We start from the raw sequence: 57,359 nt of genomic DNA, 5'->3' as shown, positions 1-57,359 counted from the left end.
GGATAATACAAGGTCGGATAAAGTGTTTACGCCGCATCCGCCAGTGGTGCCTGATGCGACGCTTGCGCGTCTTAGCAGGCCTACAAACCCGCTCCATTTAACGCGTAGGGCGGATAAGGCGTTTTACGCCGCATCCGCCAGTGGTGCCTGATGCGGCGCTCATTCAACTACAGCCCCAATGCCGTTCCCACCAACAACCAGATATTCAGCGTTACCACCAGCACCACAATCATCCAGCCGATTTGTTTAACCCATTTGCTATTCACCAGATCGCCCATCAACTTGCTGTCACTGGTGAAAATCAGCAGCGGCACCAGCGCCAGAGCAATACCAAAACTGAGCAGCACCTGACTCATAACCAGAATCCGTGTCGGATCTAATCCCATCAGAATGACAATAAATGACGGCAGCATGGTTACCGTACGGCGTACCCACAGCGGAATATGAAAGCGAATGAACCCCTGCATCACCACCTGCCCTGCCAACGTACCCACTACCGTTGACGAAAGCCCCGCCGCCACCAGACTTAAACCAAAAACCGTTGCCGCAGCATTACTTAACAGCGGTTGCAGCGTCAGGTAAGCCTCATCAAGGTCGGCAACACCAGTATGACCAGAAAAGTGAAACGCGGCGGCAGCCGTTGCCATCATCGCCAGATTGACAAAGCCAGCGATGGTCATGGCAATCGCCACATCCCATTTGGTCGCAGAGTAACGTTGCTGGCGTGAACCACCGTGTAGATGCTGGGTGAGCGAAGAGTGAAGATAAATCACATGCGGCATAATCGTCGCCCCTAACACGCCAGCCGCCAGGAAGACCGCTTCCGAAGTCGGTAAACTCGGTATCGCCATACCTTTGCTCAACTGCACCAGATTCGGTTGGGAGAAAATCAGCTCAACAATGTAGGCCGCCGCGACAAACAACAGAAGCCCACCAATCACTTTCTCCAGCGGTTTTTGCCCGCGACGTTGCAGCATTAAAATCAGGAAAGTGGCGATACCTGTCAGCACCGCCCCCTGCAATAAAGAAACACCAAGAATGAGTTTGAAACCGATCGCCGCACCAATAAATTCCGCCAGATCGGTCGCCATCGCAATAATTTCCGCCTGGACCCAATAGAACCAGACTACCGGACGTGGGTAGTGGTCGCGAATTTGCTCCGCCAGATTTTTACCAGTGGCAATCCCGAGTTTGGCCGAGAGGATCTGAATCAGCATCGCCATCAGGTTGGCCCAGACGACCACCCACAGCAGTTGATAGCCGAAGCTGGCGCCCGCCTGAATATTGGTCGCAAAGTTACCGGGATCGATATAACCAATTGCCGCAATGAACGCAGGTCCCATTAATGCGAGCCTCATCTTGCGCGCTGCCCGACCGCTGCTACTCTCAACGCGATAGTTCGTCATCTTGTGCCTCTAAAACATAGCCTTTGCTATGTTTCATGCTATGTCAAACGAGAATGATTATCAAATTCATTTAAATGGATTGTGGTGATTTCTCTGATAGACCAGGATTATGACTACGAAAAGATTGATGATTTGAATGTTATAATTATGTTTAATGTTAGCACATTTACATAACTTTCAGCTTCCATACACAACATAGCAAAAATGTATGACAGGTCACTATTTTTGAAGCTTGTCACAGGACGTCATTATAGTGTGTGTCAGATCTCGTTTTCCTTACCCATGTTACATAGAATGTGCACGGAAATTTAACCTGCCTCATATTTGGAGCAAATATGGACCGCGTCCTTCATTTTGTACTGGCACTTGCCGTTGTTGCGATTCTCGCACTGCTGGTAAGCAGCGACCGCAAAAAAATTCGTATCCGTTATGTTATTCAACTGCTTGTTATCGAAGTGTTACTGGCGTGGTTCTTCCTGAACTCCGACGTTGGTCTGGGCTTCGTGAAAGGCTTCTCCGAAATGTTCGAAAAACTGCTCGGATTTGCCAACGAAGGGACTAACTTCGTTTTTGGTAGCATGAATGATCAAGGCCTGGCATTCTTCTTCCTGAAAGTGCTATGCCCAATCGTCTTTATCTCTGCGCTGATCGGTATTCTCCAGCACATTCGCGTGTTGCCGGTGATTATCCGTGCAATTGGTTTCCTGCTCTCCAAAGTCAACGGCATGGGCAAACTGGAATCCTTTAACGCCGTCAGCTCCCTGATTCTGGGTCAGTCCGAGAACTTTATCGCCTATAAAGATATCCTCGGCAAAATCTCCCGTAATCGTATGTACACCATGGCAGCCACGGCGATGTCCACCGTTTCTATGTCCATCGTTGGTGCATACATGACCATGCTGGAACCGAAATACGTCGTTGCTGCGCTGGTACTGAACATGTTCAGCACCTTTATCGTGCTGTCGCTGATCAACCCTTACCGTGTTGATGCCAGTGAAGAAAACATTCAGATGTCCGACCTGCACGAAGGCCAGAGCTTCTTCGAAATGCTGGGTGAATACATTCTGGCAGGCTTCAAAGTGGCCATTATCGTTGCCGCAATGCTGATCGGCTTTATCGCCCTGATCGCTGCACTGAACGCTCTGTTTGCTACCGTGACTGGCTGGTTTGGCTACAGCATCTCCTTCCAGGGCATTCTGGGCTACATCTTCTATCCAATTGCATGGGTGATGGGTGTTCCTTCCAGTGAAGCACTGCAAGTTGGCAGCATCATGGCAACCAAACTGGTTTCCAACGAGTTCGTTGCAATGATGGATCTGCAGAAAATTGCTTCCACGCTCTCTCCGCGTGCTGAAGGTATCCTCTCTGTGTTCCTGGTATCCTTCGCTAACTTCTCTTCTATCGGGATTATCGCGGGTGCCGTTAAAGGCCTGAACGAAGAGCAAGGTAACGTGGTTTCTCGCTTCGGTCTGAAACTGGTTTACGGCTCTACGCTGGTGAGTGTGCTGTCTGCGTCAATCGCAGCACTGGTACTGTAAGTGAATCCATTAGAAAAGCCGGGGATAATTCCCCGGCTTCAGTTAGTTGACAACGTGCGCTTTGTTTATGCCGGATGCGGCGTAAATGCCCTACTAAGCCGACAAAACAACGCAAATTCAATAGATTGTGTTTCCATGCAGACCCGATAAGCGCAGCGCATCAGGCAATTGTCCGTTTGTCATCTACCTCAAATGCCGGGGATAATTCCCCGGCTTTTTTACGCCTGTTAATCAACTAATGGTTGCGGGCGACCAATTAAATACCCTTGCAGATATTGCACCCCGAGCTTATGCAATAGCGCCTGCTGCTGTTGCGTCTCGACAAACTCCGCGACCACACTCAATGACTTCGCTTTCGCCAGATCGGTAATTGATCTCACTATCATCGCATCCAGTGTATTAGTGACGATATCCTTAACGAAGACGCCATCAATCTTGATGATATCAGCCTGCAAACGTTTTAACCGTTCGTAGTTGGCATAGCCTGTGCCAAAGTCATCAATCGCAATACGGAAGCCAAACTTATGCAGTTGTTCGATATTGTACATACTGCTTTCTGCGTTAGAAAACGCCTGCTCCTCAGTGATCTCAATAATCACAGCCTCCGGAGAGACACGGTAACGTTTAAACAGACGAATAATTCGCCCGGCGATATTCTTTTGCAGAAGAGTGAGCGGCATTAAATTGACTGAAAAGCGCGGGCCTTTCTTGTCACAAGGGTGGGTTGCCAGCCACTTCAGCAGGGATTCCAGCACCTGTAAATCGAATCGCGCGCTAAGGTTAAATTGGGCAATAAGCGGCAAAAATTTATCAGGCGTCATTATGCCGCCGTCGTATTTCAGACGCGCAAGGATTTCATCGTAACCTTCTCCATCCTTGTTGCGAATTGGCTGGGCATAGAGCAGCAAATCACCCTTATCTAACGCCTTACGGATTGTATTGAGTAACAACACCTGCTTGGTTGTCTGCCCGGATGCAATCTCTTCTCGATTATCCAACGCCAGCACGTGATGATGAACGCAGGATTGTTCTGCCAGCCAGCTTAACTGCCCCAGCATTGGCTGCAGGGTATCCTGATTACCGTCAAAACGTCCCCAGGCAGCACCATAGCCCATATCCAGCCCGGTGTTGTTCCAGTGGATTTGCCGACTGTTGAGAACGTTAACCATATGCTGTAGCCGCCCTTCCGTTTCCGGCCCGGTCAGTACCAACAGCAATTCGCTCCCCGGCAATTGATACAACTTTTCGTTTTCCTGCATCAATGGCAGCAATGTACGGTAAATTGAGCGGATACAATGAACGCGCATTACTAACCCGTAATGGCGACTCATAAACTCAAGATTATCAATGCGCAGACAGCAAAAACTCTTACCAGCCTCTTGCTCCTGCGATTGCTCCAGTGCACGAAAGTTGGGTAATAGCGTTAACGGATCGGTCAGTGCCTGCAAATGCCAGCGACGGTTAAGCCATTCGCTACGATAATAAATGCGTACCATGTAAAGCAGGCAAACGCTAAAGGAAATCAGCACCGCGAGAATAAATGCCAGCGAATATTCTGTTTCCACCCCTTGTAAAAAATTCTGGTTGTAATTCAGGAGGAAAAGCGTCGATACAGCCCAGGTAAGATTTAAAAACGGATAACGAAGTTTACCGACACCAAGGGTAAAGATGATAAAGAAAACAGGTACCAGATAACCGGCGATAAAGTCGTTTTCATAAGGCGTGCACATCAAAAGTAGCAGAACGCTAAGAGCCCCCAGCCAACTTAAGGTAAATGTGCGTTTTTCTTTACTCAGCGACGGTGCGATATCTCTGCGCCACAATATCTGCGCAAAGTGAGGACTTACAATCATGCGAGTGAGATAGTAAAAGAGCATGTTGTAAATCAACACGGCGGTGAAAAGGCTTAGTAAATCAACGACCGTGAAAATCGCGTCGGCATCGCCGAAAAAGGTTGATATCTTTAGTGGGAAATCAAAGAACCTGCCCACGAGATACATGCTGCATTTGATGCCGAACGGCGTCACCAAACCAAGCCAGAAGAGACGTTGCCATACGTTTCGGGTGGTTAATCCATAGCGCCAACGCGTTCCCAACTGCCAGCGTAATATTGCGCAGGCACATAGCACAGCAAACGTCTGGCTGCCAAGCATGACGGCGGTTTGCAAAAATGAGAGATGAAAATTCCACAGATTGGTGCAAAACATTCCGCATAAAACAGGAACGACACCGCGCCAGCCGAAGATAAAGAATATTGATAGCATTACGCACAGCGGCATCCACGCCAGGAAAATATAGTTGGAGTGGATAACAGCAAGTGGCGATATAAAACGGGATAGCTGAATAAGTACCACGGTGAGCGTAAACGCTAGTGCAAATATCTTGATATTTTTTATCAGGTTATGCTCCACAAACATGAGTACACTACTCTCACTGATCGGGGTTTTAAGGCACACAAATAATAAGTTTATTCGCATCGCGAAGCAAACAGGGACCGACCTGTTGCCGATATTTCATCCAATGCTGTTTCCAACAGGCAACACTAACCTGGGAGGTAGACTGTATTACAAAAGCGGCAAAAAGCAGAGACAAAAAACCCCCGCTTCGCAGCGAGGGTTTGAAATTTGGTGGAGCTAAGCGGGATCGAACCGCTGACCTCTTGCATGCCATGCAAGCGCTCTCCCAGCTGAGCTATAGCCCCACGAGTCGTTTACGTACCAAATTTGCTGGGTGCAAAATTTGGTGGAGCTATGCGGGATCGAACCGCAGACCTCCTGCGTGCAAAGCAGGCGCTCTCCCAGCTGAGCTATAGCCCCATCACGTAAAGCTTGTCGAGTTGACGGGCGGCATCATATGAATTCCGCCCGAATGTGTCAACGGCAAATTGCAAGGCGTAGTTTCAATCGCTGAAAAATCAGGCAAATGAACTATTTTGGATAGTCGCTCGCATTCAGTAGTTATTCCTGTCACGGTTTCTTGTAAAGTGGTGTTATAAAATGAACCACTAATAGACCCGCAATCATTCAGGGAATTGTTATGTTCAAGGAGAGGATGACGCCAGATGAACTTGCCAGGCTGACCGGTTATAGCCGCCAGACCATTAATAAATGGGTACGCAAGCAAGGCTGGACGACATCACCAAAACCAGGTGTCCAGGGTGGCAAGGCCCGACTGATTCACGTCAATAAACAAGTTCGTGAATATATTCGTAATGCAGAACGTCCGGACGATCAAAGAGAAGCTCCTGAACTGTCTGCCGATACGCCGCTTGAAGTGCTGCTGGTGACGCTGGCGAAAGAGATGACGCCTCTTGAACAAAAACAGTTTACATCCTTGCTTCTGCGGGAAGGGATTATCGGATTATTACAACGCTTAGGGATTCGCGACAGCAAATAATATGAAAAGATTACGTAATAAAATGACCACCGAAGAGCTGGCGGAATGCCTGGGTGTGGCTAAACAAACTGTTAACCGTTGGATCAGAGAAAAGGGCTGGAGAACGGAAAAATTTCCCGGCGTGAAAGGAGGTCGTGCCAGACTTATTCTGGTCGATTCGCAGGTTTGCGAGTTTATTCAGAACACACCTGCGTTCCATAACACACCAATGTTGATGGAAGCTGAAGAGAGAATTGCTGAATACGCTCCTGGAGCACGCGCCCCGGCGTATCGACAAATCATCAACGCGATAGATAATATGACAGACATTGAGCAGGAAAAAGTCGCGCAATTTTTGTCACGTGAAGGAATTCGCAATTTCCTCGCCCGTCTCGATATTGACGAATCAGCATAAATAAAAAAACGGCAGGATATTATCTCCTGCCGTTTATCTTTTTATACGCTAATTACTGCTGATTTTCGCGTTCAGCAATAAAGGCCAGCGCTTTGTTGATACGCTCAATGCTACGTGTCTTACCGATCGCGTGAACGGTAACATCCAGTGCCGGGGACTGCCCTGCACCGGTAACGGCGACACGCAGCGGCATCCCAACTTTACCCATGCCCACTTCCAGTTCATCCGCCGTTGCCTGAATCGCGTGGTGAACATTTTCCGCCGTCCAGTCAGTGATAGCAGACAGTTTATCGCGCACTACTTCCAGCGGCTGACGCGCTACCGGACGCAGATGTTTTTTCGCGGCGTCGGCATCGAACTCAGCAAAATCTTCGTAGAAATAGCGGCAGCTTTGCGCCATCTCTTTCAGCGTTTTGCAGCGTTCGCCCAGCAGTTTCACCAGCTCAGCAAGCTGCGGGCCGTTACAGGTATCAATATTTTCCTGCTCAATGTGCCACTGTAAGTGAGTAGCCACATACTCCGGCGGCAGCGCGTTAATATAGTGATGGTTCAACCACAGCAGTTTGTCAGTGTTGAACGCACTGGCAGATTTGCTGACGGCATTCAGGGTGAAGTATTTGATCATCTCTTCACGAGTGAAGATTTCCTGATCGCCGTGGGACCAGCCCAGACGCACCAGATAGTTCAGCAGTGCTTCTGGCAGATAGCCGTCGTCGCGGTACTGCATTACGCTGACTGCACCGTGACGTTTGGACAATTTTTTACCGTCATCACCGTTGATCATAGAAACGTGCGCGTAAACCGGCACCGGCGCTTTCAGGGCCTTAAGAATGTTGATCTGGCGTGGCGTGTTGTTGATATGGTCTTCACCACGGATGACGTGAGTAATTTCCATATCCCAGTCGTCGACAACCACACAGAAGTTATAGGTCGGAGAACCATCGGTACGGCGGATAATCAGATCATCCAGCTCCTGATTGCTGAACTCGATCGGACCACGGATCTGATCGTCAAAAACAACGGAACCTTCCTGTGGGTTAGCAAAACGTACAACGCACGGTTCATCATCAGCGTGATGTTCATGGCTGTGGCGGCAACGGCCGTCATAACGCGGCTTCTCGCCTTTTGCCATCTGCTCTTCACGCAGCGCTTCGAGGCGCTCTTTAGAGCAGTAGCATTTATAGGCAGTACCCTCTTCCAGCATCTGATCGATAACCGCGTTATAGCGATCGAAACGTTTGGTCTGGAAGTACGGGCCTTCATCCCACTCCAGACTCAGCCAGTTCATGCCATCCATAATGGCTTCGATAGCTTCCGGCGTGGAACGCTCAAGATCGGTGTCTTCAATACGCAGCACGAACTCACCGCCGTGGTTACGTGCAAAAAGCCAGGAGTAAAGAGCAGTACGCGCGCCGCCAACGTGCAGATAGCCTGTTGGGCTTGGCGCGAAGCGAGTTTTGATTTTCATGAAATGGCCTTACGTTTAGAAAGATGCCGACAACCGGCAAATCCTGGAAAAATTGAGTGGGCGATATTCTATCACTCCCGCCTGATTCCTCAATGTAGTTCGGGTTGCTACCTTACGCATTATTGTTTTCGTTGACAAATTGCGCAACACGGTCTGTTTTGCGATCACCTTGCTTAAATTTACGACGAACGAACAATTTCTTTAGAAAATGCGTTGACTCATTTCCAACTCTCCCTATAATGCGACTCCACACAGCGGGGGTGATTAGCTCAGCTGGGAGAGCACCTCCCTTACAAGGAGGGGGTCGGCGGTTCGATCCCGTCATCACCCACCAACTACTTTATGTAGTCTCCGCCGTGTAGCAAGAAATTGAGAAGTGGGTGATTAGCTCAGCTGGGAGAGCACCTCCCTTACAAGGAGGGGGTCGGCGGTTCGATCCCGTCATCACCCACCACTTTCTCGCCAGCTAAATTTCTTGTAAAAATGTGAAGTACCGAAGTGGGTGATTAGCTCAGCTGGGAGAGCACCTCCCTTACAAGGAGGGGGTCGGCGGTTCGATCCCGTCATCACCCACCACTTCGGGTCGTTAGCTCAGTTGGTAGAGCAGTTGACTTTTAATCAATTGGTCGCAGGTTCGAATCCTGCACGACCCACCAATGTAAAAAAGCGCCCTAAAGGCGCTTTTTTGCTATCTGCGATATTCAAAGATTCGAACCTGCAGCAGGTTCGAGTTGAGCGCAGCGAAACAACGGAGCCGCTCGCGGCGACGGCCCGAAGGGCGAGCGAAGCGAGTCATCCTGCACGACCCACCAATGTAAAAAGGCGCCCTAAAGGCGCTTTTTTGCTATCTGCGATACTCAAAGATTCGAACCTGCAGCAGGTTCGGGTTGAGCGCAGCGAAACAACGGAGCCGCTTGCGGCGACGGCCCGAAGGGCGAGCGAATCGAGTCATCCTGCACGACCCACCAATGTAAAAAGGCGCCCTAAAGGCGCTTTTTTGCTATCTGCGATATTCCTTCACGCGATCAAAGCATTAACCAACCTCTCCAGCGCAGGCGTCGCGTGTTGCTGTTCATAGACAATATACAGATCTGCCGGAATACGTTCTTCCAGTGGACGAAATACCACACCGGGCCAACTCATCTGGGCATAGCTATCTGCCATTAATGTCACGCCCAATCCCATACTGATCATCGCCAGCACAGTTTGCGGCTCTACGGCCTCCCGGACGATCATCGGTGAAAAACCTGCCTGCTGACAAACGCGCTGTAAAAACGCCCAGTCAGAATGGACGGAAGGCAGCGTTACAAAGTATTCATTGCGTAATGCAGTTAGCGGGATAGCATCTCGCGATGCCAGATGATGGTCTTGCGGAATAGCAACCAGAAAAGAGGATTCATGTAAGCGTAAGCTGGTAAACCCCGTGGTTGGTTCAATCGCCATCCGCCAGATACCCGCATCCAGTTCCCGCCGCTCCAGCAACGCCATTTGCATGCCTGGTGATTTTTCACGAAATGAGACATGAACATTGGGGCATTCTTTCAGAAAGCACCGCATCGCCGGACGCATTCGCCCCCACATTGCTGTTCCCACCACGCCCAGCTCAATCCGCCCTGCCTCACCGCGACCAATCTGCTCAACCCGTGCCATCGCCTGACTGGCATTCGCCAGTAACCGTCGTGATTCTTCCAGTAAAATTTTTCCCGCATGAGTGAGCGCCACACTGCGCGAATGACGAACGAACAGCAACGTGCCCAGTTGTTGTTCCAGATCTTTAATATGAATACTTAATGGCGGCTGCGACATATTGAGCCGCGCAGCCGCCCGCCCAAAGTGAAGTTCTTCTGCAACCGCAAGAAAATAGCGCAATAACTTGAGATCAATACGATGTGTACTTTCCATGATTATTGCGCTCCATAAGTTTGGTAAGGCTCCAAATCTAGCACATTGCAATAAAGGTCAACCCCGTTTACATCAGTGAGCTAATGATTTTTGTGCCATTTTTTCAGGTTCATGCTTATAACGGAAAAACAGGGCAAAGATCACTGCCAGGGCCAGCGCATACGCAGCAAATACCAACCAGATAGTTTGCCAGTCTTTCACACCATCAACCGTGAAATAGTCAACCGCCATACCACTCAGAAGAGAGCCGATCCACGCCCCAACGCCGTTGACCATCGTCATAAATAAGCCCTGAGCGCTGGCGCGAATACTGGAATCCACTTCCTGTTCGACAAACACTGAACCTGAGATATTAAAAAAGTCGAACGCACAGCCATACACAATCATCGATAACAACAATAATACAAAGCCACCTGGCGATGGGTCGCCAAAGGCAAAGAAGCCAAAGCGTAATGTCCACGCGACCATACTCATCAACATGACGGTTTTTATGCCAAAACGCTTCAGGAAGAAGGGAATAGTAAGAATGAAGCCGACTTCCGCCATTTGCGAAACAGAGAGCAGGATGGAAGGATATTTCACCACGAAGCTATCAGCAAATTCAGGGTTACGAGCAAAATCATGCAGGAACGGGTTACCAAAAACGTTAGTAATTTGTAGTACCGCACCTAATAACATGGCAAATAAAAAGAAAATCGCCATACGCGGATTTTTAAATAACACAAACGCATCCAGACCTAATTTACTGGAAAGCGTAGTGCTGATTTTATGCTCCGCCACTGGAATTTTCGGTAGCGTTAATGCATAGACCGCTAACACTAAAGAAGCACCAGAAGCAATATACAGCTGCAAACTACTTAACTCCAGATGCAATAAACTCACCAGCCACATGGCGACAATAAATCCCACAGTGCCATAAACACGGATTGGCGGAAAACAGGTTACCGGATCTAATCCGGCCTGGGCCAGACACGAATAAGAAACACTATTGGATAATGCAATAGTGGGCATGAACGCCATTGCGTTAAGCAACATTATCCAGAACATCATATTCGGTTCAGTCACGGAGGCGGCATAAAAAAGTACCCCGGCGCAAATAAAGTGGCACAGCATATAGGTACGTTCAGCTCGTAACCATTTATCTGCAATAATACCCATAATGGCTGGAATGATAATAGCCGCAATGCCTTTAGAGCTGTATGCCATACCAACATCAGCCCCGGTAAAATGTAAGGTGTTTATCATGTAAGAGCCGAGGGTAACTAACCAACTCCCCCAGATAAAATATTGCAGAAAAGACATAATCTTTAAACGCGTTGCGATATTCATTTTTGGTTTCCTTATCGCAGTGAGATGGCCCCATCCGCGAGGCCATTTTTTATTGCTTTCAGGCGATTTTGCGTAAGAATCCGCAAATCAGATTGATAAAGTTTTGCCGGGATAATTCCGCTGCAGCCAGCGTTTGGGCATGTGACAATTTCACATCGCTTAAACCTTCCGCCATATTAGTTATTGCAGACACAGCAACGACTTTCATTTCGCTATGACGTGCGGTAATCACTTCAGGCACTACAGACATACCCACAACGTCACCGCCAATCATCTGCATCATGCGTATTTCTGCCGCCGTTTCGAAGTTAGGCCCTGGATAAGAAACAAAAACGCCCTCTGGGAGCGGAAAACCTTCTTCCTGCGCGACGGACTGCAAAACGGCCCGATAATCAGCATCATAAGCGTTCGCTAATGAGAAAAAGCGCTCGCCGAAGCGATCATCATTAAGGCCTGTCATCGGTGTGCCTGGCATCGTGTTGATGTGATCTTTCAGCGCAACCAAACTGCCCGCCCTAACTTCCGGGCGAAGCGAGCCTGCAGCATTAGTGCAGAACAACAACTCACAGCCCAGCAACTTGAACGTACGAATCGCATCAGTCATGACTGTCATTCCACGGCCCTCATAAAAATGGCCACGACCTTTCATGCAAGCTACAGGCACACCAGAGAGCATGCCGAGGACCAACTCTCCTGCGTGACCATGTACGGTACTCACCGGAAATCCCGGCAAATCGCTATAAGAAATAGCGACCGCACCTTCAATCTGTTCAGCCAACGCACCCAGCCCCGAACCAAGAATAAACGCAACGCGTGGGGTAAAGTTTGGTTTGTGGCGACGAATGATATCTGCGCAATACCACGGGTTTTGTGAAAAATGAGATTGGGTCATGGAAAGTCCTTGTAATAAACATTATTCGTTAAATATGTGTCACTTCTTCTTATAACGAGAAAAAGTCGTGACTGACCAATACATTTGCCAGAGATATTCAATATATTTTTTAAATCGATCATACCGTCCCCCGGCAGAGAGATATAACGACGGTATAATTTATTTTGGTAGTTAATTTAAAAAGTTGATTATCAGGCAATCACTCACCTGATAATCAAGAAGAATAAACTATTACATTTCTTTGTTGTCAATCAATGCTTCAAGCTCTGCAAATGAATGTGCCACCGTTGATGACCAGGTTATCATTAAATTTAGATAATCGGTCGTCAGTGCAGACTGATATTTTTGTTGCTTACTACAATAAATAATCGATTGCTGCCCTAATGCATAGGCAATGCCATTCATAATACCGGTGTCAACATTCGGCTCAAAGGTATCAGAATAAAAAATGGCTTGTCTGGATTTTCTTAAATTATCAATATCAGTCGCAATATCATTCATGTTGTCACCAACGATAAATGTTTTACCCACACTAACGATCGCGTCTTTGATATTCTCCAGTAAGCCCCGAGATGGTTCTGTATACATAAAGTTAGGATCAAGATAGTAATCATACTCAATGGGCAGTGGAGTAACGGGTATAGCTGGAGTAATCGTCGTGCCGAAGTCGGCAATTAAATTTTGCTGAAATATTTGCAATGCACGATTGATGATGTCTGATGTTTGTTCACGATAGTTGCTGATACTGGCATCAGAATCTGACACTGATACAACTTTTGCTACATAATTTATCAGCTTACTTATAGGGTAAAACTCTGAAGAGTTACCTGCCGCCCATAAGAGAAAGTCGGTCGTAACCAGATGTACCGGCATTCCTGAAGCCCATGCATAGCCCACTTCCCACGCACAACCGGAATCATAGGTTCCGCCATCGAAATAACCGATAACCCCAACGCTGTTGTCCATATTCGCGACATCGTTAACAAAAATCTCCTCTTCACTGGAGGCACCGGCATCATCACGATAAGGAAGAAAAGTATGAATCAAGGGCGGTAACAGACCATCGTCAATCCATTGATCGATGATGTCATTTAAATTTAAAGCATCTAATCGCCAGGGTGCACAATAGACCCGACATTGGTTATACAATTGATTTGCCATAACATCCTCCTTTACGAATCCTGTAAAACATTATTAATTTTGATAAATACCGTATCAGGCGTAATGACTGGACGTCGTCGTGGCACCGTTGTGTTTATATTTAAACAACACCATAAATGCGAGAGCAAGAACCAGTGAATACCCAGCAAATACCAGCCAAATGGTTGCCCATTGCGGGTTACCATCCGTTGTTAAATAATCGACGACTTTGCCACTAATAAAACCACCCAGAATACAACCAAAACCATTGGCCATCATCAGGAATACGCCCTGAGCACTATTACGGATCGAGGGATCAACTTCTTGTTCAACAAATACCGAGCCAGATATATTGAAGAAGTCAAAGGCACAGCCATAAACAATCATCGAAAGAATTAACAGAATAGTACCGCCGAATGAAGGATCGCCATAAGCGAATAAACCAAAGCGCAGCATCCAGGCAATCATGCTCATCAGCATGACATTTTTAATACCATATTTTTTCAGAAAAAAGGGAATAGCAAGAATGAAACAAACTTCGGATATCTGAGAAATCGATAACAAAATAGAAGCATGGGTGACAACAAAACTATTGGCAAACTCTGGAACACTCTCGAAGCTGTGGAGAAAAGTATTTCCAAACATTCCGGTAATCTGTAATTCTGCCCCAAGCAGCATGGCAAAGATAAAGAAAATAGCCATTTTGCTATTTTTGAACAGTGCAAATGCACGCAGCCCGAGAACGTCTATTATTCCTTGGGCCTGGTTAGATTTAGCCACCGGTACAACGGGTAATGTCAACGTAAACAGACTTAACCCTAATGAAGCCGCCGCTCCGATATACAATTGCATATGACTTAATTCAAAACCAGCCAGACTTACTGCCCACATCGCAACAATAAATCCGATCGTTCCCCAGATGCGTATTGGTGGAAACTCAGTCACAATATCCATACCCGCATTTTGTATACGGTAATAGGAAATCGTATTACTCAAGCCAAGCGTTGGCATATAAACGAGAGAGTTAAGTAAAATGACAATGAACATTGCCGAAGGTGTTGTAACAGATGCCGCGATAAATAATGTTACCGCGCCAAAAAAGTGACAAGCGGCATAAATCCATTTAGCGCTAATCCATTTATCTGCCACAATGCCAAATAGTGTTGACGTTATCACCGCTGCAATACCCAATGTACTGTAGACTGCACCAATATCTTCTCCTTTGAAGCGCAGCGTAATAAACATATAAGAACCAAATGTGTTTAGCCAACTTCCCCACAAAAAGAATTGCAGAAATGAAAGAAATTTTAACTGTAGTTTTAGATTCACCGTCGTCCCCTTCGATTTGAGCCTCCCCTTTAAATATCCTGAAACACATCAAATTTACCAATATCTTTTATTGTAATGATCAATTGCGATTTGATATCGATTCTGAAAACATTAAGAAAGCCACCCTATTATTGCGTAATGATCATGAGTTTTTAGATAAACCACTAACCCAGTAACAGCAACACTAAACAATCACATCGAAAATATATGAGGCAATCACATTCATGATATTTATTGTTCGCGTGAAATATACAATTAAAAGGCAGTTCCTGTTATTAAACCTGAGTCTGCCCTCATAGTTTTACCGCACCGTTAATAATAAAGTGAGTGAAACGCTCTCTCCGGGTGACATTCTTTATTCAATATAATACCCGTTCTAAAACCAGCGCTGATCATGCTAAAACTGCTATGTACATCAGTAGTAATAACCTTCTGTGATTTTTTCGGCTGTCACATAGTTCCCTCAGTTAACGGCCCCTATTTGCCAACCAGGCGAAGCTCCCCCCTGACTTCCCATTACCACGCACAAATTGATAAGCAATTCAGTTTTATTTATCAATCAGAACAACGCACAATGAAAGCATCGGTCATCTGGAGTCTTTATGAAACTTTTTCGTATCCTCGATCCTTTCACTTTAACCCTGATCACGGTGGTATTGCTGGCTTCTTTCTTTCCGGCCAGAGGCGGTTTTGTCCCCTTCTTTGAAAATCTGACCACGGCAGCTATTGCCCTGTTGTTCTTTATGCACGGTGCGAAGCTGTCGCGTGAGGCGATAATTGCTGGCGGTAGTCACTGGCGATTGCATTTGTGGGTAATGTGCAGCACCTTCGTACTGTTTCCGATTCTGGGCGTACTGTTTGCCTGGTGGAAACCGGTAAATGTCGATCCGATGCTCTATTCCGGTTTTCTCTATTTGTGCATTCTCCCGGCTACCGTGCAGTCTGCAATCGCCTTTACTTCAATGGCGGGCGGCAATGTCGCGGCGGCGGTTTGTTCTGCGTCGGCATCCAGCCTGCTGGGGATTTTCCTTTCGCCGTTGCTGGTCGGTCTGGTAATGAATATCCACGGAGCAGAAGGCAGTCTGGAACAGGTCGGTAAGATTATGTTGCAACTACTGCTGCCGTTCGTGCTGGGACATCTTTCTCGCCCGTGGATTGGTAACTGGGTAGCACGCAATAAAAAGTGGATAGCAAAAACCGACCAGACATCCATTCTTTTGGTCGTTTATACGGCATTCAGCGAAGCCGTCGTTAACGGCATCTGGCACAAAGTCGGTTGGGGTTCGCTGCTGTTTATTGTGGTAGTTAGCTGCGTATTGCTGGCTATTGTGATTGTGATTAACGTCTTTATGGCGCGTCGACTGGGTTTCAATAAGGCGGATGAAATCACTATCGTCTTCTGTGGCTCGAAAAAGAGTCTGGCGAATGGTATTCCGATGGCGAACATTCTGTTCCCCACATCGGTGATCGGTATGATGGTACTGCCGTTGATGATTTTCCATCAGATCCAACTGATGGTTTGCGCGGTACTGGCGCGTCGTTATAAGCGCCAGACCGAGCAACTGCAGGCGCAGCAGGAAAGCAGCGCCGGAAAAGTTTAAAGCGGACGTTTCAGGGGCTGGACCAGTTGCGTCAGCCCCTCGGTTTTAATCAGCAACGTGATTTGCATTAACTCACCAAGTTTGCCTGCCGGAAACTCATCTTTGCGGGCAAACCACAGCAGATACTCTTCCGGCAGGTCAATTAAGCGACGCCCTTTGTACTTGCCAAACGGCATCACCGTATTGGCAATTTCAATCAGCTGCTCTTTCTCCACCTCAGCTCCCCAGCAAACGCAGCATTTCCGCTTCGTCGATGACTTCAATGCCCAGTTCCTGCGCCTTCGCCAGTTTAGAGCCTGCAGCTTCTCCGGCAATCACCAGATCGGTTTTCTTCGACACGCTGCCCGCCACTTTCGCGCCCAGTTCGACCAGTCGAGCTTTAGCGTCATCACGCGACATCTGACTTAAGCTACCGGTGAGCACCACAGTTTTACCGGCAAACGGGCTGTCGATCTCTTCCGCGTTAATCACCACCGGCGCAGGCCAGTGAACGCCTTCCGCCAACAGCTCACTGATGACATTGCGGTTGCTTTCTTCGGCAAAGAAGTTGTGAACATGAGATGCCACCACGATCCCGACGTCTGGCACTTTTTGCAGCTCTTCAATCGAGGCTGATTCCAGCGCTTCCAGCGTACCAAAATATGCCGCCAGACCTGCTGCGGTAGCCTCACCGACTTCACGGATGCCAAGGGCATAGAGGAAGCGGGCAAAGGTGGTTTCTTTCGCTTTTTCCAGCGCGTTAACCACATTTTGTGCCGATTTCGGCCCCATTCGCTCCAGCCCGGTAAGTTTGCCTGCGGTGAGTTTGAACAGGTCCGCCGGAGTGTGGACGTATTCTTTTTCAACCAGCTGGTCGATAATTTTGTCACCCATGCCATCAACGTCCATCGCACGACGGGAAACAAAGTGTTTCAGCGATTCTTTACGTTGAGCACCGCAAATCAGGCCACCAGTACAGCGGGCCACGGCTTCGCCTTCTACACGTTCCACGTCAGAACCACATACCGGACAATGCGTCGGGAATACAACCTCACGGGTATCTTCCGGGCGTTCAGAAAGCACGACGTTAACCACTTGTGGGATCACGTCACCTGCGCGGCGAATCACCACTTTATCGCCAATGCGTAAACCGAGACGTTCAATTTCGTCGGCGTTATGCAGTGTGGCGTTGCTCACCAGCACGCCTGCAACATGGACAGGCTCCAGACGCGCAACGGGCGTAATTGCACCTGTACGCCCAACCTGAAACTCTACATCACGCACAAAAGTCATTTGTTCCTGCGCCGGAAATTTAAACGCAACAGCCCAGCGCGGGGCGCGGGAAACAAAGCCAAGTTGCTCCTGCTGCGCCAACGAGTTGACCTTAATGACTACACCGTCAATATCAAAGCCCAGCGTCGGGCGGTCTTCTTCCACTTTGTGGTAAAACGCCAACACATCTTCTGCTGATTCGCAAAGCGTTACCCGATCGCTGACTGGTAATCCCCACGCTTTAAACTGCATTAAGCGGCCCAGATGAGTGTCCGGCAATTCGCCACCTTCCAGTACGCCAACGCCATAGCAGAAGAAAGTAAGCGGTCGCTTCGCAGTGATACGCGGATCAAGCTGGCGCAGAGAACCTGCCGCCGCATTACGTGGGTTAGCAAACACTTTTCCGCCCGTGCGTCGCGCCTCTTCGTTAATCTTCTCAAAGCCCGCCTGCGGCAGGAACACTTCACCACGCACTTCCAGACGTGCTGGAATATTCTCACCATGCAGTTTCAGCGGAATGGCGCGAATGGTACGCACGTTAGACGTGATGTCTTCCCCGGTGGTGCCATCGCCACGGGTCGCAGCGCTTACCAATACACCATTCTCATACAGAATGCTGACGGCAAGCCCATCGAGCTTTAACTCGCAGCACCAGGTCACTTTTTCGTTGCTTTTCAGACGATCCTGTACGCGTTTGTTGAAAGCGAGAAAACTCTCTTCATCAAATACGTTATCCAGGGACAGCATTGGCACTTCATGACGGATCTGGCTAAAGGCTGCCAGCGGCGCAGCACCTACACGTTGGGTAGGTGAATCAGGGGTAATCAGCTCTGGATGTTTGGCTTCCAGCTCACGCAACTCGCGCATCAGCCTGTCGTATTCAGCGTCGGGAATTTCCGGCGCATCCATCACATGATAAAGATATTCATGGTGGCGAAGCGTCGTTCGCAGTTCTGTCAGTTGTCGTTCGATTGATTCCATATCGCACCATCAATGCTAAAAACCCCCGACAAGCGGGGGTTCGAAAAGAAGTTAATTTGCCCTAAGTGTATCAGGCGTTGGCGTCTTTGACTTCGCGGATGATGTCCTGATACTCGCGCAGTTTCTGCGGAGTCATCATACGGCGCTGATCGTCAAGCACTACGCCGCCTACTTCATCGGCAATATGCTGCGCAGATTGCAGCATCAGCTTGAAGTTTTGCAGTTCATCACCGTAAGACGGCACCTGCATGAAGATAGTGACACCCGGCGTTGTGAAATCCTTCATTTCAGGATCAAAGGTTCCCGGTTTCACCATATTCGCCAGGCTGAATAACGCCGGGCCGCTGCCATCCGGGCTAAGATGGCGATGATAAATATTCATATCGCCAAAGATAAAGCCCGCCTGTTGAATGCTATTAAGAAGCAGTTCGCCGTTCAGCTCGCTACCGTGATGCGCAGCGACGTTCATGATGATCACCGCTTCTTTGCGCTTCGGCTTATCCATCACAGGCGCTGGTTCAGCTACAGGTTCAGGCTGCGGTGCCGCTACAGGTTCCGCGGTCTGGAAAGTAGGCTGCGGAGCTGGAGGCACCTGCGAAGCAACCGGCTGTTCAGGCTGCGGCGGATAAGCCGGCTGCTGTACTGGCTGCGGTTGTTGCACTGGCTGCGGTTGCTGAACAGGCTGCGCTGAATGCGGAGCATGTTGCGGCGGTACCTGCGCTTCAGGCGGCTGCTGAACCGGTTGACGCGGTTGCGCAGACGCATAAGGCGGTTGGTACTGGTGTTGCGGCGACGGACGAGCAGCCTCATGCTCCTGGGCGTTAGCCGGGGCATGATTTACGCGGTGAACACGAACCTCACCAACGCCCTCATCATCTTCGACATCCTCGTCATAAGAATCGTCGTCACGTTTTGACTTCATTCGTTTTAGTGGCCGATCGCGAAACATAGAAGATCGTTCTTTACGGCTGGTCCAGAAACCATGTACCAGTAAAGCGATTATGGCGATCGCGCCAACAATGATTAATATCAGACGCAAATCCTGCATCATTATATTCTCTGTTGTTCTAACACCTTGCCACCACGGCAAACATTTACTCACTAAGAGTATTTGTCGATTACCTCAAGTGCAAGTGCACTATTAACTTTCACAGCACAAAGATAGATGAAATCGTGCTTTTTGCTGGTTTTTCGAACATATCCTAACTGTCCATTGCGCAAATACCCGGTAAAATACGCAGAACTTTCCTGGGATTGGTCAAAAGGAGCATATCCTGATTATGGTTTCAACATTCACATCTGCCTCACGCAGCGGTTTTTACTATTTTGCGCAAGGCTGGAAGCTCGTCTCGCAACCTGGGATTCGCCGTTTTGTCATCTTACCGCTGTTGATCAATATCTTGTTGATGGGAGGCGCGTTCTGGTGGCTCTTTAGCCAGCTGGATGTTTGGATCCCGTCGTTAATGAGTCACGTACCTGACTGGCTGCAATGGTTGAGCTATTTGCTGTGGCCTGTAGCGGTTATCTCCGTGCTACTGGTTTTTGGCTATTTTTTCTCCACCATCGCCAACTGGATTGCCGCACCATTTAACGGTTTGTTGGCTGAACAACTGGAAGCAAGACTGACTGGCGCTACGCCACCGGATACCGGTATCTTCGGCATCATGAAAGATGTGCCGCGGATTATGAAACGTGAATGGCAAAAGTTTGCCTGGTATCTGCCGCGCGCGATTGTATTGCTGATCCTTTACTTCATCCCTGGCATTGGGCAAACCGTCGCACCGGTGCTGTGGTTCCTGTTCAGCGCCTGGATGTTAGCCATCCAGTACTGCGACTATCCGTTCGATAACCACAAAGTGCCATTCAAAGAGATGCGCACTGCCCTGCGCACGCGCAAAATCACTAATATGCAGTTTGGTGCTTTAACCAGCTTGTTCACGATGATCCCGGTACTCAACCTGTTCATCATGCCGGTGGCCGTTTGTGGTGCGACGGCGATGTGGGTCGATTGCTACCGCGCTAAACATGCATTATGGCGGTAACAATTTACCGATTATTTTGTAAACATTATGTGTGGAACAGGGGTGGCTTATGCCACCCCTTATTCCATCTTGCGAGCCATTATTTCCCTTCTGCATATAGATATGCTAAATCCTTACTTCCGCATATTCTCTGAGCGGGTATGCTACCTGTTGTATCCCAATTTCATACAGTTAAGGACAGGCCATGAGTAAGATTTTTGAAGATAACTCGCTGACTATCGGTCACACACCGCTGGTTCGCCTGAATCGCATCGGTAACGGACGTATTCTGGCGAAGGTGGAATCCCGAAACCCCAGCTTCAGCGTTAAGTGCCGTATCGGTGCCAATATGATTTGGGATGCCGAAAAGCGCGGCGTACTGAAGCCGGGCGTTGAGTTGGTGGAGCCAACCAGTGGCAATACCGGGATTGCACTGGCGTATGTGGCTGCCGCTCGCGGTTATAAACTCACTCTGACCATGCCGGAAACCATGAGTATTGAACGCCGCAAGCTGCTCAAAGCGTTAGGTGCAAACCTGGTGCTGACCGAAGGTGCTAAAGGCATGAAAGGTGCGATTCAAAAAGCGGAGGAAATTGTTGCCAGCAATCCAGAAAAATACTTGCTGCTGCAACAATTCAGCAATCCGGCAAACCCGGAAATTCATGAAAAAACCACCGGCCCGGAGATCTGGGAAGATACTGACGGTCAGGTCGATGTGTTTATTGCTGGTGTCGGCACTGGCGGTACGCTGACCGGCGTCAGCCGCTACATTAAAGGCACCAAAGGCAAGACTGACCTCATCTCTGTCGCCGTTGAACCAACCGACTCTCCTGTTATCGCCCAGGCGCTGGCAGGTGAAGAAATCAAACCCGGGCCGCATAAAATCCAGGGCATCGGTGCTGGCTTTATCCCGGCTAACCTTGATCTCAAACTGGTCGACAAAGTTATTGGCATCACCAATGAAGAAGCCATCTCTACTGCGCGTCGCCTGATGGAAGAAGAAGGCATTCTTGCCGGGATCTCTTCCGGCGCGGCTGTTGCTGCAGCGTTGAAACTACAAGAAGATGAAAGCTTTACCAATAAGAATATTGTGGTTATTCTACCATCATCGGGTGAGCGTTATTTAAGCACTGCACTGTTTGCCGATCTCTTTACTGAGAAAGAACTGCAACAGTAATGCCAGCTTGTTAAAAATGCGTAAAAAAGCACCTTTTCAGGTGCTTTTTTGTGGCCTGCTTCAAACTTTCAACCCTCCTGGCATTGATTCAACTTGTCGGAACTGGTATTTAACCTGACTAATTATTTTGATGCGCGAAATTAATCGTTACAGGAAAAGCCTTAGCTGAATCGATTTTATGATTTGGTTCAAGTCTTCCTTTAGCGGCATAATGTTTAATGATGAACGAAACGTCAGCGGCCAACATCCGCCAGCAATGGACTGTATAGAGCACTTCGTGCGTCGCGTCTGTTAAAACTGGCGCTAACAATACAGGCTAAAGTCGAACCGCCAGGCTAGACTTTAGTTCCACAACACTAAACCTATAAGTTGGGGAAATACAATGTTCCAGCAAGAAGTTACCATTACCGCTCCGAACGGTCTGCACACCCGCCCTGCTGCCCAGTTTGTAAAAGAAGCTAAGGGCTTCACTTCTGAAATTACTGTGACTTCTAACGGCAAAAGCGCCAGCGCCAAAAGCCTGTTCAAACTGCAGACTCTGGGCCTGACTCAAGGCACCGTTGTGACTATCTCTGCAGAAGGCGAAGACGAGCAAAAAGCGGTTGAACATCTGGTTAAACTGATGGCGGAACTCGAGTAATTTCCCGGGTTCTTTTAAAAATCAGTCACAAGTAAGGTAGGGTTATGATTTCAGGCATTTTAGCATCCCCGGGTATCGCTTTCGGTAAAGCTCTGCTTTTGAAAGAAGACGAAATCGTCATTGACCGGAAAAAAATTTCTGCCGACCAGGTTGATCAGGAAGTTGAACGTTTTCTGAGCGGTCGTGCCAAGGCATCTGCCCAGCTGGAAACGATCAAAACGAAAGCTGGTGAAACGTTCGGTGAAGAAAAAGAAGCCATCTTCGAAGGGCATATTATGTTGCTCGAAGATGAGGAGCTGGAGCAGGAAATCATAGCCCTGATTAAAGATAAGCACATGACCGCTGATGCAGCTGCTCATGAAGTTATCGAAGGTCAGGCTTCTGCCCTGGAAGAACTGGATGACGAATACCTGAAAGAGCGTGCGGCTGACGTACGTGATATCGGTAAGCGCCTGCTGCGCAACATCCTTGGGCTGAAGATCATCGACCTGAGCGCCATTCAGGATGAAGTAATCCTGGTTGCCGCTGACCTGACGCCGTCTGAAACCGCACAGCTAAACCTGAAGAAGGTGCTGGGTTTCATCACCGACGCGGGTGGCCGGACTTCCCACACCTCTATCATGGCGCGTTCTCTGGAACTGCCAGCCATCGTGGGTACCGGTAGCGTCACCTCTCAGGTGAAAAACGACGACTATCTGATTCTGGATGCCGTAAACAATCAGGTTTACGTCAATCCAACCAATGAAGTTATTGATAAACTGCGCGCCGTTCAGGAGCAAGTTGCTTCTGAAAAAGCAGAGCTTGCTAAACTGAAAGATCTGCCAGCAATTACGCTGGACGGTCACCAGGTCGAAGTGTGCGCTAACATCGGTACTGTTCGTGACGTTGAAGGTGCAGAGCGTAACGGCGCTGAAGGCGTTGGTCTGTATCGTACCGAATTCCTGTTCATGGACCGTGACGCGCTGCCAACCGAAGAAGAACAGTTTGCGGCTTACAAAGCGGTGGCTGAAGCGTGTGGCTCACAGGCAGTTATTGTTCGTACCATGGACATTGGCGGCGATAAAGAGCTGCCGTACATGAACTTCCCGAAAGAAGAGAACCCGTTCCTCGGCTGGCGCGCTATCCGTATCGCGATGGATCGTAAAGAGATCCTGCGCGATCAGCTTCGCGCTATCCTGCGTGCCTCTGCTTTCGGTAAATTGCGCATCATGTTCCCGATGATCATCTCTGTTGAAGAAGTGCGTGCACTGCGCAAAGAGATCGAAATCTACAAACAGGAACTGCGCGACGAAGGTAAAGCGTTTGACGAGTCAATTGAAATTGGCGTAATGGTGGAAACACCGGCTGCCGCGACAATTGCGCGTCATTTAGCCAAAGAAGTTGATTTCTTTAGTATCGGCACCAATGATTTAACGCAGTACACTCTGGCAGTTGACCGTGGTAATGATATGATTTCACACCTTTACCAGCCAATGTCACCGTCCGTGCTGAACTTGATCAAGCAAGTTATTGATGCTTCTCATGCTGAAGGCAAATGGACAGGTATGTGTGGTGAGCTTGCTGGCGATGAACGTGCTACACTTCTGTTGCTGGGGATGGGTCTGGACGAATTCTCTATGAGCGCCATTTCTATCCCGCGCATTAAGAAGATTATCCGTAACACGAACTTCGAAGATGCGAAGGTGTTAGCAGAGCAGGCTCTTGCTCAACCGACAACGGACGAGTTAATGACGCTGGTTAACAAGTTCATTGAAGAAAAAACAATCTGCTAATCCACGAGATGCGGCCCAATTTACTGCTTAGGAGAAGATCATGGGTTTGTTCGATAAACTGAAATCTCTGGTTTCCGACGACAAGAAGGATACTGGAACTATTGAGATCATTGCTCCGCTCTCTGGCGAGATCGTCAATATCGAAGACGTGCCGGATGTCGTTTTTGCGGAAAAAATCGTTGGTGATGGTATTGCTATCAAACCAACTGGTAACAAAATGGTCGCTCCGGTTGACGGCACCATTGGTAAAATCTTTGAAACCAACCACGCGTTCTCCATCGAATCTGATAGCGGCGTTGAGTTGTTCGTTCACTTCGGTATCGACACTGTTGAACTGAAAGGCGAAGGCTTCAAGCGTATTGCTGAAGAAGGTCAGCGCGTGAAAGTTGGCGATACTGTGATTGAATTCGATCTCCCGCTGCTGGAAGAGAAAGCCAAGTCTACCCTGACTCCGGTTGTTATCTCCAACATGGACGAAATCAAAGAACTGATCAAACTGTCCGGTAGCGTGACTGTGGGTGAAACTCCGGTTATTCGCATCAAGAAGTAATTCTTGCCGCAGTGAAAAATGGCGCCAATCGGCGCCATTTTTTATGCTTCCGCCAACGGCGGCAAAATCAATTCATCGCTCTCATGTTGCTGGGTGTAGCGCATCACCTCCAGCACGCGTAAGCCTGCGCTATGTACCGCGTCAGTTAATCCCTTACCTTTCAACAATCCACTGATAAGCTGGGCACAAAACAGATCGCCTGTACCTTTCAGATCGGTTTTTACCCGAGAATGGGAAATGACATTCACGCTGTCGGCACTGACCACCACCACCTGCATCTCCTGATTTTCTTCGTTACCAGAGGCGCTGGTAATAACCACCCATTTTAATGTGTCTGAAAGCAAACTTTTTGCTGCGGCAATGGCGCTGTCGAGATCGCGGCAGTTTTTACCGGTCAGGATTTCCAACTCAAAGATATTTGGCGTAATTCCCTGCGCCAGTGGCAACAAATATTGCCGATACGCCTCCGGAAGATCAGGTTTGACGTAGATACCGCTATCAATATCGCCAATGACCGGATCGACCATAATCAATAAGTCAGGATGATTTTCGCGTAATACAGTCAGCCACTCGGCAAGTATTTTGATTTGCGACGCGGTTCCCATATAACCGGTGGTGACAGCGCGCAGCTGGCGCAGCGCATCACGCTCCTGTAGTGCACGTAAATAGCCGCTAAACCATTCGTCAGGAATCGCACCACCGTAGAACGTATCATAATGTGGCGTATTGCTGAGCAACACGGTCGGCACGGCAAAGACATTCAGGCCGTTCTGTTTAATAGCAGGCACGGCAATGCTGTTGCCTACGCTGCCATACACCACCTGCGACTGCACAGCGACAATATCCGCCTGCAACGCTCTGCCCTTATCGTTAAACAACAACAAACTACTCATTTAATTTTTCTCCTTGCCGATGATCCTCATCGCATCCCAACCGAAACTTTACCTGATTTTGGCAGTCAAATCGGCTATCCCAAAACAAGGATATGGTAATTCAGTGAAGAAAATCATTTGTCTGGTCATTACGCTGCTAATGACACTCCCCGCTTACGCGAAGTTAACTGCCCACGAAGAAGCCCGCATCAACGCCATGCTGGATGGATTAGCACAGAAAAGGGATTTGATATTTGTGCGCAACGGTGATGAACATACCTGCGATGAAGCAGTTTCGCATCTGAAGTTGAAGCTCGGCAACACACGCAACCGCATTGATACCGCCGAGCAGTTTATTGATAAGGTGGCTTCGTCATCATCGATTACCGGTAAGCCTTACATCGTGAAGATGCCCGGTAAGAGCGATGAAAATGCGCAACCTTTTTTACATGCGCTGATTGCGCAGACGGATAAAACGGTGCCTGCGCAATAATTTTAAATCCCCGCCCCCTGGCTAAAATGCTCTTCCCCAAACACCCCGGTAGAAAGGTAGCGATCGCCGCGATCGCAGATGATCGCCACCACCACCGCGCCAGGGTTAGCTTTTGCCACGCGTATCGCGCCAGCAACCGCGCCGCCGGAGCTGACGCCACAGAATATTCCTTCCCGCACTGCCAGTTCGCGCATGGTGTTTTCTGCATCGCGCTGATGAATATCCAGCACCTCATCCACCAACGATGCGTTAAAGATGCCTGGCAGATATTCCGCAGGCCAGCGGCGAATGCCGGGAATGCTACTGCCCTCTTCCGGCTGCAGGCCAACAATGGTCACCGGTTTGGATTGTTCGCGCATAAAGCGTGAAACGCCGGTGATAGTGCCGGTCGTCCCCATGCTGGAGACAAAATGGGTAATGCGCCCGCCAGTTTGCTGCCAGATTTCCGGCCCGGTAGTGGTGTAATGGGCGTAAGGGTTATCGGGATTATTGAACTGATCGAGCAGCTTTCCTTCACCACGATTGGCCATTTCAAGCGCCAGATCGCGCGCCCCTTCCATGCCCTGCTCTTTGGTGACAAGAATCAGTTCCGCACCATAAGCACGCATCGCCGCACGGCGTTCCTGGCTCATGTTGTCCGGCATCAGCAATTTCATGCGATAGCCTTTTAGCGCGGCAATCATTGCCAGCGCAATGCCAGTATTGCCACTGGTGGCTTCAATCAGCACGTCGCCCGGTTTAATTTCCCCGCGCTTTTCCGCCTCGGCGATCATCGATAGCGCCGCACGATCTTTCACCGAGCCTGCCGGGTTATTGCCTTCCAGTTTTAACCACACTTCACTGCCGTTATCCGGCCCCATTCGCTGCAACTTCACCAGAGGCGTATTGCCAATTGTTTGTTCTAATGTACTCACGATCTCTGTCCATACGTGGTGTTGCCTGATGCGACGCTTACGCGTCTTATCAGGCCTACAGGTTACAAACCTTGCCATTAAAAAGCCCGGATCGCGGGAAGCGCCTCCGGGCGTTTAACATTCACTCAACCTATCAGGCGCTTTGTGCGAGAGCAAGTTCCTCATCGCGGGTTTCAATACGCTCGTCGCCGTTATACAGCCGCGCATGTTGCAGACCAACGAATAAACGCTCGCCACGCTGCGGGGCATCGTCGCCATGCATCACGACCGTCAGCGGTTCGTTGTACCACCCCAGCGGCTGCACGACTAATTGGGTGTAGTGGCCTTTCGGGCTGGCTTCCAGCACCTGGACCGGCAGTGGCGATTCAAGGCTGGTGCGGCGGCTGATATCCACTTCCCACGGGCGCAGGAAGAGATCCACCGGCCCCTGATACGCAGGTGTATACCCCAGCGGCCAGCGATGTGCACCAACGTGGAACTGCCCGCCGCGAATGGTTCCCTGCAGGCGGTTTACTTCGCCCATAAATTCGAGCACAAAACGGGTCGCCGGTTCGCGCCATACCTGATCCGGTTCATCGGCCTGTTCGATATTGCCCTGACTCATCACCACCACGCGGTTGGCGACTTCCATCGCCTCTTCCTGGTCGTGGGTAACGAACACACTGGTGAATTTCAGCTCTTCATGCAGTTGACGCAGCCAGCGACGCAGCTCTTTACGCACCTGCGCATCCAGCGCGCCAAACGGTTCATCGAGCAGCAGAATTTGCGGTTCCACAGCCAGCGCGCGCGCCAGTGCCACACGCTGTTTCTGGCCGCCGGAAAGCTGCGCCGGATAACGATCCGCCAGATGCGCAAGCTGGACCATCTCCAGCAATTTTGTCACTTTCGCTTTGATGGCTGCGGCATTCGGGCGCTCGCGACGCGGCAGCACCGTCAGGCCGAAAGCGATATTGTCGAACACCGTCATATGGCGGAACAGCGCGTAATGCTGAAACACGAAACCGACTTTACGATCGCGCGCGTGCAGGCGGCTGACGTCGGTACCGTGGAAGCGAATATGCCCGCTGGTTTGATGCTCCAGCCCGGCAATAATGCGCAGCAGCGTAGTTTTCCCGGAGCCGGACGGCCCCAGCAACGCGACCATCTGACCAGAAGGAATATCCAGTGAGATATCGTTCAGCACCTGGGTGCGACCAAAAGACTTCTTAATATTGGCAATCTCAATGCTCATGATGTTCCTCCTGCTGCGCACGTTTTTCCTGATTTTCCAGGCGCCACTGCAACATACTCTTTAAAAACAGGGTGATAATCGCCATCAGCGTCAACAACGCGGCGGCGGTAAAGGAGCCGACGGTGTTGTAGTCCTGCTCCAGCAATTCAATCTGTAACGGCAGCGACAGGGTTTCGCCGCGAATCGAGCCGGAAACCACCGATACCGCGCCAAACTCGCCAATCGCGCGGGCGTTGGTCAGCACCACGCCATAAAGCAGCGCCCAGCGAATATTCGGCAATGTGACGCGGCGGAACATTTGCCAGCCAGACGCGCCAAGCAAAATCGCCGCTTCGTCTTCCTGGCTGCCCTGGCTTAACATCACCGGCACCAGTTCGCGCACCACAAACGGACAGGTGACGAAGATGGTGACCAGCACCATTCCCGGCCAGGAGAACATAATTTGCAGATTATGTTCATCAAGCCAGCCGCCCAGCGGGCCGTTAGAGCCGTAGAACAGCAGATATACCAGGCCTGCGACCACCGGAGAGACGGCAAACGGGATATCCAGCAGCGTCAGCAGCAACTGACGCCCAGGAAAATCAAAACGTGTCACCAGCCAGGCCAGCAGGATGCCGAACACCAGGTTCACCGGCACGGCGATCAGCGCAATCATCACCGTTAGCCAGATGGCGTGCAGCATGTCTGGATCGGCCAGATTCTGTAAAACCGGCATCAACCCTTTGCTGAATGCCTGTACGAAGATGTAAATCATCGGCACCAGCAGGATGAACGCCGAAACCAGCATCCCGATGCCAATCAGAAACCATTTGCCCCAGTTAATCGGGCGCGCGTCATAACGCTTCAACTGTGTCACTTCCGCCATTAATGACCTACCACACGCCGACCAAAGCGACTTTGCAGAGTGTTAATTGAGAACAGCAGCAGCAGGGATGCCGCGAGGATCACCGAGGCAATCGCGCTCGCCGCCGGGTAATCAAACTCCTGTAAGCGAACAAAAATCATCAGCGACGTCACTTCCGTCTTCCAGGCGATGTTCCCGGCGATAAATATCACCGCGCCAAACTCACCAAGACTACGGGTAAACGACAGCGCCACGCCTGCCACCAGCGCCGGAGAAAGCTCCGGCAGCACCACTTTGCAGAAACTCTGCCAGCGCGTTGCGCCGAGCGTTTCTGCCGCTTCTTCATATTCCGGGCCTAACTCTTCCAGCACCGGCTGCACGGTACGCACCACAAACGGAATGCTGGTAAAGGCCATCGCCACCGCAATCCCCAGCCAGGTGTAGGTGACTTTGATATCAAACTTCGCCAGCCATTCACCGTAAAAACCGTTCACGGAAAAGAGCGAGGCCAGCGTTAAACCGGCCACTGCCGTTGGCAGCGCAAAGGGTAAATCCATCAGCGCATCAAGCAGCGTGCGGCCCGGAAAGCGATAGCGGGTTAAGATCCACGCCATCAGCAGGCCGAAAACGCCGTTAAAAATCGATGCCACAAACGCCGACAGCAGCGTCACTTTGTAGGCCGCGACCACCTGCGGGTTGGTGATCACCTCCCAGTACTGCGCCCAGCTCATCTCAGAGAGCTGCATCACCAGCGCGGAGAGCGGCAGCAGCAAAATCAGGCACACAAACAGCAGACTGGTGCCGAGGCTTAAGGTAAAGCCCGGCAGCACGCGTCTGGAGGAGACAGCAAACATCAGTTACGCCCCGCCGCTAACAGCTTGTCTAACTCGCCGCCGCTGGTGAAGTGAGTTTTCATCACTTCCGGCCAGGAGCCAAATTTGTCTTCCACGCGGAACAATTCGGTCTGCGGGAATTTGTCTTTCAGTTTGTCCATGACTTCCGGGTTATTTACGCGGTAGTAATAGTCGGTGATGATGGTTTGCGCCTGCGGGCTGTAGAGCCAGTTCAGGTAGGCTTTTGCTGCTTTTTCCGTACCGTTGGCCTGCACATTTTTATCGACCCACGCCACCGGGAATTCCGCCAGAATATTGGTTTTCGGAATCACCACTTCAAAGCCCTGCGCTTCATACTGTTTACGGATGTTGTTCACTTCCGATTCGAAGCTAATCAGCACATCGCCCAGGCCGCGCTCGGCAAAAGTGGTGGTTGCGCCACGACCACCGGTATCGAACACTTCAACGTTTTTCAGGAACTGAGTCATAAACTGTTCGGTTTTGGCTTTATCGCCACCGTCGGCTTTATCCGCTGCACCCCACGCGGCTAAATAGGTGTAACGCGCGTTACCGGAGGTTTTCGGGTTCGGGAAAATCAGCTTCACGTCGGAGCGCACCAGATCGTTCCAGTCGTGGATATTCTTCGGGTTACCCTTACGCACCAGGAAGCCCATGGTGGAGTAGAACGGCGAGCTATTATTCGGCAGGCGCGACTGCCAGTTCGCCGGGATCAGCTTGCCTTTGTCGTGCAGGATTTGTACGTCGGTCACCTGGTTATAAGTGACAACGTCTGCTTTTAAGCCCTGTAAAATCGCCAGCGCCTGTTTTGATGACCCGGCATGAGATTGTTTTATCGTCAGTTTGTCGCCGCCGTTATCTTTGGCCCATTGCTGTTCAAACGGCGGGTTCAGGGCGGCAAACAGCTCGCGGGAGACGTCATAAGAACTGTTCAGCAGTTCTGTTGCCTGTACATGGCCTGCCAGCAGCAGAGAAGCAACCAGCGCGAGATATTTCTTTTTCAGTAAGTTAACGGCCATTGCGCACCCTTATATATTTAATGACTTTCTAATAGCCATCATATTTATAACGGGCATGAAAGGAGTAACGGTTTTATATACCGTTTGGTGATTTGGAAGTTGAAAAGGGAATAAGAACCGGGTTCAAAACGAAATCCTCCCCACACATGCAGGGAGGAAACAGAGGTGAATCAGATGCCGACGCTAACCGTCTCCGGCAACGTGCTGCCGCCATCGATCACATTCTGTGTACCGGTTAAATAGCTGGATTCATCGGATGCGAGGAAGGCCGCGAGTTCGCCGACTTCCAGCGGATCGGCGAGGCGACGCATCGGGATTGCTTTTGCCATTTCAGTCAGCACCGATTCTGGATCTTCCGGGTTCGACTGGCGGGCAATGCTTTCCGCCATTGGCGTGCGGACGTATCCCGGGCAGATGGCGTTAACGCGAATACCAGACTGCGCGTACTCCACCGCCAGCGATTTAGTCAGGCCAACAATCGCCGCTTTCGTTAAGGCATACGCCGTTTCGCCCGGATCGGCCACCATATCGCCAGTGACTGAAGACATCATCACAATGCGGCCATCTTTGCGGGCAATCATCTCCGGCAGCACCGCCTTTGTGACGTTCCATACGCCTTTAATATTGATATCAATATGGAAATCGCGATCGTCATCGCTCATATCGAGGAAACTGCCCAGGCGACAAACGCCTGCGTTATTCACCAGGATATCAATGCGCCCTTCTTTTTCCTTCGCGCGCTTGATAGCAGCGGCTACCGACGCCGGGTCACGCACATCGGCGACAACCGCCGTACAGCGATGACCACGACCACACAGTTCGTCCGCCAGCTTTTCGATCTCAGGGGAGATATCCAGCAAGATTAGATTCGCGCCATGACGTGCAAAAGTTCTGGCAATTCCTTCGCCAATTCCCTGCAATGCGCCTGTAATCAGTGCTGTCTTGCCCGTGAGTTTACCCATTTTAATGCTCTCCTTGTTAATACAGAGCGTTACACTCCATTCCCTCTGAAAATACAGGATAAACAAAATATTGCTGCGTATCAGCTCACTAATTCAGGAAAATCTCAATCCAGTCGCTGCTTTATGCATCATTTCAGGCGTTGTGTTAGCTCACTGCTGCGCTCAATCATTTTCAATGACTCGACATCATTGAGTTGCACAAGGCCAACAAACAGTAAATCGGTAACAGAATTTTGCGCCGTGCGGGTAGACATCGACGAGCTACGCCATTCGGTTTCGCCGGAAACGGTATCGAGCGTGAAATGCGCCAGCCGCCGCAGCGGAGAGTCAGTCAGAGAAGTAATGGCAATCACCGTTGCCCCCTGCTTTCGTGCCGCTTCTGCGCACAAGACAATCTCTTTTTTACTGCCGCTGTAAGAGATAGCGATTTGTACATCGCCTTTTTTCAACGCCTGGGAAACGGTGGCTTGTACGTGCGTGTCGGCTTCGCAGGCCACGCGATAGCCAATTTTCATCAGTTTGAACGACAGATCGCGCCCCACCAGCGCCGATCCGCCCAGGCCCGTTATCTGAATAAATGGCGCTTTACTGATGACATCAATGATTTTTTGCAGCCGCGCGTAATCGAGCAACGCGCAGGTTTGCTCCAGCGCCAGCTCTTTTTCGCGATTCAGTTTGCGCGCGATCACTTCCAGCGAATCATCACTGGTAATCGAACTGTGCAGGTGCAGTGCCGTGGCATTCGTTTTCTCCCGGCTGGCACTGTATTCGCCAATTAACGCCATACGCAATTCAGTAAACCCTTGCGCGCCGAGTTTCTGAGCGAACTTCACAATACTCGACTGGCTAATACCGAGCTGTTTCGCCATATTTCGTGAAGAAACGGATTTCAGTTCGCTCACCCTGGCTTGCAGAAAGTCGGCTATCTTTTGCTCATTTTCAGTAAAGTCACTTTCTGCATTGCGTAATTTTGTCAGGTACAACATCTTCCACTCCCTCACCACATCCTGCGCGCAGCATAGCACACGGATTTTGCCCTTTGACGCTCTTCACACTCTGTGATTTCAGACTCAATGATTCCTTTAAAACTAGCAAATTGAGATATATGATTCCATCAATATGCAATTATTTGATTGTGAATACTAAGGTCACCACTGATGCAACTTGAAAAGATGATTACCGAAGGCTCGAATGCCGCCTCGGCTGAAATTGACCGCGTTTCGACGCTGGAAATGTGCCGGATTATCAACGATGAAGATAAAACCGTACCACTCGCCGTTGAGCGCGTACTGCCGGATATTGCAGCGGCGATCGATGTTATTCACGCCCAGGTGAGCGGCGGCGGCCGTCTGATTTACATCGGTGCGGGGACCTCTGGTCGTCTGGGTATTCTTGATGCCAGTGAATGTCCGCCAACCTACGGCGTGAAACCGGGCCTGGTGGTTGGTTTGATTGCTGGCGGCGAATATGCCATTCAGCACGCGGTGGAAGGCGCGGAAGATAGCCGGGAAGGCGGCGTTAACGATCTGAAAAATATTAATTTAACGGCACAGGATGTGGTGGTCGGTATTGCCGCCAGCGGTCGTACGCCGTATGTGATTGCCGGACTGGAATACGCCCGCCAGCTCGGTTGCCGCACAGTGGGAATTTCCTGTAATCCGGGGAGCGCCGTTTCAACTACCGCAGAGTTTGCTATTACGCCGATTGTTGGGGCCGAAGTGGTCACGGGTTCTTCGCGAATGAAAGCCGGCACGGCGCAGAAACTGGTGCTCAATATGCTCTCCACCGGTCTGATGATTAAGTCAGGCAAAGTGTTCGGCAACCTGATGGTCGATGTGGTCGCCACCAATGAAAAACTGCATGTACGCCAGGTCAATATCGTCAAAAACGCCACCGGATGTAGCGCTGAGCAAGCGGAAGCGGCATTGGTTGCCTGCGACCGTCACTGTAAAACGGCTATTGTGATGGTGCTGAAAAATCTCGATGCCGCAGAAGCTAAAAAACGCCTGGATCAACACGGCGGCTTTATTCGCAAAGCTCTGGAAAAGGAATAACCCATGGCTAAAGAGATCAGCAGTGAACTTCTGAACACCATTCTTACCCGGGTCGGTGGCCCGGGAAACATCGCCAGCTGTGGTAACTGTATGACGCGTCTGCGTCTGGGTGTACATGACAGTTCACTGGTTGATCCCGATATCAAAACCCTGGAAGGCGTAAAGGGCGTCATTTTGACCAGCGATCAGGTGCAGGTGGTTTTTGGGCCGGGCAAAGCGCATCGTGCCGCAAAAGCCATGAGCGAGTTGCTGGGCGAAGCACCCGTGCAGGATGCCGCGGAGATCGCCGCCCAGAATAAACGCCAGTTAAAAGCCAGACAAACTTCCGGCGTGCAACAATTTCTCGCCAAATTCGCCACCATCTTTACGCCGCTGATCCCCGGTTTTATTGCTGCGGGTCTGTTGCTGGGGATAGCGACGCTAATCGCCACGGTGATGCACGTTCCGGCAGATGCTCAGGGAACGCTGCCCGACGCGCTGAATTTTATGAAGGTGTTCAGCAAAGGCTTGTTCACCTTCCTGGTAATTCTGGTGGGCTATAACGCGGCCCAGGCGTTCGGCGGCACGGGCGTCAATGGCGCAATTATCGCCGCGCTCTTTTTGCTCGGTTATAACCCTGCTGCCACCACTGGTTACTACGCCGGATTTCACGATTTCTTCGGTCTGCCCATCGATCCGCGCGGCAATATTATCGGCGTGTTGATTGCCGCCTGGGCCTGCGCCCGCATTGAAGGCATGGTGCGCCGCTTTATGCCGGACGATCTCGACATGCTGCTGACCTCGTTAATCACTCTGTTGATCACCGCTACGCTTGCGTACCTGATCATTATGCCGCTGGGAGGCTGGCTGTTTGAAGGCATGTCGTGGCTGTTTATGCACCTGAACAGTAATCCGCTCGGTTGTGCGGTTTTAGCCGGGCTGTTCCTGATCGCCGTGGTGTTTGGCGTGCATCAGGGCTTCATTCCTGTTTATCTGGCTTTAATGGACAGTCAGGGGTTCAACAGCTTATTTCCCATCCTTTCGATGGCGGGCGCGGGCCAGGTGGGCGCGGCGCTGGCGCTCTACTGGCGGGCGCAACCGCATAGCGCATTACGCAGTCAGGTACGCGGGGCGATTATTCCCGGTCTGCTGGGTGTTGGCGAACCGCTGATTTACGGTGTCACCCTGCCCCGCATGAAACCGTTTGTTACCGCCTGTTTAGGCGGCGCAGCGGGCGGTTTGTTTATCGGGCTGATAGCCTGGTGGGGTCTGCCAATGGGCTTAAACAGCGCCTTCGGACCGTCTGGCCTGGTGGCGCTGCCGCTGATGACTTCCGCTCAAGGTATCCTTCCGGCAATGGCGGTATATGCAGGTGGGATTCTGGTGGCATGGGTTAGTGGGTTTATTTTCACCACGCTCTTTGGCTGCCGTAACGTCAATCTGGACTGATTATGAAACGGACAATGCTCTTTCTTTCTCTGCTGGCTGTCAGCTGTAGCGTCAGCGCCGCAAAATACCCTGTTCTGACAGAAAGTTCGCCAGAGAAAGCAGGGTTCAATATCGAACGGCTTAACCAGATGGATCGCTGGATTAACCAGCAAGTTGATGCCGGTTATCCCGGCGTAAACCTACTGATTATTAAAGATAATCAGATTGTGTATCGCAAAGCCTGGGGGATGGCGAAAAAGTACGATGGCAGCGTGTTGATGGCGCAGCCTGTAAAAGCCACCACCGGGACGCTGTATGACCTGGCCTCAAACACCAAGATGTACGCCACAAACTTCGCTCTGCAAAAGCTGATGAGCGAAGGCAAACTGCATCCCGACGATCTGATTGCGAAATATATTCCAGGGTTTGCCGACAGTCCAAATGACACCATCAAAGGCAAAAACACGCTGCGGATTTCTGATCTGCTGCATCACAGCGGCGGTTTCCCGGCGGACCCACAATATCCGAATAAAGCGGTCGCGGGCGCGTTATATTCCCAGGATAAAGGCCAGACGCTGGAGATGATCAAGCGCACGCCGCTGGAGTATCAGCCCGGCAGCAAGCATATTTACAGTGATGTCGATTATATGCTGCTTGGATTTATCGTCGAGTCAGTTACTGGCCAGCCGCTTGACCGCTATGTTGAAGAGTCGATTTATCGGCCACTCGGCCTGACGCATACGGTATTTAACCCGCTGCTGAAAGGCTTTAAACCGCAGCAAATTGCCGCGACGGAACTGAACGGCAATACCCGCGATGGCGTGATCCACTTTCCGAATATCCGCACCTCCACTCTCTGGGGTCAGGTGCACGATGAAAAAGCGTTCTATTCGATGGGCGGTGTTTCCGGACACGCAGGTTTGTTTTCCAATACCGGTGATATTGCGGTGTTAATGCAAACGATGCTGAACGGCGGTGGCTATGGCGATGTGAAGCTGTTCAGTGCGGAAACGGTGAAGATGTTCACCACCAGCTCAAAGGAAGACGCCACTTTTGGCCTTGGCTGGCGCGTGAATGGTAATGCCACCATGACGCCGACGTTTGGCACGCTGGCAAGCCCGCAAACCTACGGTCACACTGGCTGGACCGGGACGGTAACCGTTATCGATCCGGTGAATCATATGGCGATTGTGATGTTAAGCAACAAGCCCCATTCGCCAGTTGCCGATCCACAAAAAAATCCCAATATGTTCGAAAGCGGTCAGTTACCGATTGCAACTTATGGTTGGGTAGTTGATCAGGTGTATGCGGCGTTGAAGCAAAAGTAATAAAAAGGCCAGTCAGTTGTGTTACTGGCTGACCTGCGACTGCTGACAAACGCAAAACTGCCTGATGCGCTACGCTTATCAGGCCTACGCGGAGCCTGCAATATATTGAATTATCACGATTTGTAGGCCGGATAAGGCGTTCAAGCCGCATCCGGCGTGTACAACGCGCACTTGGTCAACAATCTGAGGCCAGTCAGTAATGCTATTGGCTGGCCTTTAATCATCGAATCAGAAACGCTTACAGCGCCATCAGCTTGTCCAGCGACGGCGCGAAGTAATAGCCGCCGGTTACCGGTTTGGTGAAACGCAACATCGCATCACGCTTACCATCGGTATCGCCAAACATGCTCAGCAATTGCTGCTCAATGTTATGCAGACGCGCACAGTAGGCGCAGAAGTACAGACCGTGAGTGCCACTGGCGGTGCCGTACGGCAGGCTCTGGCGAACAATCTTCAGTCCTTTGCCATCTTCTTTCAGATCAACACGGGTCAGGTGAGAGGTTTCCGGACGTTCGTCGCCATCAATCTCTTCGTTGGCTTCTTTGGTACGGCCGATCATCATCTCCTGATCGTGAACGCTCATACGGTTGAGTTGCTTCAGGTTGTGCTCCCAACGCTGCACAAACACATAGCTGCCGCCTGCATCCACGCCGTCTTTGATAACCGCCACTTCGCGACGCGTCTCTTCACCCGCCGGGTTTTCTGTGCCGTCAACAAAGCCGCTCAGGTCACGCTCTTCAACCCAACGGAAGCCGTGGATCTCTTCTTTCACTTCAATGCAGTCACCAAAGGCTTCCATCGCCGCCTGGGCGACAGAAAAGTTTACGTCATGACGCAGAGAAAGAATGTGGATTAACACATCGAACTGAGTGGTCGGCGCAAGACCTTTGCCGTAGCCCGGAAAATCTTTCAGCTCTTCAGCACCAACGCCGCCGCTCAGAGCACGCCAGGTGTTGTTACCAAAGGCAACGACTGCACCAAGATGAGCGTCCGGGAATTTCGCTTCAAAAGTCGCCAATTTGTCGGCAAATGTTTTACTGGCCGCACGCAGGGCATCAACTTCCCCTTTTACGTTGGCTTCGATCCAAATCGCCGCGCGGCAATGTTCTGGCAAAATGCCACTCTGAACCTGAGACATTGTTCCTCCTGAAAATAATAATGCCACGCAATCCGTGGCATTGTTGGGCGCTATTTTACGTGTTTTTTGTGATTAGCGGTTTGTTCAGACGCAAATTAACGTCGCCAGATAATTTTACTGACTTTCCAGTTTTTCAAGGTATCGTCCGAAGGCATTAACCCTTCAGGACCACTCCATTCACCGCTGAACTGGTAGCTAATATGTTGACTGCCTTCAGCTTTACATTCGACAGCACGATCATCACCATCGGCTTTTTGGCAATTGCCAAATGCTTTGCTGTAAAGGTCGCTAAACGGTGTACCGATTTTAACACCGGTGTCCGCAGGAATATCGCTATCTGAAACGTCAATGCGGCTGATTGTACCTTGATCACCATTGATGACCATCGCCACGCTGTCGCCTTTCATCACTTCAAAAAAGCGCACTACATTACCGTTAGCGGTTTTCATTCCGCTGCGCAGGCGATAATCACCATCAAGCGCATCGGCAATAGCTTGTTCTTGTAATGGTGTGGACGCCGTTAATTCACCCACGCCCTGCTCGCTCACTTTGGTGGACGACCCAAACCAGTTCCACGGATTCGCGGCAGACCAGTTAACTGACGACATCGTGGAACAGCCGGTCAGCATCAACGGCATAGCGCATAACATTAAACGCAGCGATTTCATCTCACTTCCTTTGGTTATTCAATAACGTTGCTTGGAGTGCGAATTTGCAAAAAAGTGCCGTTATTCTTTCTCAACCACAAAACAAGCGCGTAAACGTCGATTGGTCAGCAGCCAGATTAACGCCACAATATCCGCCACTACCAGCGCCAGACTGATTCCGCTAACCGATTCGCCGTTCAGCCACAGCCACGGTTGCCAGCAAAGTAAAACCACTTGCGCCAACAGCAACAGAAAATAGAGCCCATGCCAGATACGGGGAAACGTAGCGCGCCGACCACTCAGCAAAAACGCCAGCACTGCTGGAATGCCGGGAATTAACCCCAGCCAGAAATTATCGTGATCGGGATAAAACAGATTCAGCAGCGCAGTACCCTGCTCACGCGACGCACCGGCAATCACAAACAGCACCCAGGTTCGCGCCTGAAGCAGTAGCACAAGCCAGAAGAGAAAAGGTAAACGCAGGCGTCCGTGCGCATCATAATGGACAGGATGAAACTCAGTACTCTTCATCTTCAATCAAACGCTTACCCAGATTCAGCACATCAGCGTGTTCATATCCCAGGCGTTCGTACATTCCGAGCACCATGTCGTTGTCTTCCGGCACGTTGATCTGAATTTTCGGGCAACCGCGGGCAATGAGCTTTTTCTCCAGCCGATTAAGCAATGCATTAGCAATGCCGCGCCCGCGAAACTCCGGATGCACGCCAAGATAATAAGCAGACCCACGATGCCCGTCGTAACCACCCATCACCGTTCCCACCACTTCACCATTCACTTCCGCGACCAGGAACAAACTGACGTCATGGTTCATCTTGCGTTCGATGTCCATTTCCGGATCGTTCCACGGACGCAGCAAGTCGCAACGCTCCCAAAGGGTGATGACCTCTTCGAAATCTTCCTGGCGAAATACGCGTATCTCCATGGTATGAGTTACCTTTTTGGGGGTTAAAAGGGTGATTATGGCGTGAACGACCGAATTAGCCAATATCTGACGAAAATCGGTTGAAAAAGTGGCATAATGACGCGTTGTCATTTATTGAAATGAAAAGTAAAACAATTCTCACCAGCAAACCGTCGTAACGGATTACGCGATACGATATAACATCTGGAACTTCATTATTACAACTCAGGCCGTATGAGCACTTTTAAACCACTAAAAACACTCACTTCGCGCCGCCAGGTGCTGAAAGCCGGATTGGCTGCCCTGACGTTGTCAGGAATGTCACAAGCCATCGCCAAAGAAGAACCTTTAAAAACCAGCAACGGACACACTAAGCCGAAAGCCAAAAAAGCCGGGGGCAAGCGGATAGTCGTTCTCGATCCAGGCCACGGCGGGATTGATACTGGGGCGATTGGCCGCAACGGGTCAAAAGAAAAACACGTGGTGCTGGCGATTGCCAAAAACGTCCGTTCAATTTTGCGCAATCATGGCATTGATGCGCGGCTGACGCGTTCTGGCGATACCTTTATTCCACTGTACGATCGCGTTGAAATCGCCCATAAACATGGCGCTGACCTGTTTATGTCAATTCACGCCGACGGCTTTACCAACCCGAAAGCTGCCGGTGCATCGGTCTTTGCCCTCTCTAACCGTGGCGCAAGTAGCGCGATGGCAAAATATTTGTCGGAACGCGAAAACCGTGCTGATGAAGTTGCCGGGAAAAAGGCGACTGACAGGGATCACCTATTGCAACAAGTGCTGTTTGATCTGGTGCAAACAGATACCATTAAAAATAGTCTGACGCTCGGCTCGCATATTCTGAAGAAGATTAAGCCGGTGCATAAACTGCACAGCCGCAACACCGAACAAGCGGCATTTGTGGTGTTGAAATCACCGTCGGTTCCTTCGGTGCTGGTGGAAACTTCGTTTATCACCAACCCGGAAGAAGAACGGCTATTAGGCACGGTGGCGTTTCGTCAGAAAATCGCCACAGCGATTGCTGAAGGCGTGATCAGTTATTTCCACTGGTTTGATAACCAGAAAGCACACTCGAAAAAGCGGTAAGTTATGAAACCCGACGCACACCAGGTTAGACAGTTCCTCCTCGACCTTCAGGATACAATTTGTCAGCAACTGAGCGCCGTCGATGGCGCTGAGTTTGTCGAAGATAGCTGGCAACGTGAAGCTGGTGGCGGCGGGCGTAGTCGGGTGTTGCGTAATGGTGGTGTTTTCGAACAGGCGGGCGTCAACTTTTCTCACGTCCACGGCAACGCGATGCCCGCTTCCGCGACCGCTCATCGCCCGGAACTTGTCGGGCGCAGTTTCGAGGCGATGGGCGTATCGCTGGTAGTTCATCCGCATAATCCGTACGTACCCACCAGCCACGCGAATGTGCGCTTTTTTATTGCCGAAAAACCGGGTGCCGATCCCGTCTGGTGGTTTGGCGGCGGCTTCGACTTAACCCCATTCTATGGTTTTGAAGAAGACGCCATTCACTGGCATCACACCGCCCGTGACCTGTGCCTGCCATTTGGCGAAGACGTTTATCCCCGTTACAAAAAGTGGTGCGACGAATACTTCTACCTCAAACATCGCAACGAACAGCGCGGTATTGGCGGGCTGTTCTTTGATGACCTGAACACGCCAGATTTCGACCACTGTTTCGCCTTTATGCAGGCGGTAGGCAAAGGCTACACCGACGCTTATTTACCGATTGTTGAACGGCGTAAAGCAATGGAATACGGCGAACGCGAGCGCAATTTCCAGTTGTACCGCCGCGGGCGCTATGTCGAATTCAACCTGGTATGGGATCGCGGGACGCTGTTTGGTTTACAAACCGGCGGGCGCACCGAATCTATTCTGATGTCGATGCCGCCACTGGTACGCTGGGAGTACGATTATCAGCCAGAAGCAGGCACTCCGGAAGCGGCGTTGAGTGAGTTTATCAAGGTCAGAGATTGGGTGTAATATCATGAAAATAAACGAAAAATCATAATACTCTGTTTGTGACTTGAAATTGACTCTGTTTAATTTGTGTGCCATAGTGACACCATAATAGTTAGTCATCACTAACATTGAGGTATTATTATGGCTACGAACATCGAACGAAAAGACACGCGCCTGGTTGCCAGAACATCTTTAGAAATACAGGAAATGATTCAAAGAGCTGCAGATTATTGTGGTTCAACTGTGTCACAATTTCTTATTGAATCTGCTGTGGATAAAGCACGCAACGTCATTGAACGTACTGAAGCGTTGCATTTATCTATGTCAGGAGCAGATGCACTGGTTGCTGCCCTTGAGAATCCACAAAGACCTAATCAAAAACTGCTAAAAGCAGCGCAAAACTACAAGGATGTAGTGAATGTCCGTGATAATTGAAGAGATAACTCAGCAGCATAATCGGAAACTTTTTGACTGTGGGAATCACGAATTAAATCAGTTTTTACAACAGCAAGCCCGGCAGAAAGCAGTCAAACATATAGCAAAGACCTACGTGGCCTGCCGAAAATCAGCCCCCACAAATATCATTGGTTATCATACTTTATCAGGATATTCTGTTATTATTCCTCCTGTTTGCAAGGAATATAAAAACTATCCTCATCCTCTTAATGCGGTAAAACTAGCAAGGCTCGCGGTCGATCGTTTAAGTCAAGGCGAACGTTTGGGGGAAAAATTACTTATTGATGCCATCTATAGAACTGTATTAGTTGCCGAACAAATTTCAGCGATTGGGCTGTTCGTAGATCCACTAACCCCCAAAGTGATGCCTTTTTATGAACAATATGGATTCCTGAAAGCTGATTGTGGTGATACAACACGTACAGAAATGTGGTTGCCGATTAAAACGTGTATTGAAACAGCCAGTATATTGTTATGAACAAAGTATGTTAATAAGGGCGGCGAATGAACCATATATGTAACTTCTAATAAATTTATCTTTCAATTTATTATCTTCAGGCAAGGAGCGCCCCAATGACTGATCGTATTTCCTGTAAAAGCCCCGCTTGTACATCAACCATTCTGCCACAAACCGCGGCGCGCACCGGTGGGTTTTGTATGCCCTGCATTCAGGCCCAACAGCAGCGTGAACACGATGAATATATCAGGAAAAATAAAAAGACCGTGAATGCGTTTGCAGGGTTAAGCGATCCGGTTGCTATGCTGAAATTAGTTCACCAGCCGCGAAAATTCGATGCGTTAATCGACTGGACTCCCTGCCCCGTTCCCACAGATGCCCTGTATCAACAACTGACCGCCGATCAAGCGCAGCAGATGGCTGATTACGCCACAGAACGCTTTGCGTCTGGTGAATATAGGCTCGCTCAGGAGATTTGGCTTTGTCTGGCGGCATTTACCCAGGCCAATCTGGATGCGTATTTCAGAGAGTGGATCTCTTATGATGATTTGGACAGTTATTCTTACATGCCTTTCCACCGCGCCGCTGCGGACGTTCGCGATACGCTGTTAGAACGGGTTGAGGTTGATGCAGACAACAGAAATTGTATTCTGCAATGTCTGGCATGGATTGGGGATGACGTTGTTGTTGAACGTTTTGCCCACTGGCGCAATAGCCCGCCGCCGTGGCGCAGTTCACTTTACATCGCACCTGAAGAATATGCGCATGAGGCCGGTTGGGAGCTAACCGCTGAAGGGCAGAGGCGTAATCTCTATTTTCCTGACTGTTTTAATCTGGAGATGAAAAGTACCGGGTCTTGCCAAGCTTTGCGTGTTGTTGATGAACGTAGCGATATCTGTCCAAATTGCGCATTGCCACTGACAAATCTTTTCGACGTTGACCTGAAGGCAACGGGTCTTAGCGATAACGGCAGGTTTCGCATCGTGACGTGCGAATGTTGCACCGCCTACAGCACCGTTTTCGGCTACATGGACTCACGGGGTAACGCTCATTTGTCTGCAAAAAATATCCCGCCGGCCTGGCTGCCGGATGATGTATCTGAATGGCGTCGGCTACCTGTAAACAGCATGAGACGGGGAAACCTTAGGTCACCGTTATTTGCTGCAGACCCATTTTTACCTGTTTCTTTCTCGCAACTTGGCGGGCATCCCACCTGGATACAGGACGCGAAATATCCTCACTGCCCGGAATGCTCCCGCTCAATGACGTTTCTTGCGCAACTGGATTATGCCGATATTGAACAATATGGCGAAGGGATAATTTACGCGTTTATCTGCCCGGAGTGCCGGACAACAGCGACGTCTTATCAGCAATCTTAGAAATTGTTTTGCGCCAGTTTGCTCACGGGAGCATTTAAAAATGTCAGACACATCACATAAAGAAAGTAAATGGCACCCTCATCTGGATATGAGTTTTCTGGGATGCGTGCTGGCATTTGCTATGGAAGTTTATTTTGAAGAGCATATTTTTATTCCCCACGGTGGAGGAGCAAGTTTTGGGTTGATAGCACTCATCGTTATTAATTTTATGACTATCCCGGTAGTGATCGTGGTAACAACACTATTTTGCTATTTATTTGAAATTTCGCGAAAGCGCGTAAATTGTATGTTGGTATTCCTGCTGGCATGTATTTTGACAATTGTCGGTTTGTTTATCGCTTATCCCGTCGGGAAATAAAGTACATAACGACTCAATGCAATTTGAAACATCACTATTGGCCGGATTAAAAACCCTCCCCATCCGGCCCTAAACCTCACTCCAACTCCTGCATCCGCTGATGCAGCGTCAGTGACGGCTTCTCGGCAAACAGCTGCTGGTAATCCGTGGCAAATTGCCCCAGATGCCAGAATCCCCACTGCATGGCGGCGTCTTTTACCGTCATACTTTGCGACCACGGGCTTATCAGTTCGCGGCGTACGGCATTCAGGCGAATGCGTTTCAGCCACGCGTTCGGGCCAATGCCTAAAATAGCGTGAAACGCGTTTTGTAGCGTGCGGCGGCTGACATGCAGTTGATTACATAAGTCCAGAACCGTCACCGGCTCAGACATATTTTCCAGCACATATTCACGGGCGCGGGAAAGCAAACGTCGGTAACTCTGATGACTAATACTTTCCGCTGTCACCATTGGTTGCGCTTCTTCCAGCATCGCCCCCATCGCCATCAGCAAATTGTCCCCCAGCACTTTACGCACCGCAGGCTGATGAAGATTCTCCGGGTTCTCGCAAAATGTCGCCAGCGCCTGTTGGACAAAGCCCCACAGCGCGGCTTTATGCTGCTCTTTCACTTCCAGCGCCGACTGGTTACGTAACATATGCAGCACCCTTTCCGGGTTATGCAAAAAGTTAGCCTGCCGGGTAATGACATCTTCAGAAAGCACTACGCCAAGGATCGTATAATCATCCGGTGTACTCAGTTCAAACTCGGTGCCGCCAGGGCGCGTGGCAATTTCCGCGCTTCCCAGGCATTGTGAGCCGATAAATCCCTGTTCGCCGCGTGTCGCCGGAATACCAAACCAGAAAGAGTTCGGCCAGACCAGGCACGACTGACGCAGTGCCAGACCGGTGTATTCACGGAAAACCTGAATATCATCAAGCAGAATTTCCGTAAATTCACCATGAAACTTGCCCGGATGCAGCTGATCGTAAATCTGCTGCCAGGCGGTAATCGTCAAAGCATGTTCATAGACATCCGTTGTCTGTCGTTGATGAACATTATCCACTTCAACCTTCGGCGTAAGCTTCAGGTTTTCGGATAAGGGGTCATGATAAAGATGGTGCAAATTAGCTGTACGGGGCTTTTTCATGATGTTAATGCCGGGTGTTATATGACACCCGGCACCTCCGACAGATTAATGGGGCTTGAGACGATAACGACTACTGCGTTTACGTAACGTCCCGGCAGAAAAGAGCTGTTCGAGCGCATTTCTGGCTTTTTCCAACGGCCAGCCAAAGTGGGCAGCCACTTCTCCTGCCGTCATTCCCTGACGTACTGATGTTAACAGCACCAACAACTCGTCAGCAGATTCCGCAACGATAGCTGGCATGCAGGGTTCCTTTACAGCTTGCTTCGGCTGGCGGTTAAAGCCAGTAACCAGCCACTGGGTGTCATCGTCTGGCCGACCGATCTCCTTGCGGCTGATGACGCGCCCGGTACGCATCGCAGCAGCACAACCTGCATCCAGCGCCGCACGACACGCCGCCAGATCGCCTTCCACCACCAGCGTCAACCTACCAGGGTCAAGCACTTCGTGACTGAGCAGACGAACGTTAGCTGCTTTGAGCATGGCATCCGCTGCATCTATCGCGGCGACCATGCCGTCCACTTCCAGCAATCCCAGTGCATTGATCATCGGCAACCTCCGTTACGCACGCTGGATTGGATTACGCGCGATTTCCAGCACTGCATCGGTAAAGGCGTTACAGGCTGCTTTACACGCTGCCTGGCTACCGGTTAAAAATGCTGCCGAGTAGTTGGTTTCAGACGGTGGCGGGACATAAGTCACCAGCTGTACGTCGGCAGATTTTAACGCTGCATCAATGCCATAAGTCGCTTCCAGCGGCGGCGCCACCAGATACGCCATCGGATCGCCAAGCGTAATACCCGCAGTGGAAGAGAGATAAGAACCAGTACGCGAAACCACATGTGCAAGGAATGCCGTATCTTGCGCATCGTTGGCCCACTGGAAGGCCGCACCGTTTTCAATATGCGCAACCATTGCATCCAGACCAGCGCGCACTTCCGCCGGGTTTGGTCCGCCCAGCATAATCAGCACTTCACCGGCAGTCGGTGACGGGCCGTGTGCGGCTCCCGCATACAGCGAGCGGCCATACACCACTTCGACCATCGCCTGTTTGGTCGCTTCATCAGCGGCAATGTAGGTGACGTCATCGGAGTCGGCGGAAATCAGCCCAAGGCTACGAATATGCGGCGGCAATTTCAGCTCACGCGCAAAATCGGCGTTAACGGAGGCAATCACACGCATGGCGGTGACCGACGGTCGAATCAAATCTAAAGCTGGCATGATGCCTCCTTATCGGGTCATGTTGATGCCGGATGCTTTCTGCTCCAGCATACGTTTCGCCAAATCCACAATAACTGCTGCGGCTTCAACTGGCGGCGTGCCGCCCTGGTGAATGTTAGAGATACAGGTGCGATCGGCCTCAACGGTGGTCGCCATACGCGGTGAGTAGACGGCGTAGCAGGAAAGACTTTCTGACTGCCCTAACCCCGGGCGTTCGCCCACCAGCAGGATCACCACTTTCGCGCCGAGGATCTCACCGATCTGATCTTCAATTTTCACGCGACCGTAACGCACAAAGAATGGCGTGCCGACTTTCAGCCCGGCCTGTTTCAGGCCCGCCATCAGCGGTGGCAGGATCTCTTCATAGTTCACGGTGATCGCGTCAGTAGACAGGCCATCAGAAATAACGACCTGTACGTCCGGACTGGCGACACACTGTGATTTCAGCGCTTCAACAGCTTCTGCACACAGGCGGCGGCCCATATCCGGGCGAGTCAGGTAGAGATTTTTGTCGCTAATTTCAGAGCGCACTTCCAGCAAGCCCTGCGCTTTCACCCACTCTTCCGGCACTTCTTTCAGTACGGTATCTTTCGAACGAGAGTGATCGGCCAGGAAACGCAGCAACGCCTGGGTACGCGGGCGCGGACCCGCACGACCGGTACAGACGCGGGCCACGGTGCTGCGACGCAGTTCTGTTAATACGTCTGCACGATGCGGGTTTTCAACACCAATCCACGCTTTTGCTTCAGTGGAACCTAAATCCAGCGCGCAGCTTTCCGTGGTCACTGGTGTCGCACAGGTGGTGGTGGCGCACTTTGCTTCTGACGGCGCGGGGGCCGCTTGTCCCATTGACGCCATCACGCTGCGTACAATTTCTTCAATCTGTTTTTGATCCATGATGTGTTATCTCCGCGTCATCAGAAGAACAGTGACGGATCGCCCGCCCGTTTGGTCAGGCGACCGTTTGCCATAATGCCCATGTTTTCCAGCCAGCGTTCAAACTCCGGTGACGGGCGCAGGTTGAGTAACTGACGCACAGTGGCGGTGTCGTGGAAGGCCGTGGTCTGGTAGTTGAGCATGATGTCATCGCCCAGCGGCATCCCCATGATGTAGTTGCAGCCAGCGGTGGCGAGCAGGATCATCAGGTTTTCGTTGAGGTTCTGGTCAGCGTCAGCGTGGTTGGTGTAGCAGCAGTCACAGCCCATAGAGATGCCGCTCAGCTTGCCCATAAAGTGATCTTCTAAGCCCGCGCGGATAATCTGGCGGTCGTTGTAGAGATACTCCGGCCCAATAAAACCGACCACGGTGTTGACGATAAACGGATCGTAATGACGCGCCAGCCCATAGTTACGCGCTTCCATCGTCACCTGGTCAGCGCCGAAGTTAGCGCCAGCGGAGAGCGCGGAACCTTGTCCGGTTTCAAAGTAGAGGCAGTTTTCCCCGGCGATACGGTTGAACTCCGCGCCCACTGCGCGCGCTTCGTCGAGCATCGCCAGTTCCACGCCAAACTCTTTCAGCCCTTTTTCGCTGCCACAGATACTCTGGAAAATCAGCCCGCCCGGCGCGCCGCGACGAATCGCTTCAATCTGGGTGGTAACGTGCGCCAGCACGCAGCCCTGGGTCGGAATGTTGTATTTGTCGATCACGCCATAGATGGTGTCCAACACGCGGCTTAAATTTTCCACGTCGTCCGTTACCGGGTTGACGCCAATCACCGCATCGCCCACCCCGAAGGAAAGCCCTTCGTAGATTTGCGCGGCGATACTTTGCACGTCGTCACGGGTATCGTTCGGCTGCAAACGGGCGCTAAAGGTGCCAGGAATACCGATGGTGGTATTGGCCTTTTTGATAACCGGCATTTTCTTCGCGCCGTAGATCAGGTCCGCGTTAGAGCAAATCTTCGCTACCGCCGCCACCACTTCCGAGGTCAGCCCTTTGCGGGTAAAGGCAATGTCATCAACGCTGGTTTCGTCGCTCAGCACATACTCACGCAGCTCGCTGATGCTCCAGTTTTTAATCTGGTTGTAGGCCGTTTCGTTAACGTCGTCCTGAATCAGCCGCGTCACGCAATCATCTTCATAGGCAATCACCGGATTATTGCGGATGTCCGCTACGGTCATTTCCGACAACACCTGCTTTGCCGCCACGCGCTCCTGTGAGCTTGCCGCTGCAACGCCTGCCAGCACATCCCCCGAACGCAGTTCGTTGGCTTTAGCCAGCACCTCTTTTACATCCTTAAACTGATATACATTGCCGAACAATGTGGTCTTTAGTTTCATAAGTCGTTCCCTCAGGAAGGAAATGCGAGTGATTTCACCGTCACCGGCACAACCGATCCGCCAAAAAGAGGCGTACCAATGTCGATATAGTCCCCCGCGCGGACAATCACTTCGTCAATGACTGCCAACGGGAGTTGTTGTAGCTGTGGGCGCAACAACATGCCCAGAGCTTTACCAAAGTCCTGCCCGGCCACCACCAGCAGGGGATGCGGATTCGGAAAACGCGCGACGAAATCGACCAGCGCGTTGATGACCGTCAGTACCGCGGCGTAACGCACAGGCAGCGAGGCGGGAAGCGCCAGCACGTACGCGTCAGTTTTGGGATCAAGATCCAGTTGAATTAGCGCCTGTTGCCAGGCACTCACCAGATCCGTTTCATCAATTGGGATCGCCACCGGCAAATTACGCAGCGGCAGTTGTACGCCCTCCAGCCAGATAGTGCTGCCAGAGAGCGAAAGGGTATGTGCGCCCGCGCCAATCACCGTGGCGCGCACGGTTTGCGCCGGAAACTGCACGTTCATCTCACGCAGGCGCGGATGGTCATGCAGCGCCGTTGCCAGTAGCGGGCCGATATCGGCAAAACAGAACGGGTCGGCGGGCTGGTGGCGATAACATTCGCCCACGCCGCCAGAAAGCGTAATGATTTCGGGCGTAACGCCCGCGGGTAGCAAACCGGTTTGCATCAATGCCTGCGCGAGCGGCGAGAGCGTTCCTTCAATCACTTCGACAATCAGCGCCGCCATCCGCCGGGTAACCTGCACCAGTTGCGCGCCAGTCAGCGAACGGGCGTCGGTGCCTGCGCCGAAACACTCATCCACAATCATCTGCCCCGGTTTATGGGCGTAAACCACGCGCCCCTGGCTGTCGGTTTCCAGCAGGCGACCACCAACGTTGAGGCAGGCAGTGCCGCTGATTTTTCCGGCTTCGAACAGGGCGTAGTTCGCCGTGCCGCCGCCGATGTCGATATTCAGTACCCGACACAGCCGTTGTTCAGAGAGGGTTTGCGCCCCGGCACCGTGGCCCGCAATGACGGATTCGAGATGCGGCCCGGCGCTGGCGACCACAAAATCGCCCAGCGACTGGGAGAGCGTCATCACCGCCGGGCGCGCATTGCGGGTTTTCGCGCTTTCGCCAGTAATGATGATGGCCCCGGAATCAACGCTTTCCGGCGCAATGCCCGCAGCCTGATATTGCTCGAGGATTAAAGTTTTCAGCTCCGCTTCTTTTAAACCGCCCTGTTTATCGACAGGGGTAAAGAACACCGGACTTTGCCAGCTAATTTCGCGTTTGATGAATTCGTAACGCGGCACCTGCGACACCGCCGCACGGTTAACCAGCTCCAGGTGGGAGAAAATCACCTGGGTGGTGGTGGTGCCGATATCGATACCGACGCTCAGTAGCTGGCGAATGTTCACGATTGTGCCTCCACTTCGGTTTTAGCCGCGGTCGCGTCTTCTTTTGGCACCAGCATCATCGCCACGCCAATCGCCGTTACGCCGCCGATCAACTTGCCGACAATCATCGGGAAGATCATGGCGTTCATGTTGGCAGCGGCGAAGCCTAAGTGGTCGCCCAGGGCGAAAGCAGCGGAAACGGCGAAGGCGCAGTTGATGACTTTGCCGCGGGTATCCATCTGCTTCATCATGCCAAACATCGGGATGTTGTTGGCAAGCGTTGCCACCATGCCGGCTGCCGCGATGTTGTTCATATTCAGCACTTTACCGACGCTCATCAGCGGTTTTTCAAACCAGCGGGTCAGCAGCAACACCATCGGATACGCACCTAACAGCACGCAGGAGATAGAGCCGATAACTTCAATGGCGCGCATCACCTCGCCTGGTTTATCGCCAGGGGCCATAAAGATAGGATCCAGACCGGGGATCAGTTCCCAACCAAGAAGGAATTTCACTACCGCAGCGGCAAGACCGAGGGTGATCAATGCGACGAGGAATTTGGCGAAGATCTGGAAGCCGTTGATCATTTTTTCCGGGATGAATTTCAGCCCCAGCGCCACCAGTACCGCGACGATAAGTACCGGGATCATGTTCATCAGGATCAGGGCAAAGGTGAATTCCACTGGCTGACCGTTGATTTGCACGCCGGAGTACATCGCTACCAGACCACCCGCGATACAGCCAATCGGAATGGTCACAATGCCCGCCAGCACGCCGAGCGCCAGATAACGACGGTCAGAAGGTTCGATAATGCCGAGCGCCACCGGAATGGAAAACACAATCGTTGGCCCCATCATCGACCCGAGAATTAACCCAGAGTATAGCCACGCTGCCACATCACCGCCCGCCAGCTCTTTGGCGAGGAAGAAGCCGCCCATATCGCACGCCAGCAGCGTTCCGGCGAACATTGACGGGTTTGCGCCGAGCATTTCGTAAACCGGGATAATCACCGGCCCGAGTACGTGGGCCAGTACCGGTGCCAGCGCGGTCATACCGACCATCGCCAGGCCCAGTGCGCCCATTGCCATAAAGCCTTCTTCGAACTGCCCGCCGGATCCTTCGATACTTTTACCGAACTTACCGAGGAAACGAGCAGAACCGCCGAACTGCGACAGGATCCTGTCTACGGCAGCTATCAGCATAAAGAACATCATGATGTACATGATGATTTCGTTAATTCCCATCGCCTTTACTCCCTGTTAGTTGTTATTTATTGGCGGATGCGACGTAAACACCTTATCCGCCCTACATGTGCAATCCCCCAGGCCGGATAAGACGCGACAAGCGTCGCATCCGGCAATTGCACCGCGCCACTGGCGGATGCGGCGTGAACGCCTTATCCGCCCTACATGTGCAATCCCGAAGGCCGGATAAGACGCGCAGGCGTCGCATCCGGCAATTGCACCGCGCCACTGGCGGATGCGGCGTAAACGCCTTATCCGCCCTACATGTGCAATCCCGTTGGCCGGATAAGACGCGGCAAGCGTCGCATCCGGCATTTATTGCGCCGCTGCGTACAGGCCGACAATCTGCTCCAGGCTGGCGGTACGCGGGTTGCTACGCAGACAAATATCTTCCTGCGCGGCCTGCGCCCATGCACCGTAATGCCCGGTTGTTGCCCCCACATCAGCCAGCCGCTTGTTGATCCCAACTTCCGCTATCAGCTCACTTACCGCATTAATAGCGTCACGATCGTCGGATTTTTTAGTTCGCAGCGCCCGACCAACCTGGCTAAAGCGTTCACGACAAACCATCCGGTTAAATTCCATCACCGTTGGCAGCAACATGGCGTTCGCCAGACCGTGCGGAATATGCAGCGCCGCCCCCGGTTGATGCGCCATCGCGTGGCATAACCCAAGCCCGGCGCTGGAAAACGCCATTCCCGCCATACATGAAGCCAGCAACATGCTCTCGCGCGCGGCAAGGTCGTGACCGTAGCCCACCGCTTTCGGCAGCGATTGACCAATCATCGCAATGGCGCCAATCGCCAGACTGTCGGTAAATGGGGTGGCGTTCAGCGCGCTATACGCTTCAATGGCGTGAGTTAACGCATCGATGCCAGTCATCGCCGTGACATGCGACGGCACGCCTTCGGTTAGCGCAGCGTCGAGAATCGCGACATCCGGCATCAGCGAGGCATGTGCTAACACCTGTTTGCGCCCGCTTACCGCATCGATAATCACCGTCACGTTAGTCGTTTCAGAGCCGGTTCCGGCGGTCGTTGGAATCGCAATCAGCGGCAATCGTGGTTGCAGAACGCTGGTTTCTGACATTTTTGCCAGCGTGCTATCGGAATTCGTCACCAGCAACGCCACGGCTTTCGCTGCATCGAGCACCGAGCCACCGCCAAACGCGATGACACCATCGCAGCCTGATTCGCGCAGCTGCGCCACGGCTGCGCACACATCAGTAATGCACGGTTCGCCCACCGGACACGGCCAGAGCGTCATAGCGATACCTTTGACGGTCAGACTGCGAATCAGCCCGGCGGTCATCCCCGACTGATGCAAAAAGCCATCCGCCATCACAAACAAATGTTTCAGCCCGCGCGTTTGTGCTTCCTGCCCGCAACTGCTCACTGCGCCCAGACCGCAGAGTGTGACAGGCGGGACGCTAAATGTTTTTACCCGTTGCAGATTCAGGGTATCGAACGCCTGAAAGAGCGCGGTCTGCAATTCATTTTGCATATAGCCCCTCCGCTTTCTCTCGCCCACTACTGGCGATCGCCAGCGGGGTCATAAACAAACTGTGCTGCGGTAGATGCACCTGTAACGCCGGGAATTGTTTGCGAAACAGTTCCGCCACGCCCGGTTGCATACAGGAGCCGCCCGCCAGCCATAAATCAGTAATGCCCTGCCCTTCAATATGTCGGGCAACAATGTCCGCCATTTTTTCGTACACCGGTTTCACCGCAGGCCAAATCTCTTCACCGTGACCGCGCTTGTACTGCTCTGCCTCTTCCAGCGAAATACGACGATTTCCGGCGAGAGTCAGAGAGATGTGATGTCCGCCGGTGGCTTCATCCGCCGAGTAAGTCACCTTGCCCTTTTTCACGATGGCAATGCCGGTAGTGCCGCCGCCGATATCCACTACGCCTGCGTTGTCCAGTTGCAGCAGATCCGCGACTGCGGTTGGCTCATCCAGCACATGGCTCACTTCCAGCCCGGCAGACTCCAGCACGTTGATGGAAATACGCGGGTCCGTACCTGGAGGAAAAGAGGTCGCCGCATGGCTAAAACGACGGCCGAATTGCTGCTCGAGCGTGTCGAGATGGCGACGAACAATGGTGACAGCGCCGAAGAAATCCCAGACGATGCCGTCGCGGACCACATCGGCCCAGTCGAGGCATACCGCCATCGGCTGACCGTCGCGGTCGACAACCATCGACACCACATCGCAGGTGCCCAGATCCACCCCTAACCACAGCGGGGATTCCGTCGCGGCGGGCGTCTGGTTACACAGCGTTGCCGCCGTTTGCAGACGTGGGGTGAGCCATTGTTCGTCGTGCGCCATCGGTTACTCCTTAAACAATGCGAAACGCATCGACTAATACACAGCGACGCAGACGGACAAACGTACGCGCGCTGGTTACCCCTTCACCGGTTGGCGTGGTGATGGTCATGGTGGTCCAGCCTTCCCCGCCCAGCCCCAGCCCGGCAATGCACGGTCCGTTCTTAACGAAAATGCTGGTATCAATGGCGTTCGCCATCTGGTTCATGTTCTCGATATTGCGCGAGTGCATTGCCGCCGTGTGGTGGCAACCGCCTTCCAGTTTCACCGCCAGCGCAATGGCATCCGCCACGTTGGCGACGCGCACGACGGGCAGCACCGGCATCATCAGTTCGGTCACAGCAAACGGATGTTCTGCGGTGGTTTCTACAAACAGCAATCGCGTTTGTTCCGGAACTTTAAGGCCGATTGCCGCCGCGATTTTCGCCGCATCGCGACCTACCCAGTCACGGCTGACAGTGCCTTTTCCGCGTTCGTCGATATTTTTCAGCAACACCGGTTGCAGCTGCTGCGCCTGCTCTGCGGTCAGTTTCACCGCGTGCTGGCCTTCCATCAGACGCATCAGTTCATCGGCTACGCTATCAACAACAATCAGTACCTTTTCGTCGGCACAAATGATGTTGTTATCGAAAGAAGCGCCTTTGACGATGGACTGAGCGGCACGAGCGAGGTCGGCGGTTTCATCCACCACCACAGGCGGGTTACCGGCACCTGCGGCAATCAGGCGTTTATTGGTGTGTTTGCGCGCCGCTTCCACTACCGCTTCGCCGCCGGTCACCACCAGCAGGCCGATGCCCGGAAACTTGAACAAGCGTTGCGCGGTTTCGATATCCGGGTTTGCCACGGTAACCAGTAAGTTTTCCGGCCCGCCTGCGGCAACAATCGCCTGGTTGAGCAGCGTAATCGCCCGCTGGGAGACTTTTTTCGCCGCCGGATGCGGGGCAAAAATGACGCTGTTGCCCGCGGCAATCAGGCTGATGGCGTTGTTAATTACGGTTGCCGCCGGGTTAGTGGAAGGCGTCACCGAAGCCACCACGCCCCAGGGCGCGTTTTCAATTAAGGTCAGGCCGTTGTCACCCGTCAGCACCTGCGGAGAGAGACACTCAACGCCTGGTGTGCCGCGCGCCTGGGCGACGTTTTTGGCAAATTTATCTTCGACGCGACCCATGCCAGTTTCACTGACGGCAAGTTCCGCTAAATCTCTGGCGTGTTTTTCGCCTGCTTCACGAATGGCAGCAATGGCTAACTGGCGCATTGCCACGCTCTTTAACCCTTGCTGGGCAATTTTGGCTGCCGCAACGGCGTCATCCAGGGAAGCGAAAACGCCCATCTCATGAACAGCGGCGGGCGGCGTGTCACTGCTTTGCATTTTCAGCAGTACCGCTTTCACCACCTGTTCAATATCCTGTTGATTCATGATGTTCTGCCTTATTTGTGGAAAATAACCTGACCGCCAGACACCACCTCATCGACGATGCCAATCACGCACAGATCGACCGGTGACGTTTCGCTTTTATGCGCCTGGCGGGCGGAACTGCCACTCACCAGCAACACCCACTCCCCGGTTCCCGCGCCAATATTGTCGATGGCGACGGCACATTGCCCGTCAGGATTACCTTGTGGATCAATCATTTCCACCATCAGCAATTTGTCATGCGCCAGTCCGTGATGGCGTACGGTACAAACAATTTGTCCAGTGACGACTGCCAGTTTCATACCCGCCTCCGTGGCGTATTTCAGGTAAAAGCTCCCCCTACCCTCCGCAGAAGGTAAAATGAAAAAGGAGAGAGCGTGACGCCCGAATCGACGTCACACAGGGTGATTACAGGTTGCTGCTATCGCCTTTCAGGCCGATCGGGAAGACTTCTTCCAGGTCGCCGTGCGGACGCGGGATAACGTGTACGGATACCAGCTCGCCAATACGCTGTGCCGCTGCGGCACCGGCATCGGTCGCGGCTTTACAGGCTGCAACATCACCGCGAACCATCGCAGTACACAGGCCGCCGCCAATCTGCTTCACGCCGACCAGTTTCACGCGCGCAGCTTTAACCATTGCGTCAGAAGCCTCAATCAGTGCAACCAGGCCCCGGGTTTCGATCATTCCTAATGCTTCCATTGTGTTTTCCTCTTTATAAGGGTCCAGAACGGGACCGTTCATTCAACCAGTGTTTGTAAACTGCTTTCGCGGTTCACTTCTGCCTGACGCGGCACAGCTGCCACCAACGCCAGTTCGATAATTTCCTGCACGCTACAACCACGAGAGAGATCGTGCATCGGCGCGGCAAGTCCTTGTATCAATGGCCCGACGGCACGATATCCGCCAAGTCGTTGTGCGATTTTGTAGCCAATATTTCCGGCTTCCAGCGACGGAAAAACCATCACATTGGCTTTGCCCTGTAGCGGGCTGGCAGGCGCTTTTTGCGCCGCGACATCCGGCACGAAGGCGGCGTCAAACTGTAACTCGCCATCAACCACCAGCTTTGGTGCGCGCTCACGGACGATTTCTGTCGCCTGCTGGACGTTGGCAACGCAGGGGTGACGGGCGCTACCGTTACTGGAAAACGACAGCATCGCCACGCGCGGCTCTTCTCCGGTGATGGCGCGCCAGGTTTCGGCACTGGCAAGCGCGATATCCGCCAGTTGCGCCGCCGTCGGCTGCGGCACCACGCTGCAATCGGCAAAGCCCAACGCCGGACCGCTGTACTGTGGCAGCATCAGGAAAATGGAAGAGAGCGTTTTACAGCCAGGCTGCAAACCGATAATGCGTAATCCGGCACGCAGCACATTTGCCGTGGAAGAGAGGTTGCCCGCGATACAGACATCCGCTTTACCGGCGCTGACCATTGCTGCGGCGAACATCAGCGGATCGGTAAGTTTTTCCAGCGCATCCGGCGGCGTTTTTTCGCCCGCGCGGGCCAGCCAGCGATGAGCAAATTCTTCCCGCATTGCGAGGTTGCCATGCGGATCAATCACCTGTAGCCCGTCCATCGCCACGCCGTGACTGAGCGCAAACTGACGAAGTTCAAACGGATTGACGACCAGAATGGGCGTTGCCAGACCTTGTTGATGTAAATATTGCGCAGCTTTCAGCACACGTTGATCTAACGCATCCGGAAAAACCACTCTGGCGGGCGCTCGCAACGCCAGTTCACGACAACGTTCAATAATCATTGCGTTTCCCCCAGTCGTTGTTGGATCTGCTTCACCGTTAGCGGCTGCTTCGTTACGCTCAGGATCATCATCACGTAAACCGTGCTCGAAAGGCGGTTCAGCGCCTGCAAAATGTCCGGGCGTAATACTTCAAAACTGCGGGTGATAAACACCTGCGCCGCTACGGTTTCGGTTTCCCGCACTTTGGTGCGTAGCAGATTCAGCAACGCCGCATCGCGCCCGTGGCTGTCTTCCGGCACCAGATGATCGTGGTCGAGATAGCGCAGCGGCTGGTGAGAAAGCCGATGCAGATCTTCATCAGAAAGCCCGACAATCGCCTGGCAGCCCAGCGATTCCCCCAGCGCATCGGCGCGCATAATGTTGCCAAGACGCGAACGGATGTCGGCCAGCCACGGCTGCCACGGTTCCGCCAGTTCAATTTGCAGCCACACTGTCAGCGCAATGGTGCTGTCGAGAACCGCGCGAAAACCCAGGCGTGGATCGCTTTTGGCAA

The 57,359-nt window shown here is 51.6% G+C and carries 56 protein-coding genes, 6 tRNA genes and 2 other RNA genes (1 of these 64 running past the window's edge); 25 read left to right on the top strand and 39 right to left on the bottom strand.

The window, feature by feature from the left end; all coding sequences use genetic code 11:
* Nucleotides 1-167: 167 nt before the first annotated feature.
* The gene (locus tag FEK47_RS10515) at nt 168-1,406 is read right to left on the bottom strand and encodes an Nramp family divalent metal transporter (protein WP_130216878.1); all 1,239 of its coding nucleotides are present in this window, start codon (nt 1,404-1,406) and stop codon (nt 168-170) included.
* Between the two features lie 335 nt (nt 1,407-1,741).
* Between FEK47_RS10515 and nupC the strand changes: the two genes are divergently transcribed.
* The gene (gene nupC, locus FEK47_RS10510; RefSeq protein ID WP_064526382.1) at nt 1,742-2,944 is read left to right on the top strand and encodes a nucleoside permease NupC; all 1,203 of its coding nucleotides are present in this window, start codon (nt 1,742-1,744) and stop codon (nt 2,942-2,944) included.
* A gap of 227 nt (nt 2,945-3,171) precedes the next feature.
* Here the strand turns inward: nupC and FEK47_RS10505 are convergent, their stop codons facing one another.
* The 3 genes from FEK47_RS10505 to FEK47_RS10490 form a co-directional block, all read right to left on the bottom strand.
* On the bottom strand, nt 3,172-5,361 hold the full coding sequence (locus FEK47_RS10505) for a sensor domain-containing phosphodiesterase (RefSeq protein WP_135487459.1): 2,190 nt from the start codon (nt 5,359-5,361) through the stop codon (nt 3,172-3,174).
* A gap of 208 nt (nt 5,362-5,569) precedes the next feature.
* Nucleotides 5,570-5,645: transfer RNA gene (locus FEK47_RS10495), tRNA-Ala, on the bottom strand.
* Nucleotides 5,646-5,684: 39 nt separating this feature from the next.
* Nucleotides 5,685-5,760: transfer RNA gene (locus FEK47_RS10490), tRNA-Ala, on the bottom strand.
* Nucleotides 5,761-5,980: 220 nt separating this feature from the next.
* Here FEK47_RS10490 and FEK47_RS10485 point away from each other — a divergent pair.
* Both FEK47_RS10485 and FEK47_RS10480 read left to right on the top strand, forming a co-directional pair.
* Nucleotides 5,981-6,340, top strand: coding sequence for a YfeC-like transcriptional regulator (locus FEK47_RS10485; protein ID WP_130207360.1), 360 nt, complete (start codon nt 5,981-5,983; stop codon nt 6,338-6,340).
* A 1-nt stretch (nt 6,341) separates the two neighbouring features.
* Nucleotides 6,342-6,734, top strand: a complete 393-nt coding sequence (locus FEK47_RS10480; RefSeq protein ID WP_130216872.1) for a YfeC-like transcriptional regulator — start codon at nt 6,342-6,344, stop codon at nt 6,732-6,734.
* Between the two features lie 52 nt (nt 6,735-6,786).
* On the opposite strand, the gene gltX is transcribed toward FEK47_RS10480, so the two are convergent.
* Nucleotides 6,787-8,202, bottom strand: a complete 1,416-nt coding sequence (gltX, locus tag FEK47_RS10475; protein ID WP_135487457.1) for a glutamate--tRNA ligase — start codon at nt 8,200-8,202, stop codon at nt 6,787-6,789.
* Between the two features lie 258 nt (nt 8,203-8,460).
* Here gltX and FEK47_RS10470 point away from each other — a divergent pair.
* From FEK47_RS10470 to FEK47_RS10445, 6 genes are all read left to right on the top strand, one after another.
* Nucleotides 8,461-8,536, top strand: a tRNA-Val gene (locus FEK47_RS10470).
* Between the two features lie 44 nt (nt 8,537-8,580).
* Nucleotides 8,581-8,656, top strand: a tRNA-Val gene (locus tag FEK47_RS10465).
* 46 nt (nt 8,657-8,702) lie between these two features.
* Nucleotides 8,703-8,778, top strand: a tRNA-Val gene (locus FEK47_RS10460).
* 4 nt (nt 8,779-8,782) lie between these two features.
* Nucleotides 8,783-8,858: transfer RNA gene (locus FEK47_RS10455), tRNA-Lys, on the top strand.
* Nucleotides 8,859-8,882: 24 nt separating this feature from the next.
* Nucleotides 8,883-9,014, top strand: a non-coding RNA gene (locus FEK47_RS10450) — RtT sRNA.
* 30 nt (nt 9,015-9,044) lie between these two features.
* Nucleotides 9,045-9,170, top strand: a non-coding RNA gene (locus FEK47_RS10445) — RtT sRNA.
* A gap of 49 nt (nt 9,171-9,219) precedes the next feature.
* Here the strand turns inward: FEK47_RS10445 and FEK47_RS10440 are convergent.
* The 5 genes from FEK47_RS10440 to FEK47_RS10420 form a co-directional block, all read right to left on the bottom strand.
* Nucleotides 9,220-10,104 (bottom strand): LysR family transcriptional regulator, encoded by an 885-nt coding sequence (locus FEK47_RS10440; protein ID WP_130216870.1) that lies wholly within the window; start codon nt 10,102-10,104, stop codon nt 9,220-9,222.
* A gap of 72 nt (nt 10,105-10,176) precedes the next feature.
* Nucleotides 10,177-11,433: a nucleoside permease gene (locus FEK47_RS10435; RefSeq protein ID WP_135487434.1), complete on the bottom strand. Its 1,257-nt coding sequence runs from the start codon at nt 11,431-11,433 to the stop codon at nt 10,177-10,179.
* A 58-nt stretch (nt 11,434-11,491) separates the two neighbouring features.
* The gene (gene xapA / locus FEK47_RS10430; RefSeq protein ID WP_135487433.1) at nt 11,492-12,325 is read right to left on the bottom strand and encodes a xanthosine phosphorylase; all 834 of its coding nucleotides are present in this window, start codon (nt 12,323-12,325) and stop codon (nt 11,492-11,494) included.
* A gap of 231 nt (nt 12,326-12,556) precedes the next feature.
* Complete coding sequence (locus tag FEK47_RS10425) at nt 12,557-13,486, bottom strand: nucleoside 2-deoxyribosyltransferase (protein ID WP_130221979.1); 930 nt, start codon at nt 13,484-13,486, stop codon at nt 12,557-12,559.
* 54 nt (nt 13,487-13,540) lie between these two features.
* A complete protein-coding gene (locus FEK47_RS10420) occupies nt 13,541-14,794 on the bottom strand; it encodes a nucleoside permease (RefSeq protein WP_138183178.1) in 1,254 nt (417 codons plus the stop codon).
* A 602-nt stretch (nt 14,795-15,396) separates the two neighbouring features.
* Here FEK47_RS10420 and FEK47_RS10415 point away from each other — a divergent pair.
* A complete protein-coding gene (locus tag FEK47_RS10415; protein WP_130207366.1) occupies nt 15,397-16,395 on the top strand; it encodes a bile acid:sodium symporter family protein in 999 nt (332 codons plus the stop codon).
* Here FEK47_RS10415 and FEK47_RS10410 read toward each other — a convergent pair.
* The 3 genes from FEK47_RS10410 to zipA form a co-directional block, all read right to left on the bottom strand.
* A complete protein-coding gene (locus tag FEK47_RS10410) occupies nt 16,392-16,610 on the bottom strand; it encodes a DUF3820 family protein (RefSeq protein ID WP_111948453.1) in 219 nt (72 codons plus the stop codon). The two genes, FEK47_RS10415 and FEK47_RS10410, sit on opposite strands and share 4 nt — an antisense overlap.
* Nucleotide 16,611: 1 nt before the next feature.
* Nucleotides 16,612-18,627 (bottom strand): NAD-dependent DNA ligase LigA, encoded by a 2,016-nt coding sequence (ligA, locus tag FEK47_RS10405; RefSeq protein WP_138183177.1) that lies wholly within the window; start codon nt 18,625-18,627, stop codon nt 16,612-16,614.
* Between the two features lie 70 nt (nt 18,628-18,697).
* Nucleotides 18,698-19,678, bottom strand: a complete 981-nt coding sequence (zipA, locus tag FEK47_RS10400) for a cell division protein ZipA (protein WP_130221982.1) — start codon at nt 19,676-19,678, stop codon at nt 18,698-18,700.
* A 229-nt stretch (nt 19,679-19,907) separates the two neighbouring features.
* Here zipA and cysZ point away from each other — a divergent pair, with 229 nt between their 5' ends.
* The 5 genes from cysZ (at nt 19,908) to crr (ending at nt 24,787) form a co-directional block, all read left to right on the top strand.
* A complete protein-coding gene (gene cysZ, locus FEK47_RS10395; protein ID WP_130207372.1) occupies nt 19,908-20,669 on the top strand; it encodes a sulfate transporter CysZ in 762 nt (253 codons plus the stop codon).
* 184 nt (nt 20,670-20,853) lie between these two features.
* On the top strand, nt 20,854-21,825 hold the full coding sequence (gene cysK, locus FEK47_RS10390) for a cysteine synthase A (protein ID WP_000034402.1): 972 nt from the start codon (nt 20,854-20,856) through the stop codon (nt 21,823-21,825).
* A gap of 382 nt (nt 21,826-22,207) precedes the next feature.
* Nucleotides 22,208-22,465 carry a phosphocarrier protein Hpr gene (ptsH, locus tag FEK47_RS10385; RefSeq protein ID WP_000487600.1) on the top strand — a complete coding sequence of 86 codons (258 nt, stop codon included), beginning with the start codon at nt 22,208-22,210 and terminating at the stop codon, nt 22,463-22,465.
* Between the two features lie 44 nt (nt 22,466-22,509).
* On the top strand, nt 22,510-24,237 hold the full coding sequence (ptsI, locus tag FEK47_RS10380) for a phosphoenolpyruvate-protein phosphotransferase PtsI (protein ID WP_000623129.1): 1,728 nt from the start codon (nt 22,510-22,512) through the stop codon (nt 24,235-24,237).
* Between the two features lie 40 nt (nt 24,238-24,277).
* The gene (crr, locus tag FEK47_RS10375; protein ID WP_000522247.1) at nt 24,278-24,787 is read left to right on the top strand and encodes a PTS glucose transporter subunit IIA; all 510 of its coding nucleotides are present in this window, start codon (nt 24,278-24,280) and stop codon (nt 24,785-24,787) included.
* Between the two features lie 41 nt (nt 24,788-24,828).
* Here the strand turns inward: crr and pdxK are convergent, their stop codons facing one another.
* Nucleotides 24,829-25,680, bottom strand: a complete 852-nt coding sequence (gene pdxK / locus FEK47_RS10370; RefSeq protein ID WP_135487431.1) for a pyridoxine/pyridoxal/pyridoxamine kinase — start codon at nt 25,678-25,680, stop codon at nt 24,829-24,831.
* Nucleotides 25,681-25,783: 103 nt separating this feature from the next.
* Between pdxK and FEK47_RS10365 the strand changes: the two genes are divergently transcribed.
* A complete protein-coding gene (locus tag FEK47_RS10365; RefSeq protein WP_130221984.1) occupies nt 25,784-26,152 on the top strand; it encodes a YfeK family protein in 369 nt (122 codons plus the stop codon).
* A 2-nt stretch (nt 26,153-26,154) separates the two neighbouring features.
* On the opposite strand, the gene cysM is transcribed toward FEK47_RS10365, so the two are convergent.
* The 7 genes from cysM to murR all read right to left on the bottom strand — a co-directional run bounded on the left by cysM (nt 26,155) and on the right by murR (nt 32,959).
* Nucleotides 26,155-27,066 carry a cysteine synthase B gene (gene cysM, locus FEK47_RS10360; protein WP_130216852.1) on the bottom strand — a complete coding sequence of 304 codons (912 nt, stop codon included), beginning with the start codon at nt 27,064-27,066 and terminating at the stop codon, nt 26,155-26,157.
* A 133-nt stretch (nt 27,067-27,199) separates the two neighbouring features.
* A complete protein-coding gene (gene cysA / locus FEK47_RS10355; protein WP_135487430.1) occupies nt 27,200-28,297 on the bottom strand; it encodes a sulfate/thiosulfate ABC transporter ATP-binding protein CysA in 1,098 nt (365 codons plus the stop codon).
* A complete protein-coding gene (gene cysW, locus FEK47_RS10350) occupies nt 28,287-29,162 on the bottom strand; it encodes a sulfate/thiosulfate ABC transporter permease CysW (protein ID WP_064526347.1) in 876 nt (291 codons plus the stop codon). The genes cysA and cysW overlap by 11 nt, the downstream gene beginning before the upstream one ends.
* The gene (gene cysT, locus FEK47_RS10345; RefSeq protein WP_000458420.1) at nt 29,162-29,995 is read right to left on the bottom strand and encodes a sulfate/thiosulfate ABC transporter permease CysT; all 834 of its coding nucleotides are present in this window, start codon (nt 29,993-29,995) and stop codon (nt 29,162-29,164) included. Before cysT ends, cysW begins: the two co-directional genes overlap by 1 nt.
* A complete protein-coding gene (cysP, locus tag FEK47_RS10340; RefSeq protein WP_135487429.1) occupies nt 29,995-31,011 on the bottom strand; it encodes a thiosulfate/sulfate ABC transporter substrate-binding protein CysP in 1,017 nt (338 codons plus the stop codon). The genes cysT and cysP overlap by 1 nt, the downstream gene beginning before the upstream one ends.
* A 170-nt stretch (nt 31,012-31,181) precedes the next feature.
* Nucleotides 31,182-31,973: an SDR family oxidoreductase UcpA gene (gene ucpA / locus FEK47_RS10335; RefSeq protein ID WP_000517431.1), complete on the bottom strand. Its 792-nt coding sequence runs from the start codon at nt 31,971-31,973 to the stop codon at nt 31,182-31,184.
* Between the two features lie 128 nt (nt 31,974-32,101).
* Complete coding sequence (gene murR / locus FEK47_RS10330; protein WP_131162080.1) at nt 32,102-32,959, bottom strand: HTH-type transcriptional regulator MurR; 858 nt, start codon at nt 32,957-32,959, stop codon at nt 32,102-32,104.
* A gap of 171 nt (nt 32,960-33,130) precedes the next feature.
* On the opposite strand from murR, the gene murQ reads away from it, so the two are divergent.
* The 3 genes from murQ to pbp4b are packed head-to-tail and all read left to right on the top strand — an operon-like array spanning nt 33,131 to nt 36,762.
* Entirely contained in the window at nt 33,131-34,027 is an 897-nt protein-coding gene (gene murQ, locus FEK47_RS10325) for an N-acetylmuramic acid 6-phosphate etherase (RefSeq protein ID WP_001175602.1), read from the top strand.
* Nucleotides 34,028-34,030: 3 nt separating this feature from the next.
* Entirely contained in the window at nt 34,031-35,455 is a 1,425-nt protein-coding gene (murP, locus tag FEK47_RS10320) for a PTS N-acetylmuramic acid transporter subunit IIBC (RefSeq protein WP_053898288.1), read from the top strand.
* Nucleotides 35,456-35,457: 2 nt separating this feature from the next.
* Nucleotides 35,458-36,762, top strand: coding sequence for a penicillin binding protein PBP4B (gene pbp4b, locus FEK47_RS10315; protein ID WP_135487428.1), 1,305 nt, complete (start codon nt 35,458-35,460; stop codon nt 36,760-36,762).
* 238 nt (nt 36,763-37,000) lie between these two features.
* On the opposite strand, the gene yfeX is transcribed toward pbp4b, so the two are convergent.
* From yfeX to FEK47_RS10295, 4 genes are all read right to left on the bottom strand, one after another.
* Complete coding sequence (gene yfeX, locus FEK47_RS10310) at nt 37,001-37,900, bottom strand: porphyrinogen peroxidase (RefSeq protein WP_000084590.1); 900 nt, start codon at nt 37,898-37,900, stop codon at nt 37,001-37,003.
* Nucleotides 37,901-37,995: 95 nt separating this feature from the next.
* On the bottom strand, nt 37,996-38,568 hold the full coding sequence (locus tag FEK47_RS10305) for an RpoE-regulated lipoprotein (protein ID WP_130216836.1): 573 nt from the start codon (nt 38,566-38,568) through the stop codon (nt 37,996-37,998).
* A gap of 60 nt (nt 38,569-38,628) precedes the next feature.
* Nucleotides 38,629-39,078, bottom strand: a complete 450-nt coding sequence (locus tag FEK47_RS10300) for a DUF2919 domain-containing protein (RefSeq protein ID WP_130221992.1) — start codon at nt 39,076-39,078, stop codon at nt 38,629-38,631.
* Complete coding sequence (locus tag FEK47_RS10295; protein WP_064526329.1) at nt 39,065-39,490, bottom strand: GNAT family acetyltransferase; 426 nt, start codon at nt 39,488-39,490, stop codon at nt 39,065-39,067. Before FEK47_RS10295 ends, FEK47_RS10300 begins: the two co-directional genes overlap by 14 nt.
* 213 nt (nt 39,491-39,703) lie before the next feature.
* On the opposite strand from FEK47_RS10295, the gene amiA reads away from it, so the two are divergent.
* The 6 genes from amiA to FEK47_RS10265 all read left to right on the top strand — a co-directional run bounded on the left by amiA (nt 39,704) and on the right by FEK47_RS10265 (nt 44,105).
* Entirely contained in the window at nt 39,704-40,573 is an 870-nt protein-coding gene (amiA, locus tag FEK47_RS10290) for an N-acetylmuramoyl-L-alanine amidase AmiA (RefSeq protein ID WP_135487427.1), read from the top strand.
* Nucleotides 40,574-40,576: 3 nt separating this feature from the next.
* On the top strand, nt 40,577-41,476 hold the full coding sequence (hemF, locus tag FEK47_RS10285; RefSeq protein WP_135487426.1) for an oxygen-dependent coproporphyrinogen oxidase: 900 nt from the start codon (nt 40,577-40,579) through the stop codon (nt 41,474-41,476).
* 120 nt (nt 41,477-41,596) lie between these two features.
* Nucleotides 41,597-41,890 carry a DUF1778 domain-containing protein gene (locus FEK47_RS10280; RefSeq protein ID WP_135487425.1) on the top strand — a complete coding sequence of 98 codons (294 nt, stop codon included), beginning with the start codon at nt 41,597-41,599 and terminating at the stop codon, nt 41,888-41,890.
* Complete coding sequence (locus FEK47_RS10275; protein ID WP_135487424.1) at nt 41,874-42,389, top strand: N-acetyltransferase; 516 nt, start codon at nt 41,874-41,876, stop codon at nt 42,387-42,389. Before FEK47_RS10280 ends, FEK47_RS10275 begins: the two co-directional genes overlap by 17 nt.
* A 95-nt stretch (nt 42,390-42,484) precedes the next feature.
* A complete protein-coding gene (locus FEK47_RS10270; protein WP_135487423.1) occupies nt 42,485-43,747 on the top strand; it encodes a DUF1963 domain-containing protein in 1,263 nt (420 codons plus the stop codon).
* 40 nt (nt 43,748-43,787) lie between these two features.
* Nucleotides 43,788-44,105, top strand: a complete 318-nt coding sequence (locus FEK47_RS10265; RefSeq protein ID WP_135487422.1) for a hypothetical protein — start codon at nt 43,788-43,790, stop codon at nt 44,103-44,105.
* A gap of 76 nt (nt 44,106-44,181) precedes the next feature.
* Here FEK47_RS10265 and eutR read toward each other — a convergent pair whose 3' ends face one another.
* From eutR to eutT, 14 genes are all read right to left on the bottom strand, one after another.
* On the bottom strand, nt 44,182-45,234 hold the full coding sequence (gene eutR, locus FEK47_RS10260; RefSeq protein ID WP_130221994.1) for an HTH-type transcriptional regulator EutR: 1,053 nt from the start codon (nt 45,232-45,234) through the stop codon (nt 44,182-44,184).
* Between the two features lie 45 nt (nt 45,235-45,279).
* Nucleotides 45,280-45,780: an ethanolamine utilization microcompartment protein EutK gene (eutK, locus tag FEK47_RS10255; protein WP_135487421.1), complete on the bottom strand. Its 501-nt coding sequence runs from the start codon at nt 45,778-45,780 to the stop codon at nt 45,280-45,282.
* Nucleotides 45,781-45,792: 12 nt separating this feature from the next.
* A complete protein-coding gene (gene eutL, locus FEK47_RS10250) occupies nt 45,793-46,452 on the bottom strand; it encodes an ethanolamine utilization microcompartment protein EutL (RefSeq protein ID WP_001111027.1) in 660 nt (219 codons plus the stop codon).
* 9 nt (nt 46,453-46,461) lie between these two features.
* Nucleotides 46,462-47,349: an ethanolamine ammonia-lyase subunit beta gene (eutC, locus tag FEK47_RS10245; RefSeq protein ID WP_135487420.1), complete on the bottom strand. Its 888-nt coding sequence runs from the start codon at nt 47,347-47,349 to the stop codon at nt 46,462-46,464.
* A 20-nt stretch (nt 47,350-47,369) separates the two neighbouring features.
* Complete coding sequence (eutB, locus tag FEK47_RS10240; protein WP_135385692.1) at nt 47,370-48,731, bottom strand: ethanolamine ammonia-lyase subunit alpha; 1,362 nt, start codon at nt 48,729-48,731, stop codon at nt 47,370-47,372.
* 11 nt (nt 48,732-48,742) lie between these two features.
* Nucleotides 48,743-50,146: an ethanolamine ammonia-lyase reactivating factor EutA gene (gene eutA / locus FEK47_RS10235; protein WP_135487419.1), complete on the bottom strand. Its 1,404-nt coding sequence runs from the start codon at nt 50,144-50,146 to the stop codon at nt 48,743-48,745.
* A complete protein-coding gene (gene eutH / locus FEK47_RS10230; protein WP_000512387.1) occupies nt 50,143-51,369 on the bottom strand; it encodes an ethanolamine utilization protein EutH in 1,227 nt (408 codons plus the stop codon). The genes eutA and eutH overlap by 4 nt, the downstream gene beginning before the upstream one ends.
* A 315-nt stretch (nt 51,370-51,684) precedes the next feature.
* Nucleotides 51,685-52,872, bottom strand: coding sequence for an ethanolamine utilization ethanol dehydrogenase EutG (gene eutG, locus FEK47_RS10225; RefSeq protein ID WP_135486910.1), 1,188 nt, complete (start codon nt 52,870-52,872; stop codon nt 51,685-51,687).
* Entirely contained in the window at nt 52,862-53,698 is an 837-nt protein-coding gene (gene eutJ / locus FEK47_RS10220; protein WP_130216820.1) for an ethanolamine utilization protein EutJ, read from the bottom strand. Before eutJ ends, eutG begins: the two co-directional genes overlap by 11 nt.
* Nucleotides 53,699-53,708: 10 nt before the next feature.
* Nucleotides 53,709-55,112 carry an aldehyde dehydrogenase family protein gene (locus FEK47_RS10215; protein WP_001075662.1) on the bottom strand — a complete coding sequence of 468 codons (1,404 nt, stop codon included), beginning with the start codon at nt 55,110-55,112 and terminating at the stop codon, nt 53,709-53,711.
* An 11-nt stretch (nt 55,113-55,123) separates the two neighbouring features.
* The gene (gene eutN, locus FEK47_RS10210) at nt 55,124-55,411 is read right to left on the bottom strand and encodes an ethanolamine utilization microcompartment protein EutN (protein WP_000762196.1); all 288 of its coding nucleotides are present in this window, start codon (nt 55,409-55,411) and stop codon (nt 55,124-55,126) included.
* A gap of 106 nt (nt 55,412-55,517) precedes the next feature.
* The gene (gene eutM, locus FEK47_RS10205) at nt 55,518-55,811 is read right to left on the bottom strand and encodes an ethanolamine utilization microcompartment protein EutM (RefSeq protein ID WP_000387713.1); all 294 of its coding nucleotides are present in this window, start codon (nt 55,809-55,811) and stop codon (nt 55,518-55,520) included.
* A 38-nt stretch (nt 55,812-55,849) separates the two neighbouring features.
* Nucleotides 55,850-56,866, bottom strand: coding sequence for a phosphate acetyltransferase (gene pta, locus FEK47_RS10200; RefSeq protein WP_135486911.1), 1,017 nt, complete (start codon nt 56,864-56,866; stop codon nt 55,850-55,852).
* A protein-coding gene (eutT, locus tag FEK47_RS10195; protein ID WP_135486912.1) for an ethanolamine utilization cob(I)yrinic acid a,c-diamide adenosyltransferase EutT crosses the window boundary here: on the bottom strand, nt 56,863-57,359 show its 3' portion. Its footprint extends 307 nt past the window's final position; 497 of the gene's 804 nt are visible here — the last part of the coding sequence; the start codon falls outside the window, past its right edge; it ends in the stop codon at nt 56,863-56,865. The genes pta and eutT overlap by 4 nt, the downstream gene beginning before the upstream one ends.

Source organism: Escherichia sp. E3659 (assembly GCF_005781135.1).
Classification (GTDB): Bacteria; Pseudomonadota; Gammaproteobacteria; order Enterobacterales; family Enterobacteriaceae; genus Escherichia.
The sequence above is the reverse complement of the archived record's forward strand: the minus strand, read 5'-3'. Positions and strand labels throughout refer to the sequence as shown.

Bases quoted from the DNA above. Each gene is read 5' to 3' on its own strand.
- amiA (WP_135487427.1), top strand. From the start codon at position 39,704: ATGAGCACTTTTAAACCACTAAAAACACTCACTTCGCGCCGCCAGGTG.
- FEK47_RS10515 (WP_130216878.1), bottom strand. From the start codon at position 1,406: ATGACGAACTATCGCGTTGAGAGTAGCAGCGGTCGGGCAGCGCGCAAG.
- FEK47_RS10300 (WP_130221992.1), bottom strand. From the start codon at position 39,078: ATGAAGAGTACTGAGTTTCATCCTGTCCATTATGATGCGCACGGACGC.
- murR (WP_131162080.1), bottom strand. From the start codon at position 32,959: ATGTTGTACCTGACAAAATTACGCAATGCAGAAAGTGACTTTACTGAA.
- eutK (WP_135487421.1), bottom strand. From the start codon at position 45,780: ATGATCAATGCACTGGGATTGCTGGAAGTGGACGGCATGGTCGCCGCG.
- FEK47_RS10270 (WP_135487423.1), top strand. From the start codon at position 42,485: ATGACTGATCGTATTTCCTGTAAAAGCCCCGCTTGTACATCAACCATT.
- FEK47_RS10265 (WP_135487422.1), top strand. From the start codon at position 43,788: ATGTCAGACACATCACATAAAGAAAGTAAATGGCACCCTCATCTGGAT.
- FEK47_RS10415 (WP_130207366.1), top strand. From the start codon at position 15,397: ATGAAACTTTTTCGTATCCTCGATCCTTTCACTTTAACCCTGATCACG.
- FEK47_RS10435 (WP_135487434.1), bottom strand. From the start codon at position 11,433: ATGAATATCGCAACGCGTTTAAAGATTATGTCTTTTCTGCAATATTTT.
- pbp4b (WP_135487428.1), top strand. From the start codon at position 35,458: ATGAAACGGACAATGCTCTTTCTTTCTCTGCTGGCTGTCAGCTGTAGC.
- FEK47_RS10440 (WP_130216870.1), bottom strand. From the start codon at position 10,104: ATGGAAAGTACACATCGTATTGATCTCAAGTTATTGCGCTATTTTCTT.
- eutH (WP_000512387.1), bottom strand. From the start codon at position 51,369: ATGGGAATTAACGAAATCATCATGTACATCATGATGTTCTTTATGCTG.
- ligA (WP_138183177.1), bottom strand. From the start codon at position 18,627: ATGGAATCAATCGAACGACAACTGACAGAACTGCGAACGACGCTTCGC.
- FEK47_RS10485 (WP_130207360.1), top strand. From the start codon at position 5,981: ATGTTCAAGGAGAGGATGACGCCAGATGAACTTGCCAGGCTGACCGGT.
- eutN (WP_000762196.1), bottom strand. From the start codon at position 55,411: ATGAAACTGGCAGTCGTCACTGGACAAATTGTTTGTACCGTACGCCAT.
- cysW (WP_064526347.1), bottom strand. From the start codon at position 29,162: ATGGCGGAAGTGACACAGTTGAAGCGTTATGACGCGCGCCCGATTAAC.
- eutL (WP_001111027.1), bottom strand. From the start codon at position 46,452: ATGCCAGCTTTAGATTTGATTCGACCGTCGGTCACCGCCATGCGTGTG.
- FEK47_RS10280 (WP_135487425.1), top strand. From the start codon at position 41,597: ATGGCTACGAACATCGAACGAAAAGACACGCGCCTGGTTGCCAGAACA.
- nupC (WP_064526382.1), top strand. From the start codon at position 1,742: ATGGACCGCGTCCTTCATTTTGTACTGGCACTTGCCGTTGTTGCGATT.
- eutG (WP_135486910.1), bottom strand. From the start codon at position 52,872: ATGCAAAATGAATTGCAGACCGCGCTCTTTCAGGCGTTCGATACCCTG.
- murP (WP_053898288.1), top strand. From the start codon at position 34,031: ATGGCTAAAGAGATCAGCAGTGAACTTCTGAACACCATTCTTACCCGG.
- eutJ (WP_130216820.1), bottom strand. From the start codon at position 53,698: ATGGCGCACGACGAACAATGGCTCACCCCACGTCTGCAAACGGCGGCA.
- crr (WP_000522247.1), top strand. From the start codon at position 24,278: ATGGGTTTGTTCGATAAACTGAAATCTCTGGTTTCCGACGACAAGAAG.
- FEK47_RS10295 (WP_064526329.1), bottom strand. From the start codon at position 39,490: ATGGAGATACGCGTATTTCGCCAGGAAGATTTCGAAGAGGTCATCACC.
- pdxK (WP_135487431.1), bottom strand. From the start codon at position 25,680: ATGAGTAGTTTGTTGTTGTTTAACGATAAGGGCAGAGCGTTGCAGGCG.
- cysZ (WP_130207372.1), top strand. From the start codon at position 19,908: ATGGTTTCAACATTCACATCTGCCTCACGCAGCGGTTTTTACTATTTT.
- FEK47_RS10480 (WP_130216872.1), top strand. From the start codon at position 6,342: ATGAAAAGATTACGTAATAAAATGACCACCGAAGAGCTGGCGGAATGC.
- cysA (WP_135487430.1), bottom strand. From the start codon at position 28,297: ATGAGCATTGAGATTGCCAATATTAAGAAGTCTTTTGGTCGCACCCAG.
- cysP (WP_135487429.1), bottom strand. From the start codon at position 31,011: ATGGCCGTTAACTTACTGAAAAAGAAATATCTCGCGCTGGTTGCTTCT.
- zipA (WP_130221982.1), bottom strand. From the start codon at position 19,678: ATGATGCAGGATTTGCGTCTGATATTAATCATTGTTGGCGCGATCGCC.
- eutR (WP_130221994.1), bottom strand. From the start codon at position 45,234: ATGAAAAAGCCCCGTACAGCTAATTTGCACCATCTTTATCATGACCCC.
- FEK47_RS10305 (WP_130216836.1), bottom strand. From the start codon at position 38,568: ATGAAATCGCTGCGTTTAATGTTATGCGCTATGCCGTTGATGCTGACC.
- FEK47_RS10275 (WP_135487424.1), top strand. From the start codon at position 41,874: ATGTCCGTGATAATTGAAGAGATAACTCAGCAGCATAATCGGAAACTT.
- murQ (WP_001175602.1), top strand. From the start codon at position 33,131: ATGCAACTTGAAAAGATGATTACCGAAGGCTCGAATGCCGCCTCGGCT.
- xapA (WP_135487433.1), bottom strand. From the start codon at position 12,325: ATGACCCAATCTCATTTTTCACAAAACCCGTGGTATTGCGCAGATATC.
- FEK47_RS10505 (WP_135487459.1), bottom strand. From the start codon at position 5,361: ATGTTTGTGGAGCATAACCTGATAAAAAATATCAAGATATTTGCACTA.
- FEK47_RS10215 (WP_001075662.1), bottom strand. From the start codon at position 55,112: ATGAATCAACAGGATATTGAACAGGTGGTGAAAGCGGTACTGCTGAAA.
- yfeX (WP_000084590.1), bottom strand. From the start codon at position 37,900: ATGTCTCAGGTTCAGAGTGGCATTTTGCCAGAACATTGCCGCGCGGCG.
- eutB (WP_135385692.1), bottom strand. From the start codon at position 48,731: ATGAAACTAAAGACCACATTGTTCGGCAATGTATATCAGTTTAAGGAT.
- eutM (WP_000387713.1), bottom strand. From the start codon at position 55,811: ATGGAAGCATTAGGAATGATCGAAACCCGGGGCCTGGTTGCACTGATT.
- gltX (WP_135487457.1), bottom strand. From the start codon at position 8,202: ATGAAAATCAAAACTCGCTTCGCGCCAAGCCCAACAGGCTATCTGCAC.
- ucpA (WP_000517431.1), bottom strand. From the start codon at position 31,973: ATGGGTAAACTCACGGGCAAGACAGCACTGATTACAGGCGCATTGCAG.
- cysT (WP_000458420.1), bottom strand. From the start codon at position 29,995: ATGTTTGCTGTCTCCTCCAGACGCGTGCTGCCGGGCTTTACCTTAAGC.
- pta (WP_135486911.1), bottom strand. From the start codon at position 56,866: ATGATTATTGAACGTTGTCGTGAACTGGCGTTGCGAGCGCCCGCCAGA.
- FEK47_RS10425 (WP_130221979.1), bottom strand. From the start codon at position 13,486: ATGGCAAATCAATTGTATAACCAATGTCGGGTCTATTGTGCACCCTGG.
- eutC (WP_135487420.1), bottom strand. From the start codon at position 47,349: ATGGATCAAAAACAGATTGAAGAAATTGTACGCAGCGTGATGGCGTCA.
- cysK (WP_000034402.1), top strand. From the start codon at position 20,854: ATGAGTAAGATTTTTGAAGATAACTCGCTGACTATCGGTCACACACCG.
- hemF (WP_135487426.1), top strand. From the start codon at position 40,577: ATGAAACCCGACGCACACCAGGTTAGACAGTTCCTCCTCGACCTTCAG.
- ptsI (WP_000623129.1), top strand. From the start codon at position 22,510: ATGATTTCAGGCATTTTAGCATCCCCGGGTATCGCTTTCGGTAAAGCT.
- ptsH (WP_000487600.1), top strand. From the start codon at position 22,208: ATGTTCCAGCAAGAAGTTACCATTACCGCTCCGAACGGTCTGCACACC.